Source organism: Paenibacillus curdlanolyticus YK9, from assembly GCF_000179615.1.
Lineage (GTDB): Bacteria > Bacillota > Bacilli > Paenibacillales > Paenibacillaceae > Paenibacillus_T > Paenibacillus_T curdlanolyticus.
This window is the reverse complement of the sequence record NZ_AEDD01000011.1, coordinates 115,344-173,014: the sequence shown is the minus strand read 5'-3', so window position 1 is coordinate 173,014 and position 57,671 is coordinate 115,344. Positions and strand designations below refer to the sequence as shown.

Annotated in this window: 50 protein-coding genes (2 of these 50 cut by a window edge); 6 read left to right on the top strand and 44 right to left on the bottom strand. The window is 52.3% G+C overall.

The features are described from left to right. On the top strand, positions 1 to 339 hold the end of the coding sequence (gene ilvD, locus PAECUDRAFT_RS19655; protein WP_006039893.1) for a dihydroxy-acid dehydratase. The gene continues 1,350 nt to the left of window position 1, outside the view; only the last 339 of its 1,689 coding nucleotides appear in the window; its start codon lies off the left edge, out of view; the stop codon is at positions 337 to 339. Between the two features lie 192 nt (positions 340 to 531). Here the strand turns inward: ilvD and PAECUDRAFT_RS19650 are convergent, their stop codons facing one another. Continuing rightward, positions 532 to 1,953 (bottom strand): polysaccharide deacetylase family protein, encoded by a 1,422-nt coding sequence (locus tag PAECUDRAFT_RS19650; protein WP_006039892.1) that lies wholly within the window; start codon positions 1,951 to 1,953, stop codon positions 532 to 534. Positions 1,954 to 2,174: 221 nt separating this feature from the next. Here PAECUDRAFT_RS19650 and PAECUDRAFT_RS19645 point away from each other — a divergent pair, with 221 nt between their 5' ends. Then, positions 2,175 to 3,293: an AI-2E family transporter gene (locus PAECUDRAFT_RS19645; RefSeq protein WP_006039891.1), complete on the top strand. Its 1,119-nt coding sequence runs from the start codon at positions 2,175 to 2,177 to the stop codon at positions 3,291 to 3,293. Positions 3,294 to 3,380: 87 nt separating this feature from the next. Here PAECUDRAFT_RS19645 and PAECUDRAFT_RS19640 read toward each other — a convergent pair whose 3' ends face one another. From PAECUDRAFT_RS19640 to cymR, 15 genes are all read right to left on the bottom strand, one after another. Continuing rightward, on the bottom strand, positions 3,381 to 5,180 hold the full coding sequence (locus PAECUDRAFT_RS19640) for a peptidoglycan D,D-transpeptidase FtsI family protein (RefSeq protein WP_158306260.1): 1,800 nt from the start codon (positions 5,178 to 5,180) through the stop codon (positions 3,381 to 3,383). Positions 5,181 to 5,359: 179 nt separating this feature from the next. After that, positions 5,360 to 7,513, bottom strand: coding sequence for a methyl-accepting chemotaxis protein (locus PAECUDRAFT_RS19635; protein ID WP_006039889.1), 2,154 nt, complete (start codon positions 7,511 to 7,513; stop codon positions 5,360 to 5,362). Positions 7,514 to 7,800: 287 nt separating this feature from the next. Beyond that, positions 7,801 to 9,060 (bottom strand): peptidase U32 family protein, encoded by a 1,260-nt coding sequence (locus PAECUDRAFT_RS19630; protein ID WP_006039888.1) that lies wholly within the window; start codon positions 9,058 to 9,060, stop codon positions 7,801 to 7,803. A 15-nt stretch (positions 9,061 to 9,075) separates the two neighbouring features. Then, the gene (locus PAECUDRAFT_RS19625; protein ID WP_040713496.1) at positions 9,076 to 10,014 is read right to left on the bottom strand and encodes a peptidase U32 family protein; all 939 of its coding nucleotides are present in this window, start codon (positions 10,012 to 10,014) and stop codon (positions 9,076 to 9,078) included. A 149-nt stretch (positions 10,015 to 10,163) separates the two neighbouring features. After that, positions 10,164 to 11,291 (bottom strand): endolytic transglycosylase MltG, encoded by a 1,128-nt coding sequence (gene mltG, locus PAECUDRAFT_RS19620; RefSeq protein WP_006039886.1) that lies wholly within the window; start codon positions 11,289 to 11,291, stop codon positions 10,164 to 10,166. 96 nt (positions 11,292 to 11,387) lie between these two features. Next, positions 11,388 to 11,693, bottom strand: coding sequence for a DUF1292 domain-containing protein (locus PAECUDRAFT_RS19615; RefSeq protein ID WP_233516791.1), 306 nt, complete (start codon positions 11,691 to 11,693; stop codon positions 11,388 to 11,390). Between the two features lie 52 nt (positions 11,694 to 11,745). Beyond that, positions 11,746 to 12,048, bottom strand: a complete 303-nt coding sequence (locus PAECUDRAFT_RS19610; protein WP_006039884.1) for a DUF1292 domain-containing protein — start codon at positions 12,046 to 12,048, stop codon at positions 11,746 to 11,748. Positions 12,049 to 12,057: 9 nt separating this feature from the next. Next, entirely contained in the window at positions 12,058 to 12,474 is a 417-nt protein-coding gene (gene ruvX, locus PAECUDRAFT_RS19605; protein ID WP_006039883.1) for a Holliday junction resolvase RuvX, read from the bottom strand. A 23-nt stretch (positions 12,475 to 12,497) separates the two neighbouring features. Then, positions 12,498 to 12,758, bottom strand: coding sequence for an IreB family regulatory phosphoprotein (locus PAECUDRAFT_RS19600; protein ID WP_006039882.1), 261 nt, complete (start codon positions 12,756 to 12,758; stop codon positions 12,498 to 12,500). 52 nt (positions 12,759 to 12,810) lie between these two features. Beyond that, a complete protein-coding gene (gene alaS / locus PAECUDRAFT_RS19595) occupies positions 12,811 to 15,444 on the bottom strand; it encodes an alanine--tRNA ligase (protein ID WP_006039881.1) in 2,634 nt (877 codons plus the stop codon). Positions 15,445 to 15,807: 363 nt separating this feature from the next. Further along, a complete protein-coding gene (locus PAECUDRAFT_RS19590) occupies positions 15,808 to 16,878 on the bottom strand; it encodes an AI-2E family transporter (protein ID WP_006039880.1) in 1,071 nt (356 codons plus the stop codon). Between the two features lie 260 nt (positions 16,879 to 17,138). Continuing rightward, positions 17,139 to 17,339: a hypothetical protein gene (locus tag PAECUDRAFT_RS19585; protein WP_006039879.1), complete on the bottom strand. Its 201-nt coding sequence runs from the start codon at positions 17,337 to 17,339 to the stop codon at positions 17,139 to 17,141. After that, on the bottom strand, positions 17,336 to 17,887 hold the full coding sequence (locus tag PAECUDRAFT_RS19580; protein ID WP_006039878.1) for a PRC-barrel domain-containing protein: 552 nt from the start codon (positions 17,885 to 17,887) through the stop codon (positions 17,336 to 17,338). The genes PAECUDRAFT_RS19585 and PAECUDRAFT_RS19580 overlap by 4 nt, the downstream gene beginning before the upstream one ends. A 23-nt stretch (positions 17,888 to 17,910) precedes the next feature. Continuing rightward, entirely contained in the window at positions 17,911 to 19,056 is a 1,146-nt protein-coding gene (locus tag PAECUDRAFT_RS19575) for a cysteine desulfurase family protein (protein ID WP_006039877.1), read from the bottom strand. 28 nt (positions 19,057 to 19,084) lie between these two features. Next, complete coding sequence (cymR, locus tag PAECUDRAFT_RS19570; protein ID WP_006039876.1) at positions 19,085 to 19,504, bottom strand: cysteine metabolism transcriptional regulator CymR; 420 nt, start codon at positions 19,502 to 19,504, stop codon at positions 19,085 to 19,087. A 253-nt stretch (positions 19,505 to 19,757) separates the two neighbouring features. Here cymR and mnmA point away from each other — a divergent pair, with 253 nt between their 5' ends. Further along, positions 19,758 to 20,888, top strand: a complete 1,131-nt coding sequence (mnmA, locus tag PAECUDRAFT_RS19565; RefSeq protein ID WP_006039875.1) for a tRNA 2-thiouridine(34) synthase MnmA — start codon at positions 19,758 to 19,760, stop codon at positions 20,886 to 20,888. A 102-nt stretch (positions 20,889 to 20,990) separates the two neighbouring features. Here mnmA and PAECUDRAFT_RS19560 read toward each other — a convergent pair whose 3' ends face one another. The 16 genes from PAECUDRAFT_RS19560 to PAECUDRAFT_RS19490 all read right to left on the bottom strand — a co-directional run bounded on the left by PAECUDRAFT_RS19560 (position 20,991) and on the right by PAECUDRAFT_RS19490 (position 41,692). Next, complete coding sequence (locus PAECUDRAFT_RS19560; RefSeq protein WP_233516790.1) at positions 20,991 to 22,280, bottom strand: hemolysin family protein; 1,290 nt, start codon at positions 22,278 to 22,280, stop codon at positions 20,991 to 20,993. Positions 22,281 to 22,675: 395 nt separating this feature from the next. Further along, positions 22,676 to 24,031, bottom strand: coding sequence for an Nramp family divalent metal transporter (locus PAECUDRAFT_RS19555; RefSeq protein WP_006039873.1), 1,356 nt, complete (start codon positions 24,029 to 24,031; stop codon positions 22,676 to 22,678). A gap of 240 nt (positions 24,032 to 24,271) precedes the next feature. Then, complete coding sequence (locus tag PAECUDRAFT_RS19550; protein ID WP_006039872.1) at positions 24,272 to 25,588, bottom strand: replication-associated recombination protein A; 1,317 nt, start codon at positions 25,586 to 25,588, stop codon at positions 24,272 to 24,274. A gap of 180 nt (positions 25,589 to 25,768) precedes the next feature. Then, positions 25,769 to 26,542, bottom strand: coding sequence for a tRNA threonylcarbamoyladenosine dehydratase (locus tag PAECUDRAFT_RS19545; protein WP_006039871.1), 774 nt, complete (start codon positions 26,540 to 26,542; stop codon positions 25,769 to 25,771). Positions 26,543 to 26,731: 189 nt separating this feature from the next. Beyond that, the gene (gene aspS, locus PAECUDRAFT_RS19540) at positions 26,732 to 28,540 is read right to left on the bottom strand and encodes an aspartate--tRNA ligase (RefSeq protein WP_006039870.1); all 1,809 of its coding nucleotides are present in this window, start codon (positions 28,538 to 28,540) and stop codon (positions 26,732 to 26,734) included. A gap of 70 nt (positions 28,541 to 28,610) precedes the next feature. Next, positions 28,611 to 29,861 (bottom strand): histidine--tRNA ligase, encoded by a 1,251-nt coding sequence (gene hisS, locus PAECUDRAFT_RS19535; RefSeq protein WP_006039869.1) that lies wholly within the window; start codon positions 29,859 to 29,861, stop codon positions 28,611 to 28,613. Between the two features lie 652 nt (positions 29,862 to 30,513). Next, positions 30,514 to 32,067 (bottom strand): coproporphyrinogen III oxidase, encoded by a 1,554-nt coding sequence (locus PAECUDRAFT_RS19530; protein ID WP_006039867.1) that lies wholly within the window; start codon positions 32,065 to 32,067, stop codon positions 30,514 to 30,516. An 80-nt stretch (positions 32,068 to 32,147) separates the two neighbouring features. Further along, the gene (locus tag PAECUDRAFT_RS26180) at positions 32,148 to 32,318 is read right to left on the bottom strand and encodes a hypothetical protein (protein WP_006039866.1); all 171 of its coding nucleotides are present in this window, start codon (positions 32,316 to 32,318) and stop codon (positions 32,148 to 32,150) included. A 117-nt stretch (positions 32,319 to 32,435) separates the two neighbouring features. After that, positions 32,436 to 32,882: a D-aminoacyl-tRNA deacylase gene (dtd, locus tag PAECUDRAFT_RS19525; protein ID WP_006039865.1), complete on the bottom strand. Its 447-nt coding sequence runs from the start codon at positions 32,880 to 32,882 to the stop codon at positions 32,436 to 32,438. 33 nt (positions 32,883 to 32,915) lie between these two features. Further along, complete coding sequence (locus PAECUDRAFT_RS19520; RefSeq protein WP_006039864.1) at positions 32,916 to 35,102, bottom strand: RelA/SpoT family protein; 2,187 nt, start codon at positions 35,100 to 35,102, stop codon at positions 32,916 to 32,918. Positions 35,103 to 35,338: 236 nt separating this feature from the next. Next, positions 35,339 to 35,851: an adenine phosphoribosyltransferase gene (locus tag PAECUDRAFT_RS19515; RefSeq protein ID WP_006039863.1), complete on the bottom strand. Its 513-nt coding sequence runs from the start codon at positions 35,849 to 35,851 to the stop codon at positions 35,339 to 35,341. After that, complete coding sequence (gene recJ / locus PAECUDRAFT_RS19510; RefSeq protein ID WP_006039862.1) at positions 35,848 to 38,253, bottom strand: single-stranded-DNA-specific exonuclease RecJ; 2,406 nt, start codon at positions 38,251 to 38,253, stop codon at positions 35,848 to 35,850. The genes PAECUDRAFT_RS19515 and recJ overlap by 4 nt, the downstream gene beginning before the upstream one ends. A gap of 42 nt (positions 38,254 to 38,295) precedes the next feature. After that, complete coding sequence (locus tag PAECUDRAFT_RS19505; protein ID WP_006039861.1) at positions 38,296 to 39,195, bottom strand: cation diffusion facilitator family transporter; 900 nt, start codon at positions 39,193 to 39,195, stop codon at positions 38,296 to 38,298. 12 nt (positions 39,196 to 39,207) lie between these two features. Beyond that, entirely contained in the window at positions 39,208 to 40,140 is a 933-nt protein-coding gene (secF, locus tag PAECUDRAFT_RS19500; protein WP_006039860.1) for a protein translocase subunit SecF, read from the bottom strand. Continuing rightward, a complete protein-coding gene (secD, locus tag PAECUDRAFT_RS19495) occupies positions 40,130 to 41,371 on the bottom strand; it encodes a protein translocase subunit SecD (RefSeq protein WP_006039859.1) in 1,242 nt (413 codons plus the stop codon). The genes secF and secD overlap by 11 nt, the downstream gene beginning before the upstream one ends. Before the next feature lie 81 nt (positions 41,372 to 41,452). After that, entirely contained in the window at positions 41,453 to 41,692 is a 240-nt protein-coding gene (locus PAECUDRAFT_RS19490; protein ID WP_144266600.1) for a post-transcriptional regulator, read from the bottom strand. Positions 41,693 to 41,893: 201 nt separating this feature from the next. Here PAECUDRAFT_RS19490 and spoVB point away from each other — a divergent pair, with 201 nt between their 5' ends. Next, complete coding sequence (gene spoVB, locus PAECUDRAFT_RS19485; protein ID WP_006039857.1) at positions 41,894 to 43,495, top strand: stage V sporulation protein B; 1,602 nt, start codon at positions 41,894 to 41,896, stop codon at positions 43,493 to 43,495. A gap of 51 nt (positions 43,496 to 43,546) precedes the next feature. Here spoVB and PAECUDRAFT_RS19480 read toward each other — a convergent pair whose 3' ends face one another. Then, positions 43,547 to 44,371 (bottom strand): DUF421 domain-containing protein, encoded by an 825-nt coding sequence (locus PAECUDRAFT_RS19480; RefSeq protein WP_006039856.1) that lies wholly within the window; start codon positions 44,369 to 44,371, stop codon positions 43,547 to 43,549. A gap of 227 nt (positions 44,372 to 44,598) precedes the next feature. On the opposite strand from PAECUDRAFT_RS19480, the gene PAECUDRAFT_RS19475 reads away from it, so the two are divergent. Both PAECUDRAFT_RS19475 and PAECUDRAFT_RS19470 read left to right on the top strand, forming a co-directional pair. Beyond that, positions 44,599 to 44,988, top strand: a complete 390-nt coding sequence (locus PAECUDRAFT_RS19475) for a TIGR04086 family membrane protein (protein ID WP_006039855.1) — start codon at positions 44,599 to 44,601, stop codon at positions 44,986 to 44,988. A 97-nt stretch (positions 44,989 to 45,085) separates the two neighbouring features. Beyond that, positions 45,086 to 45,937: a phosphatase PAP2 family protein gene (locus PAECUDRAFT_RS19470; protein WP_006039854.1), complete on the top strand. Its 852-nt coding sequence runs from the start codon at positions 45,086 to 45,088 to the stop codon at positions 45,935 to 45,937. Between the two features lie 97 nt (positions 45,938 to 46,034). Here the strand turns inward: PAECUDRAFT_RS19470 and yajC are convergent, their stop codons facing one another. From yajC to thrB, 11 genes are all read right to left on the bottom strand, one after another. Beyond that, positions 46,035 to 46,376, bottom strand: coding sequence for a preprotein translocase subunit YajC (gene yajC / locus PAECUDRAFT_RS19465; RefSeq protein WP_006039853.1), 342 nt, complete (start codon positions 46,374 to 46,376; stop codon positions 46,035 to 46,037). A gap of 17 nt (positions 46,377 to 46,393) precedes the next feature. Beyond that, complete coding sequence (gene tgt / locus PAECUDRAFT_RS19460; RefSeq protein WP_006039852.1) at positions 46,394 to 47,527, bottom strand: tRNA guanosine(34) transglycosylase Tgt; 1,134 nt, start codon at positions 47,525 to 47,527, stop codon at positions 46,394 to 46,396. Between the two features lie 43 nt (positions 47,528 to 47,570). Beyond that, entirely contained in the window at positions 47,571 to 48,617 is a 1,047-nt protein-coding gene (queA, locus tag PAECUDRAFT_RS19455) for a tRNA preQ1(34) S-adenosylmethionine ribosyltransferase-isomerase QueA (RefSeq protein WP_006039851.1), read from the bottom strand. A 21-nt stretch (positions 48,618 to 48,638) separates the two neighbouring features. Next, positions 48,639 to 50,723, bottom strand: coding sequence for a SpoIID/LytB domain-containing protein (locus PAECUDRAFT_RS19450; protein WP_006039850.1), 2,085 nt, complete (start codon positions 50,721 to 50,723; stop codon positions 48,639 to 48,641). A 38-nt stretch (positions 50,724 to 50,761) separates the two neighbouring features. Beyond that, positions 50,762 to 51,739, bottom strand: coding sequence for a Holliday junction branch migration DNA helicase RuvB (gene ruvB, locus PAECUDRAFT_RS19445; RefSeq protein WP_040713479.1), 978 nt, complete (start codon positions 51,737 to 51,739; stop codon positions 50,762 to 50,764). Positions 51,740 to 51,793: 54 nt separating this feature from the next. Beyond that, positions 51,794 to 52,426 carry a Holliday junction branch migration protein RuvA gene (gene ruvA, locus PAECUDRAFT_RS19440; protein WP_006039848.1) on the bottom strand — a complete coding sequence of 211 codons (633 nt, stop codon included), beginning with the start codon at positions 52,424 to 52,426 and terminating at the stop codon, positions 51,794 to 51,796. Beyond that, entirely contained in the window at positions 52,426 to 52,926 is a 501-nt protein-coding gene (ruvC, locus tag PAECUDRAFT_RS19435) for a crossover junction endodeoxyribonuclease RuvC (RefSeq protein WP_006039847.1), read from the bottom strand. Before ruvC ends, ruvA begins: the two co-directional genes overlap by 1 nt. A gap of 174 nt (positions 52,927 to 53,100) precedes the next feature. After that, positions 53,101 to 53,769, bottom strand: coding sequence for a BofC C-terminal domain-containing protein (locus tag PAECUDRAFT_RS19430; protein ID WP_006039846.1), 669 nt, complete (start codon positions 53,767 to 53,769; stop codon positions 53,101 to 53,103). A gap of 134 nt (positions 53,770 to 53,903) precedes the next feature. Beyond that, the gene (locus tag PAECUDRAFT_RS24925; RefSeq protein ID WP_006039845.1) at positions 53,904 to 55,685 is read right to left on the bottom strand and encodes a LysM peptidoglycan-binding domain-containing protein; all 1,782 of its coding nucleotides are present in this window, start codon (positions 55,683 to 55,685) and stop codon (positions 53,904 to 53,906) included. Positions 55,686 to 55,846: 161 nt separating this feature from the next. Next, positions 55,847 to 56,731, bottom strand: coding sequence for a prephenate dehydratase (gene pheA, locus PAECUDRAFT_RS19420; RefSeq protein WP_006039844.1), 885 nt, complete (start codon positions 56,729 to 56,731; stop codon positions 55,847 to 55,849). Then, a protein-coding gene (thrB, locus tag PAECUDRAFT_RS19415) for a homoserine kinase (RefSeq protein ID WP_006039843.1) crosses the window boundary here: on the bottom strand, positions 56,728 to 57,671 show its 3' portion. 28 nt of this gene lie beyond the right edge of the window; only the last 944 of its 972 coding nucleotides appear in the window; its start codon lies off the right edge, out of view; its stop codon occupies positions 56,728 to 56,730. Before thrB ends, pheA begins: the two co-directional genes overlap by 4 nt.

Here is a 57,671-nt window from a genome sequence, read left to right as displayed (position 1 = left end):
CCTGAGATGCTCGCTCCTACATCGCAAATTATGGGTATGGGCCTGGGCGCTAAGGTCGGCCTCATCACCGACGGACGTTTCTCCGGCGCATCGCGCGGCATCAGCATCGGTCACATCTCGCCAGAGGCGGCTGAAGGCGGTCCACTCGCATTCGTACGCGATGGCGAAGAGATCGAGCTCGACTTGAACAACCGTACGATCAACCTTCTTATCGACGAAGAAGAGCTGGAACGCCGCAAGGCTGAATGGCAAGGCTTCGAGTCGAAGGTTACCAAAGGCTACCTCTCTCGCTATTCGCGACTCGTAACGAATGCAAGCATGGGTGCAGTTCTTAAGTAACAGCAAAGCATGCAGCGTATAATAAGACCCGCTTATATGGCGGGTCTTTTTTATATGTGATCGTTAGGCTCCCCTATCCGGGACAAGTACATGCTGCCAGCTTACGCTTCGCCCCAACAGAAAAAACCGTTATGACCTCTCCTACAGAGAGGCCCTAACGGTACGTTGGGTCATATAACCATCGCGAAAGCACTAACCGCCTGGACGCTCCATTACAGCACCATCCAGCTCCATATCCATTTGCTCCGCATCTTGAACCGGACGGGAAACGCTCCGATTACGCCTTGATTCCTTCTCTTGTACAGAGACCACTTTGGCAGATTGCGCAATTTTCAGCAGCTCAGGAATCGAGAAGGTAACGATGCGAGGAATGATTTCGCTCGCCAATTTATCGCTTTTCTTATCGCTTCCGCTCTTGTTCGAGGGCGTTAAGACGCTCATCAATAAACGCAAATATAATTTCGTTACTCGCAAGAAAACACCTTTGGGCAAGTCATGGATTTGGAACCCTAAGCGATCAGCGCCCCGTGTTATCATGGTCACGCCATACATCGCCTTCGCCTCTCTTGCAATCGGATCCTCCCCAATAACGGCTGCAAGATGGGGAAGCTCCTTCTCCATCGCCCTTACTAATCGAATAGCTGACGCAATAGGAGACGAAGACTTATGCGCAATTTTCATCAGCAGCTTGTTGTCAAAATGCAGCTCAACGATCGGATCGCCTTTGCGGAGAGGCTCTTGATTCTCGCCTAAAGGCAGATCACCGCCATGATACTTGGTCATTCGATAATGGAACGACGGCTCCGGATATCCGACTGGAATAGTCCGATACACCGTATGGAAAATTTGTTCCCAGCTCAACCACAGCCGGATCATGATACGCTTCACGCGGCTTGGCACCAACGCTTTGCTCTTCTCCGTCAAAGCAATCATCTCATCAATCGCGACGAATCGGAAACCTCTGCGCGTTCCTTCTGCTACATAAGCTTCGAGCGCTTTAATCATGTTCTCAGGCGCGCGTTCGTCAGCGCCCGGTGTCGTGCCGCAATCATGCAGCAGGATGACTTCGCCCGCTTTCAGCTTCCGCATCAGCCGCTGCTCAAGCCGCTTAGCGCCAAGCTTGTATCGCCAATCACCGAATAACGAGGACCATAAAATAATGTGCAGGTTGCCAAGCGAATAGTCGAACATATTGACGATGCCCCACGGCGGACGATAATAAATCGCGCGAGATCCTGTCGCCCGCTTGATGACATCTTCTGTCCGATGGATGTGTCGTTTGACCGTTTTCGGGCGCATCAGCCAATTCGTTTTATGTTCATAATTGTGAATCCCAATGACATGGCCTTCTTCGACCATGCGCTTCAGTAGCTCTGGATGCTGTTCTGCATGGGCGCCTACAACGAAGAAGGTCGCCTTCGCTCCATACCGTTTCAGTAAATCAAGCAGCTGCGGGGTATATCTCGGGTCTGGTCCATCATCAAACGTTAAAGCAATCTCTCGCTCGACTCTGCCGCGTTTGAAAGCACGAAATCCAAATGTACGACTAATTAAACCCGGTAGAAAGGCATAGAACGAAAAGACATAAAAAATGAGCATGAGTAAATTTTGCATCGATTGTCCCACCAGATTTCTATATCTATTCCGCCGTTAACCGGCGGTGTTACTCATCGAAAGCACTCCCTCAATTGTAACATACGTTCAACAAAAATAGGCACCATTTTCCGAACTGTAGTACAATAGAATTGGTGGTAATGGACAACAATGTATGTTAAGTATGCCTATGCTGCCGCTTATGCAATAAGCACTCATTTTGCCAAAGGAGCTGCACTTACTTGATTACCTTCTATAAAAAATATTGGCGGACTGCGTTTGATATCGCGCTGATTGCCCTTACCGTCTATCTTATCATGTTTGCTTTCAGCCACTTGTATAAGATCGCAACCCCGGTATTCTTATCGTTCTTCATCTACATCTTTATTGAACCGCCAGCTCGGTGGATGAACAAGCTCGGCATTAAGAAATCGATCGCCTCCGCCATTAGCGTGCTGCTATTTACACTTGTTATTCTAAGCGTATTTCTGGGAACGGGCTATATTATTGCAGATCAGGCGAACGGGCTCATTCAGAAGCTGCCGGTCTATCAGCAAATTATGAAAGATCAGGTTGCGCTTCATTCCGATTGGATCGCCGCCAAGATGGATACGCTTCCGCCTGACCTGTTGGGGCAATTCGATAAGGTCGTCGATTACGTTACATCCAAGGGCCAGCATCTGGCGACGCAATTTTTGCTGACCATCTCCAGCTATCTGACCAGCTTCTCCGCCTTTATTTTCAACTTCGCAATCGGGATTATTCTAGCTTACTTCCTAAGCGTGGAGATCAAAGATTGGAAACGGGTCGCCGCGGATAAGACGCCCAACACGTTCAAGAAGGCGTTCTCCTTCCTGCGGGATAATGTGTTTAAAGGGATAGGCGCCTATCTCAAATCGCAGCTAAAGCTGATATCGATCACCTTTATCGTCATCTTCGTTTCCTTGCTGCTCCTCGGGGTCGATAATGCGTTTACGATTTCGGTTGTATCCGCGATATTCGACGTATTGCCGCTGCTGGGCGTCGGCACGGTGTTCGTTCCATGGATTATTTACTTGTTCATTGTAGGCAAAACGACGCTGGCAATCTGGGTATCTGCGCTATTTTTGACAGTTGTCCTTGCCCGCCAAATTTTAGAGCCTAAAATTACGGGAGACACGCTTGGGGTTTCTGCCTTCACCATGCTGGCGTTCATGATCATATCGCTTTCCTTATTCGGAATTGCAGGCGTTATTTTGTCCCCGATTTTGATCATTCTCCTCAAAGCGCTGTACGATCAAGGCTACTTCCATCGCTGGATCCGCCTCCCGCAAGGCGAGTATGAGAACCAGCCCGCAGAGCCTGTCGGCGATCAAGATTAATACAACCATCAGACTTATATTAAAAAGTAAAAGCCGCAGGAGCATCGCTCCTGCGGCTTTTTGTCTATTCTGCACTCCGCTCAACGACTAATGGTTTCCGGTCTCCTTGTCATGCTGCGCTGCAAGATCCATAATGCCGCGAAATAACTGCGTCGCTTGATTCGGACTGTTCGGCGGACGATTTTCCGCAAGCACCGCTATCGCATAACGAGGACGCTTGGCCGGTCCATAACCGATAAACCATTGATTCACGCGATCGGAGCCTGACCGCACCACTTCCGCCGTGCCGGATTTCCCGGCGACCTCCCATATCCCGCCGCGAATCGAATGACCAGTGCCTTCCGCTACCGTATCCTCCATCCCCCTTCTCAACTCCTCTGCCGTTGCAGGCGAAATACGCCCCTTCGTTTCGGATGCCGGCTTGATTGGGAATGAAGCAAATCGTTGCCCGTTGGCATACCGCACCTCCTTCACCAAGCGAGGCTCAATCCCTTTCCCCTCATTAACGATAGTCGCGATCATATTCGCCGCCTGAAGCGGAGAGACTTTGACATCTCTTTGCCCAATCCCAGTCTGTGCTAGCAGCCCTCCATCATCATTTGCCATTGCAGTAGCAAACAATGTCCCCGGCTCCTCCTCCATTAAGAGCCTGAGCGGCCCTGCGATTGGCCCGATTGATTCCGCTGAGTGCCAACCGACTTGCCTTCCGATACCGAGCCGAAATGCCGTATCCGCCAGCTGTTTCGCGTGAAGTCGTTCTGCAATCGTTGCAAAGACAATGTTGCACGAGTGGGCAAGGCCTTGCCGCAGCGTCAAATCGCCATGGCCGCCTTTCTTCCAATCTGATAAGCCATACTTTCCATATTCGCCAGTGCAATGAAAAGTCTCGTTCGGCGAGGTAACGCCAGCTTCTAATGCCGCAGCTTCCGTCACGAGCTTAAAGATCGACCCTGGCTCAACCGCACGAATCGCATGGTTTGCTTCATCGGCTCCTTCAGCCCCTATCCGGCCCGGGTTCAAGGAAGGGCGCGAAGCCATCGCAACGATATCACCTGTTTCCGTATCCAATACGACGACCGCCCCTTCCATTAATCCTTGAAGATCGATATAGCGGTCGATTTGCTTCTGAAGCTGAAGATCCAGCGTAGTTACGATTGTCAACGGGTACAGCCGATTAACGGGGGACACAACTCTCAGATCCAATCCGCGCAGCGGCTCTCCTGCAGCATCCAAATAATAAGAAACCATCGTTTCTTTGCCGCCTCTTAACAGCCGATCAAGCGAGCGTTCAAGACCTGATGCCCCGATTACCGCATCAAGCTTCATCATGCCTGTCGCATATTCATGCCCGTATTCGGCTTGTACCCGCTCGGGGTGCTGGCTAATGAAACCGATGGTTTGCGCTGCCGCGTATGGCGCCAAGTAGCGTTGCCGATAAGGAACGACGCGAATGCCTTCCAAATGAATGTTCGTTAAAGCTTCCAATTGCTCAGCCGTTAAGCTCATGGGCTCATGCTTTCCTGCATCCGCCCAAAGCGTCGGCTGTTTTACTTCGGATAACCGCAGTGCCAGCTCCTTCACATTTTCATGCAGCAGCGAAGCCAAGCGCTTAAGTTGCTCCTGGCTGCCTCGGTCACCTGCAATCGGAAACACAGCCAACGTATGAATCGTCTTCCCCGTAATCGGCATTCCGAATCGATCGACAAAATCGCCTCGGCCTGAATCGATCATCAGCTCCTGATTCCGCTGCGAAACAGCCAGCTGTGCAACAGAACGGCTCTCAGGATGATCATGGCTCGGCCACAACGAGATGGATGCCATCTTCCACTCCCATATTGCGAACAATACCACGAAACCGACTGCGACTTTAACCAATCTATTGTTCAAGGCGAATTGATCTTCCCTTCCTAATCGAACATAACATTTACCCATCATTACTCAACCATTATTGCCGAATGTCACGATCGCAAAACAAAAAAACTCCCTGCCGTCATAAGGATGACAGCAAGGAGCAGGAGATATGACGAATAATTGCGAGAAGCCTTATTCATTGTGAAATCGATTCACTAGTGATTAGAAGTCGTAAATTTCGACAACGATTCTTTGAGCTTGTTCGAAACATCTTCCAGTCGATTCGACAGTCGAACGAGCCCTTCACTGATGCTGAGCTGCTCCGTGCTAAGCGATGCCACTTCTTCAGAGGTAGCAGACGATTGCTGGGCGACTGCGCTCACGCTGCTCATCGCGTCTGTCAATACGTTTTGCGACTCATCAAGCTTGCCAATCGCTTCCGTTACAGAGCCCAAGCTCTCTCCGAAACGGCTCATATGACCTTGTACGGTCAGGAAAATCTGGTTCGACTCCTTAACCGACGCCACTTGCTCTTGGAAGATCGGGTAAGCTTCAGACAGCACATCTACCGTCTCATCAATTTCTTTTTGAATCGTCTCTGTAATCTGGCCCACGACATCAATGGATTGGCGCGATTGATCTGCCAGCTTGCGAATTTCGTCCGCTACAACCATGAAGCCTTTGCCTGCTGCGCCAGCACGCGCCGCTTCAATCGTTGCATTAAGGGACAAAATATTCGTTTGCTTCGTGATATTGTTCAATACGTCCAAAATTTTACGAATGGAAGACGTCGAATCTTTCAGCTTATCGACTTTGCTGACCATGTTGCGCGTCATTTCTTCCGTTTCGCCCGTCTTCTGAATCAGGCTGTTCATGTGAAGTGTGCCTTGCTCGCTGGCTTGTTCGACAGCTGCTGCCGATTGCTCCATTGAGTTATTAGCGCTCATAACGGTTTTCATTTGCGTATTGATCGTTGCCGTCAAATCATTGCCGCGCTCTGCTTCCATCGCCAAGCTCGTTGCGCCCCCGGCGATTTCCTCTGTTGCAACCGAAATTTCTTTGGATGCGACGGCCGTTTTCCGGGATGCTTCCGTCAGCTCGCTCGCCGTATCCAGCACATCCTTGGCCGACACGTTCGTCTGATCGACAAGTGACGTAATTTCCGTCATCATTCGGTTGAAGCTATCCGTCAACTGGCCAATTTCGTCAGAACGCTTCAGATGGAGCCGAACGCTCAAATTGCCGCGCTCGCCTTCATTCATCAAGTTGCGGAGCTGTACGAGCGGACGAGCAAACATCCGGATCAGCATGTAGCTGATGCCTACCGCTGCAACGGCAGCAATGGCCGTGACGATAAAGGTCATAACGAAAATTGCATTAGCATCCTTGACTAGCTGATCAACAGGCGTTTTGCCTACAATCCGCCAGCCGGAGGTATTAAAGGACTCATATGCGGCAAGAACAGATGCTCCAGCTGCATCATCCACCTCGACTGATCCCGATTTGGCTTCCTCACCGCTGTTGGGAATGGTGGTATCGCTTGGTTTGCCGTATTTCTCAGCGGCATCCTCGCCTATATAGCTAATGTATTGATTCTTATCATCCACGAGCGCTACCGTACTGCCATCACCTAATGAAATGTTACCCAGCGCTTCTTCAACCGAGCTTAATTTTATCTCGAATACGATGGCGAACAGCGCTTGATTCGTCGTGGTGTTTTTGAGCAATCGACCTACACCAATCGTCGGCTCAGGAATGTAGCCGTTTAAGCCCTTCGGCTGCGTTTCAATCCACACCGCTTGTCCATCCCCGCCGACCATACGCTTATACCAAGGGCTTTCATGCGCTTTCTTGCTGTCGAAAGCAGAGCTGCCGAGCGCGTATTCGCCTTCCTTAAGCGGTATGAGATAGCCGTTGGTGATCGAGCTGTTGCTAAGTACATACTTCTGGAGCAGCGAATTCAGCTTCTGCGTCGCTTGAAACCCTTCATACTGTTCGACCGCAGGATCCTGAATAATTCTGAGCTGCTCTTGAATTTCAGCATCGACCATAACCTGAAGCGTCAATGCCTCATAATTTTCGAACATGAGCCCCAGCTTTCCGCCTGCTTGTTGAATCGTTTGGAAGCTCGAATTCATCGCATTCGTTCGAATAATGCTCTTCGAGGTGTTGTATGCAAGCATTCCGACTACTAAAACGCATACCAGAATGCTAACAAAAATAAACAAAAACATTTTGGCGCCGACTGAACGGCTTGGATTAAACCAGCTTGCCTTGAATTTGTCCGCATTGAGCGTTTTAATCCCCGACGCCAATCGGATTTTTGTCTTAGTCTTTTTCTCTTTTGCTGTCTTTGTTTTCCCCGACATCGATGACACCACCTGCTCTGAAATATGTAAGATGTAGAACGGTAGCAAATACTACCAAAGTCCTATAACAAAACCTTTTACCTACACTTTATATATCGGATAGTACCAGCATGATTGTAGGCTTAAAAATATGGAAACGCAACATTTTTTCGATAAACTTTTTTAAGAATGTGTCGAATTGTTCCTTTTATGCTAAAAAGAAGCTGACAACTGTCGCCTGTGCTCCTGATGCAATAGACAACGTGTTGAACAGCTTCTAAGTTTAAAGGTTTAAACGATAGTTGAAATTACCGAATGCGTTTGCGCATCATGTCCATCGGCCTCACCGGCTGTTCGACCGAAAGACGAATTTCTTGCAGCGGATGTCTTGCTGCGTCCAGCACATTGCCTTCCAAATCGCGTAGTTCGCCTACTGTCTGTTTAAAAAATACGCCGCCTGGGCCGATAAATTCAATCTCTTGGCCTGGCTTAAAATGGTTGCGCTGCTGTACCGTCGCAATGCGGCTCTCCGCATCATAATCAAGGACAATACCAGCGAAATCATAAGGCGCAGCTTTATCCTCCGGCTCGTAGATGTGATCCTCCGCTCCCGGCACATCCAGGAAGAAACCCGTATTCAACGGACGATTGGCCGCTTTATGAATCTCTTCCAGCCATTCCGGCTTCAGCACATAACCTTCTGGATCAGCGAAATAAGCATCGATCGCTTGGCGATAGGCGTTTACAACGCTGGCAACATAATGAATGCTCTTCATCCTGCCTTCGATTTTGAAGCTATCGATCCCAACCTCGATAAGGGCTGGCAGATGCTCAATCATGCACAGATCCTTAGAGCCCATCGTAAATTGGTCGCCGTTATCCTCGAACTGCTCGGCGTCGATGAACAAATCATACTTCCAGCGACAGGATTGGCAGCAGCCGCCCCGATTCGAATCGCGGTCTGTAAAGTGGTTGGACAACACACAGCGGCCGGAAAATGAGGAGCACATCGCGCCATGAATGAATGCCTCGATTTCGATATCGACATGCGCTTTAATTTCTGCGATTTCCTCCAAGCTTGCTTCACGCGCCAACACGACGCGCGGCAGCCCCTCATCCTTCCAAAACTGAACGGCCTGCCAATTCAAGGTCGACTGCTGAGTGCTCAGATGCACCTCCAGCTTTGGCGCAACCCGTTGAGCAGTCTCGACGATGACCGGATCAGCAGCGATTATCGCTGCAATGCCTGCCGTCTCAAGCCCGATCAAATATTGTTCAAGCCCTTCAATATCCTCGTTATGCGCGTAGATGTTCGTAGCAACGAACACTTTGGCGCCATATTTCGCAGCGAACTCGACGCCCTCTCGCATTTCCTCGAAGCTGAAATTGTCCGCATTGGAGCGCAAGCCGTATTTTTGCCCCCCGATATAGACAGCATCCGCGCCATAGTGGACTGCAAACTTCAGCTTCTCTAAGTTGCCAGCAGGCGCCAGCAGCTCCGGCTTGTCCAGCCGATAACGCTTGCCTGTCAGCTTACGTCCTGTCGTTGTTGCTGATTGGACAGTCACTTGGATAACCTCCTATCAATACACTTGTTCTTTATAGAAAAATCCGAAGCTAAGCTCGCGATTCGGGTCTTGCTTGGCTTGAATCGCCTCGAGCCACTCCTCCTTGAATCGATATTCCGAAGGTGCTGAGCAATAAGCATCAATCGCTGCGCGATACGATCGGATAACCGTTTCATTGTAATCGGCCGGCTTGAGCAGGCCTTCGATTTTGAAGCTATCGACGCCAGCCTCCATCAACTCATGCAAATTTTCAAGCATGCACAAATCGTCCGAGCTCATCACATGCGTGCCATTCGCATCTTCATAGATTGGGAATCGTTCGTCAGCCCGCTCCGCCTCCATCAGATAGATGTTCGCTTCTTGGCCAGCTTCCCCTATCTGAATAGGTTTCTCTTGGTGCTCCATATAGCTTTGAACAAGCGAACGCTTAGAATGGTAGATGTTCGTCATGCCGTGCACTTGAACTTGAACCTCCAGCACACACTTCTGCTTCATCTCGATAACCTGCTCCATATTGAGCTCCCGAGCCGCAACAACCCGCGTCGCTCCCCGGCGGCCCCAAAAGTTGGCGGTCTCATAATTCGTCGAGGTCATCTCCGCGTTCCAGTGCAGCTTGAGCTGCGGCGCATGCTGACGGACTGCCATTAGCACGGCAGGATCGCCAAAAGCGACTGCGCTTACGCCAGCCTGCACCAAGCCAGCAACATAATCAGGGAGCGCCTCAAGCGAACCGTTATCCATTAAATTGTTCATTGCGCCATAAATACGAATCGGACGCTCGCTGCGATTGGCGATTCGAACGGCTTCCGCCATCTGATTCAGGTCAAATTCCCCGGCAAGCCGCGTTCCAAACCGCGCATCACCGATAATGACCGCGTCTGCGCCTGCTTCGATAAAACGCTCTAACTCATCCAAATTCGCTGCCGTTACGAGCAGCTCCGGCTTGTAGGCCATCATAAGCATTCATCCTCCTAACAACTGCATTCCTCTGCGCCAGCATGAAAAAAAGATAAGACGGAGGCGCATCGCCGGCTATCCCGCGATGCCTTCCTCCGTCGTATTCGCTTGGCGATGAGCGCTGCGATTGAGCAGCTGCCTCCCCCTTATTGCTCAGCTGTTTCGTTACTCAGCTCGATATTGCGCAAATGCTGCTTGTACGTTTTTGCAAATAAGTGCGAATGCGATCCGTCTTTTTTAGTTACGTAGTAAAGATAATCTGACGCTTCCGGCTGAAGCGCAGCCTGAATGGACTTCAAGCTTGGGCTGGCAATCGGGCCAGGCGGCAATCCCTTTGTTCGATACGTATTATAAGGGCTGTCGACCTCCAGGTCCTTCTCCATCAGCCGCTCCTTCTGCTTATCGAGCAAATATTGCACCGTTGCGTCGATCTGCAAAGGCATGTCCTCTTTTAATCGGTTATAGATGACGCCGGCAACGCGCGCGCGTTCTTCATCTACGACCACTTCCCGCTCAACAAGCGAGGCAACAGTAAGCAGCTGGTGCAGCGTCATGTTTCTGGTCGCCAACGCTTCGTCCAGCTCCGGGATGCTGTCGAGCTTCCGGTCCATCTCGCTCAACATGCGATGCACGACATCCTCAGCCGTAGAGCCCTTCTTCACCTCATAGGTTTCAGGGAACAAATAGCCCTCAAGCCGATGAAGCACGGATGTTTTAGCTGGAATTTGAAGAACTGCATCAACGTCTTCCCACTTGCGGTCTGTGTCGATGAGCTTCATTACCTCTTCTCGGCTGGCAATGCCTTCTTCACTCAGTTTGTCGGCTATTTGCGTCGCTGTAAAGCCTTCTGGAATCGTAAACTTGACCGTTGCTTCCTTCACCGTATCGCCTGCATTCAGCTTCGCAATAACCGCATCCAGCTCCATACCCGGCGTCATATCGTAGCTGCCCGCTTGGAAATGCGCGCCCTCATCCTTCAGCTTCAAGTAGTACTTAACTATAAATGCGTTGCGGATAATGCCTTCATCCTCAAGCGTTTCAGCGACCATAAACGGCGACATCCCGTTCTTCACTTCAACTCGCTTTACGTCGCCAGCTGCTGTTGGACGAAGCCCATTCCAAATATAAAGCGCGACGCTCCCTGCGCCAATGATGATAATGCCAAGCAGCGACAGGATTACCCACATCGTGATTCGGCTCTTACGTGGGCCTCTTGATGGATAATCGTTGTCTTCATCATCCAAGTAGGATTCCGATTGCGGATATTGCGACAACTTGTGCTCCTCCATTTCCACGAAAAAGGGCGGTGTTGGCCGCCCCATTCGTTTCAACTATAGTGTGGTGTGAAAAGGCGCTTCTAGCGTTGGCCCTTAGCTGTCATGCTCGTCAAAACACAACGTATCATAGGCTTCTGCTGCCGTTTCCCATTCTTCGTCACTCTCGATGTTCTCGAGCTGCAGCTCTTCTCCGCCTACGACCAAACGCAGCATCTCGACTTCGCCCTCTTCACGCATCGCTTCGGACTGAAGCGCCGCGTAATAATGCTCGCCAAGCTGAAACTCGGACATGATCCGGTAAGCTGTTTCCGAGCCGTCGCCGCTCGTTAACTCAATAAATTTGCCGTATTTCTCTTTCAGTTTCGTCCCGCGTTGCGGCGACATGCCGACCTCGTGCATACCGGCACCTTCCTTCCTTTTCCTACTGCGTTATCCGCAATTCGATTTGAGATTAATCGTTATCGCTCTCATCGAGCTCGCCGAGCAGCGTGTTAAACGTTTCCTCAACGATGCTCCACTCTTCTTCATCTTCAATCGTGTATAGCTTAAGGTCGTCGCCTTCTTCTTCATAACGAAACGCGTATACTTCATCTTCTTCTTCGTTATCGGATTCCAGCGGCACAACCATCATGTACTTATGCTCAGAGCCATCCACTTCGAATTTCATGATGACTTCGAACTCTTCCTCGTTGCCTTCTTCGTCCGGAATATAAATGATTTCCGGCTCTTCGAATCCTTTTTCCTCTTTAGCCATAGCTCACCCTCACCTTTTCGCCTTAGAATCGAGATAGTTTTGCAAAATGAATGTCGCGGCTAACTTGTCCACGACCAGCTTTCGTTTCTTTCGGCTGACATCCGCCTCCAGGAGCGTTCGCTCTGCAGATACGGTCGTCAACCTTTCGTCCCAAAGGTGAACAGGTAAGTTTAGCTTTTGCTGGAGCTCCTCTGCAAATGCTATGCAAATTTCTCCACGCGGCCCAACGGAGCCGTTCATGTTCTTCGGCAATCCGACAACGATCTCCGTAACCTCGTGATCCTTCACTAGCTGGGCAATCTCGTCAAACTCGCCGCGATTATGCCTCCGCTGGACAACACCAGTACCTTGCGCCGTCCAGCCGAAAGCATCGCTAACCGCGACGCCAATATTACGGTCCCCGTAGTCTAAACCCATAATTCGCATACGTTTCTCGCCAGGCTCCCGTCTTATTTATGTCCGCTTAAGTAATACCGAACAAGCTCTTCGATCAGCTCGTCTCGTTCTTTCTTCCGGATTAAGCTTCTTGCATTGTTATGCCGCGGAATGTACGCAGGATCCCCAGACAGCAAATAGCCGACGATCTGGTTGATCGGGTTATAGTCCTTTTCCAGGAGCGCATCATGCACTTGGAGCAGAATGTCCTTCGCCGATGCTTCCAATCCTTCCGCCTTTACGTCGAATTTCATCGTATTGTCCATGGAGCTCATCGCCAGCACCTCGCTTTGGAAACCGCTTAATAAACGGCAGTGTCAATTATTACTATATCACATTTGCTTGTGCAAGAACTAGTTCTTCCGCAAGTTTCAATGCATCAGCCAGCTTGGAGGCATCCTTGCCGCCGGCTTGCGCCATATCCGGACGCCCGCCGCCGCCGCCGCCGCATACAGCTGCCGCTTCCTTCACAAGCTTGCCTGCATTAAACCCTTTTTTCACGAAATCAGGCGATACGGAGGCGACCAAATTCACTTTGTCGTCTTGTGCCGCACCTAATACAATAATCGCGGATGGCAGCTTCGCTTTAAGCTCGTCAACGATTCCGCGAAGCGCATCCATGCTTGGCGCGCTTACTGCAGCCGTCAATATCGTAACGTCGCCGACCGTTTTCGCTTGATCCGTCAATGAGCCCGCTTCGATGCGGCTCAGCTTCGCTTGGAGCGACTCGTTGTCGCGGCCGAGCTCCTTCACTTGTCCGAAGAGCGCTTCAATCCGTTTTGGCACATCAGCCGTATTGGACTTGAGCAAGCCTGCAGCCTGCTTCAGCAAATCGAATTGAGCTTCCATATAAGCATAAGCGTGACGGCCAGTCACCGCTTCGATCCGGCGAACGCCTGAACCGATGCCACTCTCGCCAATCAGCTTGAATGTGCCAATCTGCGAGGTGTTCGCGACGTGGCAGCCGCCGCACAGCTCAATGCTGTAACCGCCGACTTGCACGACGCGAACAACATCACCGTATTTTTCGCCAAATAGCGCCATCGCGCCCATTGCCTTCGCTTCAGCAATCGCTTTGCTCTCGATGACAACCGGCGTGCCGATCCAAATCTGCTCGTTCACGCGACGCTCGATGTCCGCCAGCTCTTCTTCGGTGATCGCGCCAAAGTGCGAGAAGTCAAAGCGCAAGCTGTCGCTCTTCACGAGGGAGCCCGCTTGATTAACATGCTCGCCGAGTACTTCCTTGAGTGCTTTATGCAACAAGTGCGTTGCCGTATGGTTTTTCACGATATCTTCACGAAGGTCGCGTGCCACGCTAGCTTGCGCGCTTTCGCCAACGCGAACCGTTCCGCTTGCTACGATCGCATGATGCACAGGCTGGCCTTGGGGCGCTTTCGTCACATCCTCGACGTTCAGCACGAACCCATCGCCTTGAATGACGCCGCGATCGCCGATCTGGCCGCCGCTTTCCGCGTAGAAAGGCGTACGGTCGAGCAGCACGAGCACGCGGCTGCCTTCGCCCGCAATATCAACGAGCGAATCCTCATGAACGATCGCTGTTATTTTCGAATTCGTCGTCAGCTCGCTATAGCCGACGAATTCGCTCTTCTCCGTTAACTCCGACAACGGTCCGCCCTGTACGTTCATGCCGCCCGTCTCTTGGCGCGCTGCACGCGCGCGCTCCCGCTGCGCTTCCATCGCCGAGTCAAATCCGGCACGGTCAACGGTGAGGCCATTTTCAGATGCATAATCCTCGGTCAAATCGAACGGGAAGCCATAGGTGTCGTACAGACGGAACGCATCTTCTCCGCTAATTTCATTCTTGCCTGCCTCGCGTACTTGCGAAACGAGCGCGCCCAGCAGCGTAAGACCGTCGGACAGCGTTTCGTGGAAACGTTCTTCTTCCGTGCGAATTACGCGTTCGATAAACTCGCGCTTCTCGACAACCTCTGGATAGTACATGCCCATTACATCCCCAACCACTTTGGTCAGCTCGAACAAGAATGGACGGTCGATGCCTAACGATTTGCCATAACGCACCGCGCGGCGGAGCAGACGGCGAATAACATAACCGCGTCCTTCATTGGATGGCAATACGCCATCGCCTACAGCGAATGCCACAGTACGGATGTGATCGGCAATCACTTTCAGCGCCAGATCATGGTCAGCATTCACATGGTACGAAACGTTGGCAATCTCGCAAGTGCGGTCAATCATCGGACGGAACAGATCCGTGTCGAAGTTGGAATCCACATCCTGCAAAATCGAAGCGAAACGCTCGAGACCAGCTCCTGTATCGATGTTTTTATTCGGAAGCGGCGTGTAGCTGCCGTCTTTGTTATGGTTGAACTGCGAGAATACGAGGTTCCACACTTCCAGAAAACGTTCGTTCTCGCCGCCTGGCCAACATTCTGGATCGTTCAAATCGCCATATTTGTCGCCACGGTCATAGAAAATTTCGGTACAAGGACCGCAAGGGCCTTCGCCGATATCCCAGAAGTTCTCGTCCAGCTTGTAAATCCGCTCTTCCGGAAGGCCAATTTTTTTATTCCAGAATTCGAACGCTTCCGTATCCTCCGGGTAGACCGTTACAGACAAGCGGCTCGGATCAAAGCCGATCCATTGTTTGTCCGTCAGGAATTCCCATGCCCACGTAATGACTTCTTCTTTGAAATAGTCGCCGATGGAGAAATTGCCGAGCATTTCGAAGAACGTATGGTGGCGACGCGTCTTGCCGACATTCTCGATATCGTTCGTACGAATGCACTTTTGCGAGTTCGTAATACGCGGGTTGTCAGGGATGACGCGGCCGTCAAAGTACGGCTTCAGCGGCGCCATGCCGGCATTGATCCACAACAGCGACGGATCGTTATGCGGGACGAGCGATGCGCTCGGTTCAATATGGTGTCCTTTGCTCTCGAAGAAAGCAAGCCACTTCGAACGTATTTCACTAGCCTTCATAGGAAAACGACCTCCAATAAATACAAATAGTTGTAAAAAACAAAAACGCCCCTGTCATGAACAGGGACGAAGATCTCGCGGTACCACCCTGGTTATTGCCCCGCCGCTGCATCCATGCAAAAAGGATACGGGTCATCGGGCAATCGCCTTAGCTGGACGATAACGGGTCCCACCGGTGAAGTTCATTCACACTCCGAAGCCAGCTTCGGCCATTCTTCGCCATTGGACTCTCGCAGCCAACGCGCGAATTGCGCGAAGGAGTCCTTCTCTGAATGACGGGCTATGGCGTACTTCGACTTCATCACGGATTTCATTCATATTCAAGCATACTTGTCTAGAGTATACTGTCGTTCCCTTAGTCTGTCAAATCGTCTTGCGACGGACGTAATAAGCGAACATATGCTGCACGACAACCTTCAACGCTGCGAAAATCGGAACGGCCAATATCATGCCTACGATGCCCGCCAGCTCTCCCCCTACAAGCAATGCTAAAATAATTGAGAGCGGATGCATATGCAGCGTACGGCCGACCACTTGGGGCGATACGACGTTGCTCTCTAGAATTTGGCATAACGTATTAACAACAACGACAAGAATCATCATTTTGACCGAAATGGTTGCTGCCATTAGCAGCGCCGGGGCCGCTCCGATAAACGGTCCCAAATACGGGATGACGTTCGTTATCGCAACGACGGCAGCCAGCAGCAGCGGATAAGGCATGCCAATAATCCAATATCCGAGATAAGCCAGCACGCCGACGATCAAGCAAACGATAAATTGCCCGCGAATATAGCTGCCCAGCGCGGCATCGATGTCTTTGAGCAGTCGCACCGTCTGCTGGCGGTGGCTCTTCGGCACGTAGGTGATGACCGTCCGTTCGAACACTTCGAAATCCTTCAAAATATAAAACGCGAGGAACGGAATAATGAACAAAATAAACACGACATTCACCATTGCTCCGATATTGTTCACGAAGTCGAAGACGGACTCGGACAATTTCTTTTCCATTTTGTATAGCGAATTGTTAATGCCCGAACGGATGCTTTCCGGCATAAGAGAGTTGTTATTCAAATTTTCCACGAGGTTCTGCGCGCGAACCGTCAGCTCCGGCGCATGCCGATTAAGCTCCTGAAGCTGCTCCATAAACATCGGAACGGCATTCATCAGCACGACCGTCAACGACCCGCAAAATACAGTATAAATCAGCAGCACAGCGACCGTCCGGGGCATCTTCCTCACATGCAGCAGGCTGACAACAGGATTCAGCACGTAAGAAATAATCATCGCAATGAAAAACGGCGCAAGCACGGCTCGCAGGAAAGCGTAAATCTCCATAAAAATCGGCTTCAGCAGCAGCAGCATATAAACAATAATCAAGCCTAGAATGATATAAATGAACGTCCGGAACAGACGGCTATTCGTAAACCGCTCCAATGTGCTGCCTCCTTTCCTCACGGAAACCCGTCATTTGGGATGTTACGGCCAAACTCGCCTGTTAATCGCATAATGGCGGACTCGTACATTATATGTACAAGCGGCTATTATCATCCTTGTCTGCGCACAAAAAACAAGCGCTCCACGTCGGTCATGCGACGTAGAGCGCTTACTGGCGCGTATGCGCCCGCTTCATCAATAGAAAAAAGCAGACACTTTTGCGCGTCTGCCTCAACTAGCCGAGCATCACACGGACAGTGCTATCCGTTCGCGTGGATCTCCGGCATTTCCTCTTCAAAGAACAAGTCATCGAGCGAACTCAATGTACCGTCTTCCTCAACCTGATAAACGGACATTTTCTCGCCGTTCACTGTCAGTTCGATGAAGCAGCCCCAGCAATAAAACTGATGGGAACCGATTTTACCGATGTCTTTGGAGCTACAATTCGGACATCTCATCATCTTTCATTTCTCCCTATATTCGAATCGGAAGGCGCGACCGGCAGCAACTGCATCTCGCAATAGGCCGGAACAATAATCGCATCTTCCCCGAGTTTTACGGTATCGAATGCCTCCGGCGTCCTCAGCCATTTGCGTCCTTCGAGCAAATCTGAGATAAATCCGTCCGTTAATTCGTATCCTACTATCTGTGTACCCTGAATGGGCTCAAAATAAACATCCGACACGCGACCTAATTGAGAACCTTGTACGGTAACGACTGGCATATCCCGCAGCTTCACTTGTCCGATCTGAAAACAGCGCCCGGCTGCTTTCTTTTCTCGAGGCATAACCGAATCCATCCCGTCGATCATCACAGCTTCCGTACCGCAGGAAGTAACCTTGTCCCATTGTACGATAGCATCCTTGGGATGCAGCCACTTGCCAGCGTCCACGATAATGCCCTGCATCGACCAATGCTCGTCAAATAAAGCATCCTTCACTTTCCCTGCTTGCTTGCCGGTATGTAGGTCAACTACTGGTAAGCCGATCAGCTGCTGCAATTTGATCACGGCATGGAGAGCCTCCTCGCAAGTTATCTACGAATGCGGCGGACAATCGTTTCAACAATTTGCCCTGCTTCGTCGAGTTCCTCTCCAGTATTCCCAATTCCGAAGCTGAAACGTATCGCTGTCATTAATCGCTCGTGAGGCAGTCCCATAGCCGTTAACACATGCGATCGCTCCAGCGAGCCCGACGTGCAAGCCGAACCGCCCGAAGCGGCGATGCCTGCCATGTCGAGATTCATCAGCATCGTCTCCGTATCGATGCCCAGGAAGCTGATGTTGACAATATGCGACAAATGATCTGTCGGATGCCCATTTACTGCCACCTGACCATCAGTCGCCGCTTGCATGCGCGCTATCCATTGTAGACGAAGCTTGTCCGCTAAAAGTTTCCGCTCCTGCATCGTCTGCGCCGCAGCCTCAAGAGCCGCCGCAAAGCCGACGATTCCCGCTACGTTCTCCGTTCCTGCACGGCGTTTGCGTTCCTGCGAACCGCCATGCTGAACGGCAGACAACCCCGCGCCTGCGGATGCATACAATGCGCCGACGCCTTGCGGTCCATTGATTTTGTGGGCGGAAAAGCTCATCAGATCAACGGGAAGCTGCGTTAGATTAATTGGCACAGCGCCTAATGCCTGAACAGCATCCACATGAAACAGCGCTCCCCGCGCTTGAACAGCACGCCCAATGTCTGCAATCGGCTGCAGCGTCCCTGTTTCGTTGTTCGCATACATAACGCTTACCAAGCCGGTCTGTTCGGTCAACGCCTCACAAACGACAGCAACGGACAATTGTCCGTATTCGTCGACAGGCAGCTCTGTCAGCTGGAAGCCTTCCTGTTCCAAAGCTCGACAGGTATGAAGTACGGCGTGATGCTCAGCAGCGCTCGTAATGATATGGTTTTTCCCTCTTGCACGCATAGCGCGTGCAGCTCCGATAATGGCTAAATTATCGCTTTCTGTTCCGCCCGAAGTGAAAATAAGCTCCGAAGGCTTGGCGCCAAGCAGCTTGGCTACCATATCGCGCGCGCGATTCAAATGCTGGCGCGCCGCACGTCCGTAACGGTGCATGCTCGACGCATTGCCCGGGCCTTCCATCATAACGGCAAGCATAGCCGATGCAACCTCAGGGCGCATCGGCGTAGTCGCCGCGTGGTCAAAATAATAGTTGTTCATTGCGATTCCTCAATTCTAACCGTACACGCTAAATGTAGAACATATAGTTGTCGATCTGTCCTTCTTCCTTGAAGGTAACGAGATCGCCAAGTGTCGTCGAGTCCAGTACGCTTGCGATGCTATCGCGGATACGCAGCCACAGGTCGCGCTTCGCCGGGTCGTCCTCTTCCGTGAAATCGACTGGCGAGATCGGACCTTCCAATACGCGGATGACATCGCCCGCCGTAATTTGATCCGCAGCCTTAGACAAAATGTAACCGCCATATGCGCCTCGAACGCTTTTCACCAGCCCAGCATTCCGCAGCGGCGCGATCAACTGCTCCAGATAATGCTCGGACAATTGGTTTTTCTCTGCAATGCTCTTCAGCGAAATTGGTCCTTCACCAAATTTAGCTGACAATTCCATCATAATTGTGAGCCCATAACGGCCCTTCGTCGAAATTTTCAAAAAACGGCACCTCTTTTCCAGCGTCTAGTGATTCGTATAATGGATGACCGATTCGGTCCATATAAATCATGGTATTCCCATATCATATATAATGTATATGTTAGCACATCCGCACGGCTTCGGGTACATCTATCGTGACTTTATTATGAAAATATAAAGGTCCGCGGTATAGGCTTTCCCGCTTGTGGTGAAAAAGATGAGAAGGCGTGATACAATACATACATTCTTAAGGTTGAAAAGGTGGTAGGCCAGCATGGTCAAAACGAAAGCGGAGACACGCGTCGTCGTCGGCATGTCCGGCGGCGTCGATTCGTCGGTAACAGCGCTTCTGCTCAAACAAGAGGGCTACGATGTGATCGGCATTTTCATGAAAAACTGGGATGACACGGACGAGTTCGGTCACTGCACCGCAGAGGAGGACGCCGAGGATGTCCGCCGCGTCTGTGATCAGATCGGCATCCCTTACTATACGGTTAACTTCGAGCAGCAGTACTTTGACAAAGTATTTACTTATTTTCTCGATGAGTACAAGCGCGGAAGAACGCCTAATCCAGACGTCATGTGCAACCGTGAAATCAAATTCGGCGAATTCCTTCAAAAGGCAATTGATCTCGGCGCCGATTATCTCGCTACCGGACATTATGCCCGCGTAGAACGTACGGCAAACGGTGAAACGAAGCTGCTTCGCGGCGTCGACAGCAACAAGGATCAAACATACTTCCTTCACCAGCTCGATCAGTCGCAGCTCGCCAAAGCGATGTTCCCGATCGGCGACTTGCCTAAGCCGGAGGTGCGCCGCATCGCGGAGGAGGCCGGACTTGCTACGGCGAAGAAGAAGGACAGCACGGGCGTCTGCTTCATCGGCGAGCGCAACTTCAAACAATTCCTTAGCGGCTATTTGCCAGCCCAGCCGGGTCCGATGATCGACCTGCGCTCAGGCGAAACGAAAGGCCAGCATGATGGCCTGATGTACTATACGCTAGGCCAACGCCAAGGGCTTGGCATCGGCGGTTCCGGCAATGGCGAGCCTTGGTTTGTCGCAGATAAAGATCTGGAACGCAACATCCTCTACGTCGTGCAAGGCGATTCGCACGCAAGGCTGTACTCGGAGCGCTTGACGGCGGAAGGCATCAACTGGATTTCCCCGAATCGTCCAGAGGGTCCGATCACATGTACGGCTAAATTCCGCTATCGGCAAGCTGACCAAGGCGTCACGGTGACGCTTAGCGCTGACGGGATGGCTGAGGTCGTGTTCGATCAGCCGCAAAAGGCGATAACGCCTGGCCAAGCCGTCGTATTTTACGATGGGGACATCTGCTTGGGCGGCGGTACGATCCATACGGTGCACATGGTAGATGAAGCAAGCTTTGCTTTGCAGGCTTAAACCAGCAGCATGCGCAACAATAAAAGCCAAGACGGCGTTGACAGGTATGAGCATCATACCTGCGCCATCTTGGCTTTTTTTACGATCCATTCGCTTATTGCGTTAACCAAACTCGCTGTCCCGCTCCACCTTCTTCTCTTCGCTGGCAGCTTGCTTGCGCACCATTACCCGGGAGATACGCAGATGATCCGTTTCTTCGACCACGAATTCATAGCCTTCATCTATAGGCACACGCTGATTACGCTTAGGCGGAATTTCGATCTGCGAATAAAGCCAACCGCCTATGGTATCATAATCATCCGTATCAATGCCCATTCCAAAATAACTGTTGACTTCTTCAATCAGCATCATTCCGCTGATCGAATACGTATCGTCCTCCCGCTTCTCCAGCTCGGGGCGCTCCTCGTCGAATTCGTCTTGAATTTCCCCGACAATTTCTTCCATGATATCTTCTAAAGTAACAAGCCCTGATGTCCCGCCATACTCATCAATCAATATCGCAATCTGCGTCCGCCGCTTCTGCATCAGCTTAAGCAGCATGCTGATTTGCATCGATTCCGGCACGGTCGTCATCGGTCTCGTGATGATGCGAATATCTTTTAAATTTTGCGAAGAGACCTTCAATATATCCTTAATATGGACAAATCCAATGATGTTGTCTTTATCGGCATCGCATACGGGATAGCGAGTGTGCATCTCCTTCAGCGCAATTGCTTTGTTCTCTTCAAAAGAGAGATTCATGTAGAGGCAGACCATTTCGGTGCGCGGAATCATAATCTCTCTGGCATGCGTTTCGGCGAATTCAAAAATATTATCAACCAAGGTAAGCTCGGTATTGTCGATATGCCCGCTTCGATGGCTTTCCTTCACGAGGACTCGAATCTCTTCCTCCGTATGCGCGGAGTCTTGCTCGGATGCCGGCTCAATTCCCATTAGCTTCAATAAGCGATTCGCCATTCCGTTGAGCACCCAAATGAACGGATACATGATGCGGTGAAATAGAACGAGCGGTGCGGCGGTCCATAACGTGACGCTTTCGGCTTTGCGTATCGCGATCGTCTTCGGAGCCAACTCGCCCAACACGATATGAAGCACCGTAATGAACGAAAAGGCGATAATGAACGCAATCGTATGCGTAAGCACCTCATTATTCATTCCTACGCCTGCGAATAAGCGTTCCAATACGGCAGCGACTGCAGGCTCGCCAATCCACCCAAGACCGAGCGATGCGAGCGTGATACCCAACTGGCAGGCGGATAGATAGCCGTCCAGATTGCCCGTTAGCAACGACGCGAACCTCGCTCGCTTATGCCCGCCGGACAATAGGGTGTCGATTCTGCTGCTCCTCACTTTGACCATCGCAAATTCCGCAGATACAAAGAAGCCGTTCATGGCAACCAGCACCACAATTAGTATCAATTTCAACCATATCGGTAAAGGGTCACTACTCAACGAAACCCTGCCAACCGCATGCCGCCCTCAAGGCGATCCGATACGATGGCAGGCGCACCTCCTTTATTTTGTACAAATAACACAATCGAGCCGTATGTTAATCTTTAGCTTATTCGATAGACAACCATAGCGTCAAACCGCATCCTCCCTCGTTTTGGCGCTATTCGCCCTGTAATCCACTGTATTCAGTAAAGGACCTGTATTATGCACGTCATTCACGTGTATGCTGCCGTTTTCCGGAAATCATAGCCTACTGCAACGGATTGGGATACAAAAAAAGCCTCAAGCAACATTCGGCGGCTGACCGATTATTGCTTGAGGCTTGCTTATTCAAACTAGCTGATCCATCCGCCGACCGTCTGCACAAGCAGGTAAATATTCAAACCGGCAATAACAATCGCCACAATCCATGCTGTAAGTTTGAGCCAGAGCCGATTCGCAAACTCGCCCATTTTCTTCTTGTCGCTCGTAAACTTCACCAGCGGGATTACAGCAAACGATAGTTGCAGTGACAATATGACTTGGCTGAGGATGAGGAGATCCAGCGTACCGCTGTCCCCCATGATGCCGATTACGATAACAGCCGGCACTACGGCGATTAGCCGTGTAATAAGGCGTCGCAGCCATGCTGGGAGCCGAATGTTAAGGAAGCCTTCCATAACGATCTGGCCTGCGAGCGTGCCTGTCAACGTCGCATTTTGGCCGGCGGCCAGAAGCGCTACGCCGAACAAAACGCTTGCTGCAGTCGTACCCAGAAGGGGAGCCAGCATATGATAAGCATCTTCGATCTCGGCAATGCCCGTGTTGCCTGTCGTATGGAAGGTCGCCGCTGCAATGATGAGAATCGCTGCATTGATAAACAAGGCTAGCGACAATGCAATTGTCGAGTCCGCTGTCGCATAGCGAATCGCTTGGCGTTTGCCTTTGGGCGTCTGTTCGATCTGCCTCGTCTGAACGATCGAGGAATGCAAATACAGGTTATGCGGCATGACCGTTGCGCCGAGAATGCCGATTCCGATATACAGCATCTCTGGATTCGTGAACAATTCCGAACGAGGCGCGAAGCCTGCCAGCACGCCGCTTGCGCTAGGCTGCGCCCAAATGATCTCAACCAGGAAGCAGACGCCGATGGTCCCGATTAATGTAATCACGATCGCTTCGATGTAACGGAACCCTCTGCTCTGCAGCATCAGCACGACAAATACGTCAAGAACAGTGATCAGTACGCCATATAATATCGGAATGCCAAACAGCAAATGCAAAGCGATGGCGGTTCCCAACACCTCTGCTAGGTCGCAAGCTGCGATAGCAAGCTCGCAAAGCACCCACAGTGCCATCGCCACCGGTTTGCTGTAATGATCGCGGCATGCTTGCGCAAGATCTCGACCCGTCACGATCCCGAGCTTACCCGCAAGGCCTTGAAGAAGCATCGCCATTAAATTCGATAACAAAATAACAAATAATAAGGAATATCCGAACATCGAGCCGCCGGCAATGTCCGTCGCCCAGTTGCCCGGGTCCATATAGCCTACTGCTACCAAGTAACCTGGTCCGGCGAATGCCAGAAACTTCCGAAACCAAGATCCGGTCTTCGGAATCTTCATCGAGCGGTAAACTTCCGGAAGCGTATCGGCCGAGCGCTGCTTGCGCCAGCCTTGATCATGCATGGCTAAACCTGTGTCCTTCGCCATAACATTCACCTCATCTCAATATTTGTACTAGGCAAAGGGTTTTGCGCTAGGTCAACTTTTATAGTAAAAAAAGGGATCCGACTTCATTCTATGCAGGAGTGTCTGCACTTGTGCCTACTTTTCATTGTATTCATACAAAAAAGTTTGTCAACTGCAACTTTTATGTAAAAAATAGGAAAAGTCTTCTCGTACTGCAAATGAGAAGGCTTTTCCTATTCGACGCTCCTACCGCAAGCTGTTTTAACGAGAAGGCTTTATGCGCCGCTTTTGCTGATTTTGACGAATGCGATCTTCCATCCCTTGTTCGGTTGCCGTATAAAAGCTCATGCCATGCAGCTGGTCCGGCAAATATTGCTGCGCCACGTAATGGCCCGGAAAATCATGCGGGTACTGGTAGCCGACATGCCCAAGCTTCTCTGAGCCCTTGTAATGAGCATCGCGCAGATGAAGCGGCACCTCCATCGTGCCTGCTTGGCCGATCGTATCCATCACACGTCCAATCGCTACCGCCGTTGCGTTGGACTTCGGGCTTTCCACCGCGAACAATATTGCTTGGGAAATATTATATTTGGCCTCTGGCCAGCCAATTTTGCGATAAGCATCCAGCGCAGCCGTTGCTTGCAGCATCGCCTGCGGGTTCGCTAAACCGATATCTTCGCTGCATGCAACGATTAGCCGCCGGATAAACGTCATCGGCTCCATGCCAAGCTTCTCGACTGCGTACAGAAACCAGAACAAAGCCGCATCGCTGGAGCCGCGCACGCTCTTATGAAAGGCGGACAATACATCGTATTGCGTTGACTCGTCCGCCTTGGCTGTCGGCTTGCGTACCGATTCCTGCGCAACTTCCAGCGTGATGCGAACGGACCCGTCCGGCTCGGATGGCGTCGTTACGGCGGCCAGCTCTAGCGCATTCAACGCACGGCGGATATCGCCCCCTGCGGTTTGCGCAATGTGGTCCAACGCTTCCGCTTCGACCTCAAGCCGCATAAAGCCTAGCCCGCGCGAAGCATCAGCTAAAGCGCGAACCATCGCCTCGCGCGCATGCTCCTTAGTAAGCGGCTGCAGCTGGAACAGCGTCGAGCGGGACAATAATGCGCCGTTAACATAATGGAACGGATTTTCCGTCGTTGCCCCGATGAAAATAATGATCCCTTGCTCGACAGCAGGCAGCAAGGCATCCTGCCGTGAGGAGTTGAAGCGATGTACTTCGTCCAGAAACAAGATCGTCTTGCGGCCGTACATCGCCTTCGCCGTCTTCGCACGGTCAATCACATCGCGGACATCCTTCACGGAGGCGTCCACTGCATTCAGCTTAACGAAATCGGCTTCCGTTCGTTTCGAAATAATATGGGCCAGCGTCGTCTTGCCGCAGCCTGGCGGCCCATACAGCAAAATAGACGAGATCCGATCGCCCTCTATTGCACGCCTCAGCAGCTTGCCTGCCCCAACGATATGCTCCTGTCCAATATAATCATCTAACGTCTCGGGACGCATTCGATCCGCCAGCAATCGCGCCCGCGGGGTCTGCTCTTCCCCATAGCTGAATAAATCCATGAACGCCGCAGCTCCTTCTAGACTTAGTGCTTAGTCACACGTAACGAACACCATAACTTCTCCCATCATAGCATATCGGCGGAATATCCGCACATTTGTTCGGATCAAAGGAACTTGGGTACTTAATAAAAAAAGCATTCCGCAGCGCTGTACGCGCCGAACTGGAATGCTTGTCTGCTGCTATTGGTCGGCTTGCTGCTTGCGCGCCTTTTCATTGATTTCGAGCAAATCCTTCACAACGACGCTCACCATAATAAGCCCCGCGACCGGCGGCACGAATGCATTGCTCGCAGGAGGCTGCTGCGCTTTACGGATCTCAGGCGCATTCTCCGGCACGATTCGCTGCGTGACATCCTCGCGAGGCTTTTGCGGCTCTTCCGAAGAGAAGACGACCTTCACCCCTTTGCGGATGCCGTCCTTGCGAAGCTTCGTCCGCACGACCCGCGCGATCGGGTCCGTATGCGTCTTGCTAATATCCACGACCTGGAACTTCGTCGGGTCCATCTTGTTCGCTGCGCCCATGCTCGAAATGATCGGAATCCGGCGTTCCAGACACTGCTTGATCAAGTGGATTTTGTACGAAATGGTATCGGAGGCGTCCACGACATAGTCCAGCGGATAAGCGAACAGCTGCTCATATGTCTCCTCGGTATAAAACATTCGCAGCGAGATCACATCGCACTCCGGATTAATCAGCTTGATTCGATCACGCATCAGATCGGCCTTCGGCTCGCCGACCGTCGTCGTAAGCGCATGGATCTGCCGATTGATGTTCGTAATGTCGACCACGTCTTTATCGATCAAAATAATGCGTCCTACGCCCGTTCTTGCCAGCGCTTCCGCTGCGATCGAGCCAACGCCTCCGATGCCGAGCACCGCTACCGTGCTTCCACGCATCGCGTCCAGCCCTTCCGGGCCAATCGCAAGCTCCGTTCTAGAAAATTGATGCAGCATGGTTCGTATTCGCCTCCTTATTAGGTCTGTCCAAAATAGGGAAAACGTCCGGCGCGCTCCTGCTGAGGCCAGCAAAAGCACACCGGACGAGCCCGTTCCTATGCAGCAGCTATGACGCGAACGCGACTATGGTTGCGCTGCGCGCCATGTGCGTGCGAAGGAACATTTATATTCGTGTCCGTTAATGAATTAAGCTTGCGGAGCGCCAGCAGGTGCCGGTGCAGGCTTCACCGATGGCTTAGGCACTGTACGGATATGGAGCTGCTCCAGCTGCGACAGCTCAACCTGCGATGGCGCATCGACCATGAGGTCGGTAGCGCTCGCCGTTTTCGGGAACGCGATCGTCTCGCGCAGGTTCGTGCGGCCCGTCAGCAGCATAACGAGACGGTCAAGACCGAACGCGATGCCGCCATGCGGTGGCGTGCCGTACTCGAATGCATCAAGCAGGAAGCCGAATTGCTCATGCGCCTGCTCCATCGAGAAGCCAAGCGTTTTGAACATCAGCTCTTGCACGTCGCGCTTGTAAATCCGCATCGAGCCGCCGCCGACTTCGTAGCCGTTCAGCACGATATCGTACGCTTGCGCGCGCACTTTGCCTGGATCGGTCGCAAGCAGCTCGAGATCTTCCTCGTTCGGGCGCGTGAACGGATGATGCATCGCGACATAACGTTTTGCATCCTCGTCCCACTCGAGCAGCGGGAAGTCGACCACCCACAGGAACTTGTATTGGGACTCGTCGATCAGGCCAAGGTCGCGGCCTAACTTCAGACGAAGGTTGCCCAGTACGTCTGCAACGACTTTCGGCTTATCGGCCGAGAACGTCAGCAGGTCGCCTTCCTCCACTTCAAGACGCGCCGTCAACGCTTGAATTTCTTCCGGCTTCAGGAATTTAACGATCGGCCCGCGCCATTCGCCGTCTTTCACCGTGATCCATGCCAAGCCTTTGCCGCCATAGCGGGCAGCGAACGGCTGTAGATCGTCGAGCTCTTTGCGGCTCCAGCTCGCGCAGCCCTTCGCGTTCAATGCTTTCACTTCGCCGCCGGAAGCAGCTACGGATGCGAATACTTTCACGTCGCTGTTCGCAACGATGTCCGTGATGTTTTTAATTTCAAGCCCGAAACGAAGATCCGGCTTGTCGGAGCCGTATTTGTCCATCGCTTCAGCATACGTGATGCGTTGGAACGGCAGCGGGATTTCGTAGCCGATCGTCTCGCGGAACACGCGCGCCATCAGCTGCTCCATCATCGCGAGAAGCTGGTCTTGCGACAAGAAGGAAGTCTCGATGTCGACTTGCGTAAATTCAGGCTGGCGGTCAGCGCGAAGGTCTTCGTCACGGAAGCATCGTGCGATTTGGTAATAACGCTCAAGGCCGCCTACCATCAGAAGCTGCTTGAAAATTTGCGGCGATTGCGGAAGCGCGAAAAACTCTTCCGCATGAACGCGGCTAGGCACAAGATAGTCACGCGCGCCTTCCGGCGTGCTTTTCGTCAAAATCGGCGTTTCGACATCGAGGAAGCCTTCGCCGTCCAGGAAGTCGCGGAACACTTTGGACGCCTTCGAGCGAAGCAGCATCGTACGCTGCATTTCCGGGCGACGCAGGTCCAGATAACGGTGCTTCAGACGAATCGACTCGTCTACTTCTACTCCGTCTTCAATCGGGAAAGGAGGCGTTTTTGCCGCGTTCATGATTTCGATCTCCGTCACGCGGATTTCGATCTCGCCCGTAGCGAGGTTTGCATTGTACGTTTCTTGATCGCGTTCAACGACCGTACCGCGCAAAGCCAATACGAACTCGTTGCGCGCTTTGTCCGCAATCTCAAGCGCAGCGCCTGAGAAATCCGGGTTGAAGACCGTTTGAACGATACCTGTCCGGTCGCGAAGGTCAATGAACAATACGCCGCCAAGGTCACGACGACGCTGTACCCAGCCGTTCAGCGTAACGGTCTCGCCTACATTTGCTTTTGTCAGGGTGCCGCAGGAATGAGTTTTCAACATCATGGGGAATCATTCTCCTCTTGTTAAGGTTGTATGGAATCCGAAAATCGAAAATCCGAGGATACGCAGCAAGCTACTGCTTCTTGATCGCTTCAGCGAGCGAATCCAGCGAGACAAACCGCTGCTCGCCCGTCGCCATCTCCTTGAGCGCAATCTCGCCGCGGGCGAGCTCGTCATCGCCAAGGATCGCCGTATACCGGGCTTGAAGACGGTCGGCTGATTTCATCTGAGCTTTCATCTTGCGCCCTTGATAATCGCGCTCGACCGACAATCCGCTCGACCGCAGCTGATAGATCAGCTTCGATGTCTCGCGCTCAGCGGCTTCGCCCAGCGCTACGACATAAGCGTCAATCGCCGTCGCGTTCGGCAGTTCTGTCTGCTGGTGCTCCAGCAGCATAACCGTCCGTTCAAGCCCAAGGCCTAGCCCGACGCCCGGTTGATCCGGTCCGCCGACTTCGGCGACAAGGCCGTTATAACGCCCTCCGCCGCCAACCGTATCGATTGCGCCGATGCCTTCTGCTTTGTACTCGAATGCTGTGTGCGTGTAGTAATCAAGACCGCGCACCAGTCGAGGGTTTATTTCGAACGGAATGTTCATATCGCTCAGATACGTTTTTACTTTGTCAAAATGCGTTTGGCACTCTTCATCCAGACTTTCCAGAATCGAAGGCGCGCCTTCAAAATGCGCTTGATCCACTTTGCAATCAAGCACGCGCAGCGGGTTGCGGTCGATGCGCGACTGGCAATCTTTGCATAGCAGGCTGCGTTTCGGTTCAAGGAACGACAGCAGCTTTTCGCGGAAGGCCGCACGAACCGCTGGCGTACCGACGGAGTTGATCTCCACGCGGACGCCTTTGAGCCCAACTTCCGTATAGAACGTGTAACCGAGTGCGATTACCTCCGCATCAAGCGCAGGGTCGACTGCTCCAAGCGCCTCGACGCCGAATTGGTGGAACTGGCGATACCGGCCCGCTTGCGCCCGCTCATAGCGGAACATGGGACCGATATAATACAGCTTCGTCAGATCAGGCTCGCCGTACAGCTTATTCTCGACAAAAGCCCGTACAGCGCCAGCCGTACCCTCAGGACGAAGCGTCAGGCTTCGGTTCCCGCGGTCGGTGAACGTATACATCTCTTTCTCTACAATATCCGTCGTCTCGCCTACTCCACGCTGGAACAGCTCCGTCGCTTCGAAGATTGGCGTCCGAATTTCACGGAAGTTGAACCGGCGGCAAATGTCGCGCGCCTTGCTCTCGACGAACTGCCAGCGCTCAACCGCGCCCGGCAGCAGATCTTGTGTACCTGGCGGTTTCTGGAATGCCATAGGAATCCCCCTTGCTGATCTATAGGTCAAAAAAATAAAAAACTCCCGTCCCTAACTGCCGTCAGAACGGTCAGTCAGGGACGAGAGATTTATGCTGATCTCCCGTGGTGCCACCCACATTCCGGACATGCTCATTCGCACAATAACGCTGCTCATGAGATGCTCCGCTTAGACGGTTAACGCCCGTTACACGCGGTACGACTAGTTGCAATGGTTCCGTAGAAGCTGAAGCGAGAAGAAGCACCCGCTCCCTGCTTGAACCTTGCGTTCGCCGCCCGTTCTCCAGGAAGTCTTTCCTCATCGCCACCATAAAGACGCTTGCAGCCAAAGGCGCCTCTCTCTGTGTACATGCACGTGAGTACTTTGTCCTATCATCGAATCGACAACATATTCCTTTAAATTTTACTCGTCAGACGTACCGAAGTCAAGCTGCATTCTGTCCCCATAGCGGAACCTGCCCAATGGGCAGAAAAAAACCTACAACAGCGTTGTAGGTTATCAAAAGTATATATTTTAAAAAGGGGGTCGAGTTCTAGTATAGTCCGATGATATTAAAGAAAGATGTTAATCGCGTTACGAAAACATTACAATTTATAAAGCGTTTACTTTACGGTTCCCTAAAGCGCTATCCACTTTAGGCCTATCAATAAATCTAAGCTAGCGTAGACGTGTGCTCGTTTTGGGTGCGACGTGATGACCCGTATAACCGCTCAAGCACTTCGATTTTGGCATCGGTATATTGCTTATACGTATCGTTGTACGCCTTCGGCTCCTTCGGGTTCGCGAGCCTTGTAATCTCGCCGGTAGCCGGATCGACAAACTTGCTCGAAGCGCCGCAGCCAAGCCCGACGATCGACTGCATTTCTTCGATAATCAGAATGTTGTACAAGCTTTCCATTCCCGCCAGCGCATAGCCGACATTTTCCAAGTTGCCAAGGATGTTTTTCTGACGGTACAGATAATAAGGAATATAACCGTATTCATCGGTCCACTCCACTGCACGCCGCATCATGGCCGTGATCTCTTCGCGATCCGCCACCTTGAACTTCTGATCCCCGCGATGGCGCGTCATTTCCGAAGCCCGTTTGAACGAAAGCGTATGGACGGTGAGCGACTCCGGCATCAAATTCGCCGTCTCTGACAGCGTATGCTCGAATTCCGGCAATCCCTCATTCGGAAGCCCGATGATGAGGTCCATGTTAATATTGTCCATGCCGCATTCGCGGGCCAGCTCAAACTTGCGAATCGTCTCTTCTACCGTATGATGACGGCCGATGACTTCCAACGTCTCCTGAATATAAGACTGCGGATTGATGCTGATCCGGTCAACGCCCCATTTTTGCATGACAGCCAGCTTCTCAGGAGTGATCGTATCCGGACGCCCGGCTTCGACCGTAATTTCGCGCACGTCGTCCACATTCGGGAATACCTCGTACATGAGGCTATACATCGCATCCATTTCTTCCGCTGTAATGCTTGTAGGCGTACCTCCGCCGTAATAGATCGTCGTAATCTTGACATCGTTGCGCTTCAGCCATTCGCCGATTTCACGCATTTCTTCATGAAGCCCGGTCAAGAAGCCGTTGACGGAGCCTTGGCGACCGTTGATATCATAAGCTGGGAACGTGCAATAAGCGCATTTGGTCGGGCAAAACGGGATTCCGATATAGATGCTGACCTCATCGCGAATACGGTATAGATCCGGAATGGCCGTCAGCTGGCGCTGTACGATTCGTTCCATCAGCTCAATCTTCTCTTGGCTGATCAAATAATGCTCCTGCAGCTCGCGGCGCGCTTGCGCCGCAGGAATGCCGCGCCTTACGCGCTCATGCAGCAGCTTGGTCGGGCGAACGCCCGTCAAGATCCCCCAAGGCTGCACAAGCCCTGTATGCTTCTGCAAAACGTCCAGCAATACGCGGCTGGCAGCTTGTTTGAGCAGCTTACGCTTTTCTTCCCTTGGCGCATCGCCTGCCACTGGACTCTCATACTGCGCAGTCTCAAGTGACTGCGTTTCCCCGTTAGCGAGCAAGGATGCTGACGCATAGACGCCATTCTCCCGCTCATGGTAGTCGAGTATGATCTGCAGATCAGCTTCGCCGCCAGGCTCCGCGCTGAAAGTCGTATTAACTTCCTCAAAAAAAAGCGGCACAATATTGCATAATGACCGCTCGAACGAGGCGTCTGCCGCTTGTACATGGACGTTCATTTCCTCTATCCCCTTCAATTCAACGGACAAGCCGCACCCAACCGACGTTGGGGCGGCTTGCCTTCGTTCCTATTCTATTCCTACGGCTGGTCAGCGCTTTGCCGCTTGGCTGGCATTGCGCCGAAAGCCCATTCTGCAGCGACTTCTACCTCATCGTCGAATTCGTCCAGCATCATCGCTTCCTTACGGTCGGTCAGCAGCAGGCGGCGAGATGCCCGCTCTATGCTCTGCTCCTTGCGCGATTGGTGCATCAGAAACACTCCCTTGCAGGTTGGCGCGCCCGATAGGCGCATCAAGCGGAATTTTGTGTTGGAACAACACTCTACCGCTATTGTTTCCGATCTCGGACAAACTAAACGACGAAACCATCATTCCGCCTTGCTATCGAGCACGAGCGTGATCGGGCCCCAGTTGACGAGCGACACATCCATCATAGCGCCGAACACGCCTGTTTCGACTCGGAGCCCCGTTTCGCGCAGCAGCTCATTAAACCGATTGTATAACGCTTCAGCCGGTTCAGGCCGGGCAGCAGCCATAAAATTCGGCCTTCTGCCTTTGCGGCAATCGCCGTATAGCGTAAATTGCGAGATGGACAAGATGTCCCCGCCGACCTCTTGTACGGAATGGTTCATTTTGCCAGCCCCATCTTCAAAAATGCGGAGCCCGGCGACCTTGTCTGCCAACCACTTGGCATCAGCCTCCGTGTCCTCGTGCGTAACACCGACGAGCAATACGAGACCCTTATCAATGGTTCCGACAATCGCTCCATCAACCTCGACGGACGCTTTCTTGCTGCGCTGCAATACGATTCTCAAGGTGAATACCCTCTTATTCTTAGCATGACAAGGCTACTGCATAATCCGTTGAACGGAATAAATGTCTTTGACACGCTTGATTTTCTCGACAACCGATTCCAAATGCTGCACGTTTCGAATCAGAATCGTCATGTGAATCATCGCCATTTTATTTTTGACCGCTCGGCTCGTAACAGCAGAAATGTTCGTCTTGCTCTCCGATACCGCTTGCAGCACTTCATTCAATACGCCGCGGCGATCATGCCCGGTAATCTCGATGTCGACGCTATAATTCGCTTCAATCGACTCTTCCCACTCTACTTCAATGACGCGTTCCGCCTCTTCCCCATCGTTTCCAAACGGAATGTTGGTGCAATCGAGGCGATGGACTGAAACACCGCGTCCGCGCGTAATATAGCCGACGATTTCATCGCCCGGCACAGGGTTGCAGCATCGTGCGAACCGCACGAGCAGGTTGTCGATGCCTTTAACCGTAACGCCATGATTCGGCCGATTTTTCCTAGCTCCCGGCGTGCGCATCTCACGCGGTTCGCTCGTCAGCTCGATTAAGCTTGCTTCTTCCGCTTCCTTACGAAGCTTCTCCGTCAGCTTCGAACATACTTGGGCCGCCGTAATGCCGTTGAATCCAATAGCTGACAGCATATCCTCCAAGTCGTTAAACGTAAAGCGAGTCGCCACTTCTTGCAGCTTATCGTCCGTCAGCCATGCGGAGGCTTCTAATCCGAGCCGTTTGATTTCACGTTCAAGGAGCTCGCGTCCCTTGGCTACATTCTCATCCCGCTTCTCTTTTTTGAACCATTGTTTGATTTTGCTCCGCGCATGCGACGATTGAGCGATTTTGACCCAATCCTGGCTTGGTCCATATGAATGCTTGGAGGTCAAAATCTCCACGATATCGCCAGTCTTGAGCTTATGGTCAAGCGGTACAATACGGCCATTGACTTTCGCGCCAATCGTTCGATTACCGACCTCCGTGTGTACGCGATAAGCAAAATCAAGCGGAACGGATCCTGCCGGCAGCTCGAATACCTCGCCCTTTGGCGTAAATACGAAAACAAGATCAGAGAAGAAATCCATCTTCAATGATTCGACAAATTCCGATGCGTCCTTGGCGTCCTGCTGCAATTCGAGTATCTCGCGGAACCATGACATTTTGTCTTCAAAATTCCCGCTTGCGACAACGTGGTTGCCGCCTTCCTTATAAGCCCAATGCGCCGCAACGCCATACTCGCTCGTACGATGCATGTCCCACGTCCGAATTTGGACCTCGGTCGGTTCGCCATTTTGTCCGATTACGGTCGTGTGGAGAGATTGGTACATGTTCGCTTTCGGCATCGCGATATAATCCTTGAATCGCCCTGGCATTGGACGCCATAGCGTATGGATGATCCCGAGCGTCGCATAACAATCTTTAATATTATCAACGATGATTCGAATTGCAAGCAGATCGTAGATTTCATTAAACTGCTTGTTTTTCATCGTCATTTTCTTGTAAATGCTATAAATATGTTTCGGTCGGCCAGAGATGTCACCTTGAATCCCCATCTCATCGAGCTTCTCGTTTATACGTCCAATGACTTCATCGATATACTGCTCCCGCTCCGTCCGCTTCTTCTTCATCAGATTGGCGATGCGGTAATACTGCTGCGGATTCAAGTAGCGAAGCGCGATATCCTCCATCTCCCACTTGATTGCACTGATACCGAGCCGATGCGCGATCGGACAAAAAATTTCCAGCGTCTCATATGCGATCCGGCGCTGCGCTTCCTCCGACTGGAACTTCAGCGTACGCATATTGTGCAGCCGGTCAGCAAGCTTTATCAAAATAACGCGAATGTCCTGCGCCATGGCGACGAACATTTTGCGATAGTTCTCATTCTGCTGCTCTTCCTTGGAGCGGAATTTGATTTTCTCCAGCTTGGTCAAGCCGTCGACAAGCATTGCGCACGTATCCCCGAAACGGGCACGCACGCCGTCGAGGTTGACGGTCGTGTCTTCGACGACATCATGCAATAATGCCGCAATAATCGACATGACGTCCATCTGCATGTCGACCAGAATATCTGCGACTGCAATCGGATGCAAAATATACGGTTCGCCTGATTTGCGGACCTGGCCGTGATGCGCTTGTTCCGCAAAATCATAAGCTTCCCGTACTCGCAGCAAATCCTGGTCTTTCATATAGGTCGATGCCTTTTCGAGTAACTGCTCTATGCCCATGCAACGTCCCTTTCCGAAACGAGTCGAATGATGCCCTCGCTCACCCTTATCAAAAACTTAACTTCTTGCCGTTCACGTTTCGTGATTAATGGATTAAAGCTATTATGCCTGCTAAACCAAGGCGGCGTCAACTCTCGAACCGAATCAAGGAACCGCCCTTCCCGTGAAACAAAGAAACAGCCTGCCGTTCTCGCTGCCAAAGTTGGCGGCAAAAACGCAGGCTGTATCGGCTTTGCTTAATACGTAATCAGCGATTGTACTTCAATGCCGCCAAGCTTCTCGCGGCCTGGCAGATAGCTCAGCTCGATCAGGAACGACGCCCCTACCACTTCGCCGCCCAACTGGCGGATCAAATCGATCGTCGTCGCGATGGTGCCGCCCGTTGCAAGCAAATCGTCCGCGATCAGAACGCGTTGGCCCGGCTTGATGGAATCGGCATGGATCGCAAGGCGGTCTTTGCCGTACTCAAGATCGTAGCTTGCTTCAACCGTTTCGCCTGGCAGCTTGCCGGATTTACGAACGGGCACGAAGCCTACGCCAAGCGAGATCGCAAGCGGAGCTCCAATGACGAAGCCCCGAGCCTCTGGTCCTGCTACCAAATCAATTTCTTTGTGGGCAATGGCTTTATGCATCGCTTCGATTGCTGCACGATATGCTGCTCCATCCTTCAACAGCGTCGTAATGTCTTTGAAGCGAATGCCTGGTTGCGGATAATCTGGAATAACGCGGATATAATCCTTAAAATTCATGATTTCATACGTCCTCTCTGAATAAGTTCCATTAATTGCTCTACCGTTCCAAATAAAGTTTCGTTCGCTTCCGCCTGCAATAAAGCTTGCTGATAAGCGACAGCCGAAGAAAGCTCCGCTTTGGCCGGCGTCCCATTCACCGTTATCCAGCCGTCTGCCCGTGTAATGAAAGCTAACTCTTCAAATACAGCAATCATCATGCCAATCGTCTCTGCCGGCCAGCCGATCTGCTCGGAGAGCCGTTCGGCCAAGCCTGACTCGGCCAGCCGCCCTTGTCTTCGAATCGACTGATAGGCGGCTGCGAAATCTGTTCGATCCGGGAAAATCGCACGCGTTGTTGAGCGAGGGCTAGACTTGCTTCGACCTGGATATAGCAAATGAATGCTCTCAAGTGCACGAAGCGATGTCGATAGCTCTTGCAGCGCCAGGGCCGAAGATGGCAGGCCATACACAATCAGCTCTTGAACCGGCAACGTTTCTTCAAGCGGCTCGCCATAGGAAGAAAGCTGGTAGGTTCCCGCTGCAGCATCCGTGCGGGCGCAGGCAGCAGCGGTCTCGCGTACGGCATGCTCAGCTGTAACGATTAGCGTTCTTCTGCCCGTTCGGCTAGCCGTCTCAAGCAGCTTGCGGAGCATTGCGTAGGGCTCGCGCTCTCCCCGCCAGTCAAACAGCTGAACATTTGCAATGCGGATGTCTTGAATAAAGAGCTGTGGTTTACGGTTGCCATTCCACTCGTTCACAGATAGCTCGCCTACCAGATCCGCTTGGGCGCCAAAAGCAATTCGTTCCGCTAACTCGCCGAAGCCAAAGCCTACTGCTTCCAAACGCGATGGTTGGCCGCCCAATGCAAGGCGCAGATGCTTGCTTTCCTTCCCCATCGTACGCTTGTCTGTCACGGGCTGCTGCTCGAACAAAAACCGCGGCGCGGGATTCCCAGCTCCAAAAGGCTCAAGCAGCGCCAACTGATCGATTGTATCCAGTGAGGCTTCCTTCGGCGAACAGGCCAAGTCAATGAAGGTCTTCGGAACCCAATCCTCCGGAGACAGCCATGCCATCGCCGAATCGCTAAGGCTTTGCTCTAACGCATCCAGCTTGTCTCGATGCAAGGTCATGCCGGCCGCGGCTTGGTGTCCGCCGAAGTGGTCAAACAAATCCGCGCAAGCCGTAAGTGCCGCATGGAGATCGAAGCCGTCAATCGACCGGGCCGAGCCTTTGCACTTCCCGGTCTCTGTATCGATCCCCAAAACTACGGTTGGCTTGTAGTATCTCTCCAGCATTTTGGAAGCGACGATGCCGATTACGCCTGCATTCCAGCCTTCGCCAGCCAACACGATAACTGCAGGAGGTGACTGGCACGCTTCTGCGGCAATGCGGCACTTCTCTGCCCATTGGCTCATCGCTTCGTCAACCATCTCTTCGACGATGCGCTGGCGTTCGCGGTTGAGGGCATCAAGCCTCGCCGCGAGCAGTTCGGCTGCTTCCTGATCTGATGTAGTAAGCAGCTCCACTGCGCCTCCCGCGTGATCGAGCCTGCCGCTTGCATTAATACGAGGCGCCATCGAGAAGGCAACATTCGTTGAAGTGACAGCCTGCAACTGTACGCCTGCTGTTTCAGCGAGCGCTAGAAATCCCGGGCGCGTCCTTAACGCCATTTCCTTAAGCCCTTGCCGAACGAGCACGCGATTCTCGCCATTCAAGGGCATAACGTCAGCGATTGTGCCAAGCGCAACAATATCGGTCAGATCCAGCGGCGCTTCCCCTAGCAAAGCGGTGGCAAGCTTGAAGGCAACTCCTACTCCCGCAAGCGACTTGTAAGGATACTGGCAGTATGGCAACTTCGGATTAATAATCGAGTAGGCATCTGGCAGCACTTCCGGCGGTTCGTGATGATCCGTTACGACGACCTCTATGCCCTTCGCTTTTGCGTAAGCAATTTCGTCTACAGCGCTGATGCCTGTATCAACGGTAATAATCAACTTCACGCCTGCCTCCGCTGCTAAGTCGATTGCAGCACAATTCATGCCATAGCCTTCACGCGTACGGTGCGGGATATAGTAATCGAATTTAGCCCCGAGACGCTCAAGCAAATGAATCATTAACGAGGTGCTCGAGACCCCGTCCGCGTCATAGTCGCCATAAATGCGAATCCACTGTTCTTGTTCGATCGCATGACGGATGCGCTGCACTGCAGCTTCCATGCCCGCCAATAAATAAGGGTCATGCGTTAATTCCATTCCGCCATGCAGAAAGGACGTCGCTGCTTCCTCGCTCTCAATGCCCCGTCCGACGAGCAGGCGGGCGACTAACGGCGGAAGCGCAAGAGCTTGCATGAGATGGCCAGCCGCTTGTTCACGTCGTTCATCCCAATCAGGCTGTGACCACCGTGTTTTGGATCGAATCATCGGTGCAAGCCTCCTATCTTTACACAATGAAAGACGCTGCAGCTATTGCAGCAGCGTCGGCATATGTTCTTGATTTGGATCATGATTTGATTTGTATGGATAACCGGGATCATACGGCTCGACATGGACGGAAACCTCCGTCACATGAATAAACCGTTTCATGATGAGCTGTTTCACACGTTTAGCAATCTCATGCCCATCCAATACGGAGATACGCGGATTTACACTGATGACAATGCTAGCCACAATGTAATGGCCATGCTCGCGTGCACGTAGAGACTCCACCGTTACAACGCCTTCTACCCGTTGAATGACTTCCATCAGCTCGTTCGCTTGCTCTTCCGGCCCGATCGCATTCGTTTTGTGCTGCACTAAACCTAAGAGACAATGATAGCCCTTATAAACAATTATGAATGCGACAAGGATCGCTGCCAAGCAATCTCCTGCCTTCAAAGCTGGCACCGATGCGGATTGTCCAAATGCTGCACATCCCGCGCCTGCAATCGTGATGCCGGATGCCAGCCGATCAAGCCATGCTTGGCTCCTTGCAGGCAGCAGCCACTCCTTAAGCACCAGCATAGCCAGTGCAAAGGCGGCGGCTGTCCAATCAGGAGCGGATTCCGCTCCTGATTGCCAAACTCGGAAGGCCTCCAAGCCGACTTCTACACCGAGCAGCAAAGTGATCGCCGAGACGATAATGACTGCCGCGGTAACGCCATTTTCTGGGGATAGTGATTGTTTTCTCGTTATGCCTTCTTGCGGACGTATACTGCTGCCGAGTGATTCTGCGCCATTCGCAACTGATCGAACAGCATCTGCCATCAATACCGTGCTGCCCGATAGAAGCGCGACAGCTGCCTTGCCAAGCGCCAATGCACCATTTCCCCATATTCCCGCGTTTATCCCCGAGAACCGTTTGTCTGATAGTCGATTAGCGCTCATGATTGCCTCCTCTTAAGAAGCAGCCGATGTTTTAGCCGTTTGCTTAGGTTTTTGCTTGCCTCTGAGCATAAGCCAGAGCGGGCTTGCGATACATACGGAAGAGTACGCGCCGCTCGTCAAACCGATTATTTTCGCAAGCGCGAACAGCTTGATCGATTCGCTGCCGAACAGATACAAGCTGATCGCAACGATCAATACCGTCAATACCGTGTACACGTTCCGAGCCATCGTTTGCCACAAGCTCGCATTAACCATCTCTGCCAATTGCTCTTTATTTTTCGTTTTGCTGAAGCGCAAGTTCTCGCGAATGCGGTCAAAGATAACGATTTTATCGTTGATCGAGTAACCGATCGTCGTGAGCACTGCCGCGATGAACGGCAGATCGACTTCGAGACGGAAGATCGAGAACAACGCAACAACGACGAAGGCGTCATACAAAATGGCGATGTTCGCAGCTAGCGCGAAGCGCCATTCGAAGCGAATCGCTACGTAGATCATAATCGCAACGCTCGCAATAATGACCGCATAAATCGTCTTCACGCCGAGTTCGCGCGCCATATCCGGCGACACGACGTTAACCTCTGCGGACACTTGATCGCCGTATTGCTTTTTCAATGCGTTCAAAATTTCCGTTACCTTCGGCTGCTCCAATACTTCGTCGAAGCGGACGGACAAGCGTTGATTCGATGCGCCGCCTACTGTTGGCGCCAAATCCTTGTAGCCAAGCGTGCCGAGAAGCTCTTTGGCTTGCTCCTGCGTTACCGCCTTGCCAATCTCGATATCCATATTCGTGCCGGCTTTGAAGTCTACCCCGTAGTTAAGGCCGAAGACGAGCAACGATACGATGCCCAGCACCACCAAAGCGAGGGAAGCGCCGAAAAACTTCTTCTGATGCTTTATAAAGTCAAAGCGGATATTAGTATGGAACTTGTCGTTATAGTGCACGGATCTCCGCCTCCTTCACGCCATAGTAGCTTGGCTTGTTAAACTTGTTGCTCCGAATGAGCAAGTGAATGAGGAAGCGCGAGAAGAAGATGTTTGTCAAAATACTGACGAGAATACTGAAAATCATCGTGAGCGCAAAGCCGCGAATCGCGCCGTTGCCGATAACGTACAGCACCACGCTGGCGATAATGTTCGTAATGTTCGCGTCCATAATCGTACGAAGCGAGTTTTTGGATCCTGCTTTTAGCGAGGATAGCAAGCTCTTGCCGCTTCGAATTTCTTCCTTGATCCGCTCGTACATAATGATATTCGCATCGACGGCCATGCCGACGCCGAGCACGAATGCTGCGATGCCAGGCAGCGTCAGTGTTGCATTCATCATAATAAATACAAGTAATAGCAACCAAACGTACGATACGACCGTAATACCGGCAATGACGCCTGGAATACGGAAGAGAATAACCAAGAACACAAGAATAATGGCCGAGCCGATCAAGCCCGCTTCAACGGTTTGGTGAAGCGATTGCTGGCCAAGCTTCGCGCCTACGCTTTGCGTGTATTTTTCCGTCAGCTTCAGCGGCAACGCGCCAAGATTAATGGTGTCCTTGAGCTTCGTCGCTTCTTCTGTCGTATAGTTGCCGCTAATTTGCGCTGTGCCGCCGCTGATCGTGTAGTTAACCTTCGGTGCGGAAAGCAGCTCGTCATCAAGGAAGATTGCCAGTTCTTGTCCGGTCAATCGTTTTGTAATTTCTTCGAATTTCTTAGCATCCTTGAGCTTAATCGTAATAATCGGATTGCCGAATTCATCACGCTGAATAGCGGCGCCGTTTTGTACGAAGTCCGTGCCGTTCAGCTCGATCTTATCCCGATTCGCACCGCTGCGGAAAGTCAGGTTAACAGGCTTCTTCAGCATGTCGCGAACCTCGTCCTCATCGGTTACGCCGGCAAGCTTCACGCGAATGCGGTTGCTGCCTTCGGTCGTAATTTCAGGCTCTGCGATCCCCTTCTTGTCGATACGAGCTTCCAAGCTTTTTCTTGTTTCCTTGAGCGACGATGGCGTAACCTTCTCGCCACCCTCCATTGGGGAAGCTTCATACAATACCTCGAAGCCGCCTTTCAAATCCAATCCCAATCTGATGTCGTTCACTAGTCCTGGAGTGGTCCAAGCGAATACGCCGGCCATGATGACGATAATACCCAGGAAGGCTACTAACCTGCTGCTGCCTTTCATCGACCCATTATCCCCCTTATGATCTCAATAGTCCTATTATACCGACAGGGCAAAAAGCAGTCAAAAAAAGTGCCGTTTCGATTAGAAACGGCTTCCCCGATACGCGTCCAACGTCATTTGGTTCATGAAACTCGTCACTTTAAGCGACAAAATGTCGTTAACTATGACATGCAGCGCGGGCTGCCCATGCTTCGCATATTTCGCTTGCACACAGGACCAGACTTCCTCCGCCTCCACATGCTCGTATCCGATTAGCCGGAACTCTTCTGCCTTGCTTTCGCATAGCGACTGCACCATACTGTTGAACTCCTCGTCAGTCATGTTCGTCATCGCTCGCCCTACCTTTCCATCGCCATGCTACATACGCGCAAAGGGCAACAAGCATATATTCGCCCTAAATAATCAGATTCCTTCCGCCAAATATTGAAAACTCTGTACAAATTGCCGCCTGCAGTGGACATGCGCAGTCGTAATCCCGCATAAGGATGGAGAGAGCTTGTTCTTATGAAGAGAGGGAAGCGTGTGACGAAACAGTCTTTTATGAAAGGCGCTATGATTCTGCTTATTGCCGGCATCATCAATCGGCTGCTCGGATTCGTGCCGCGCATTGCGCTGCCACGTATTATAGGAGCCGAAGGTGTTGGCATCTACCAGCTCGGCTATCCCTTCTTGTCCGTCATGCTCACGATCGTGATTGGGGGCATCCCGCTCGCTGTCGCCAAATGGATTGCCGAGGCGGAATCGCAAGGCGACCATCGGCGCGTCAAACATATTTTTAGAACGGCTATGCTGCTAACGGTTTCGCTCTCACTTGCCCTCACCCTGCTGCTGCTTCTATTCGCACCGCTAATCTCTTCCCATGTCCTGCCTGATGCCCGCGTTTATCAAACGTTCCTATGTATGACGCCGCTCGTCATTATTATAGGTATTTCTTCCGTCTATCGCGCCTATTTCCAAGGCATGCAAAACATGATTCCAACAGCGGTGTCCCAAGTAACCGAGACGATCATTCGCATTATCATTGCGCTTGTGCTCGCTGCCGCCCTGCTTCCCTTCGGGCTTCAATGGGCTGCCGCAGGCGCGATGCTGGGTACGGTAGCTGGCGAGATTGCAGGGCTTGCTGTCACGTTATACCATTACCGGAAAGAGCGCCGCAGCAAACGTTTTATGGAAGCCTCCGCAGAAGCAGAAGCAAACGACCAACCAAATGTAAACAAGCATGCATGGTCCAAAAGAGAGCGCCCTACGCCTGTCCTTCAGCGGCTGCTTAAAATTTCGGTTCCAGTCACAGCAAGCCGATTAGTCGGCTCATTGTCCTATTTATTCGAGACGATTCTGACTAACCGCAGCCTTGCCGCAGCAGGCATCGTCGTTGGCGTTGCCACTTCCCAATACGGGGCTTTGCAGGGGATGGTCGTTCCCTTAATTCTCCTCCCTACGGCGTTGACTTATTCCTTGTCCGTATCGTTAATCCCGTCATTGTCCGAGGCTGCTGCACGCGACGACTATGCACTAATACAGAAACGATTGCTTCAGTCGCTGCGCTTGTCCCTCGTTTCCGGCGCGCCTTTCGTCGTTATAATGACGTTATTCGCTGAGCCGCTATGCCGTTTAATTTACAATCATCCCGATATTGCGCCGATGCTTCAGCTAATCGCGCCGTTTGGGCTGTTCATCTACTTGCAAGGCCCGTTCCAAGCTGCGCTTCAAGCGCTGGATAAGCCAGGAACTGCGCTGCTAAACACCTTTATCGGTGCTGTTATCAAGCTTATTTTAATCGTACAGCTTGCATCCAAGCCTGAGCTTGGGATCTATGGAGCTGCCATTGCCATTTGCGTCAACATCGCCATCGTGACAGCGCTTCATGGCTGGAGCGTTGCACGATCCGTCGGCTTCCGTCTGCCTTATCTGGATTACATTAAAGTCTGCGCTGCGATGACGGTCATGGGCGCATTTGCACTGTGGCTAATGAACAACGCCTGGTTGCCGCATGAAGCCTTAAACGTTATGCTGGCCTCGTTCGGCGGATTAATGATTTATCTGGTCATCATGATGATAACCGGCATCATCAATCGATCTGATTTGCCGCGATTACCGCTTATCGGCCGTCTGTTCAAATCATAAAAAACAACGCATCGCTTGATTGCTCTGCTGCAATCCATACGATGCGTTGTTTCATTTGCGAGTACGGCTTTTATCGACATACCATTTGCCTCGATGGTCGACCGTACATAAGAATACCTCTTTAAAATCGGATACGCCGCGCTGCTGAAGCTCGTTTTTTAGCCAGAATCTTGTTTTCTCCAGCTTCTCAAGATTCTCGTCCTGCACCTTGCCATCCATAATGAGCGGAACCGGAAGCATCTCGAATCGGTATCGATTGGGAAAAAGCGATGAACCGGATGTGCTGGACGCTGCCGGATTCAATGCGCTTACATGATTTCGCTCCTTCTGCTCAGCCGCCTGCTGGCCTGCTTCACCCTTGTCTGTATCTTCGTGAGCAGTGGAGCTTCGGTACCCGCGCTCCATTCCTGAATCTTCTCTCTCCCGCTTGATAACGGACAGCTTGCCGCTTGTCTCCAGAATGGCAAACTCGACATCGCCTACCGTACTTACCCCATTCTCCCGCAGCTGCAGCATAAGGTCATCTAAGTTATAGCGCCCTTTTGTCATGACCCCTCGATTTATTTTGCCATTCTCCACGATGATGCTCGGTTTCCCGTCGAATAGCAGACGGATCTTCCGGTTTTTCATAGCGACGAACGAGATCATAATTTGGATAAGCATAAGCAGCACCATTGGAACGACCCCATGCCACATGGATCGGCTGGTATCTTCAATCACGATGACTGCAATCTCCGCGATCATAAACGAAATCACCAGGTCCAAGACAGACATTTTACCGATCTCCCGTTTGCCCATTAACCGCATCACCAAAAAGACGACAAAGTAAATCAGAATCGTTCTTATGAGCAGACTCCCAAGCTCGCCGGTCTCCACACCTCACGCCCTCCTTACGCTACCTTCGTCTTGTACACGGTATTGTCACCTACCGATCTCACCGTCATGCGATGGATAAGCATCGAATATATGGCAGCACGCCCATTCTCATCAGATGCATACTGCTTATTTCCATTGATGCCTAGCAAGCGCGCTTGTACTAAACCAGCATGCCAAGCCATACAGTGGAAGTAAGTCCAATATTCGTGGAGGAGGTCTGTAATCAAATGAATCCCATTAAAAATGTTTCCAAAGTAAACGTATCATCCCCTACGCTGGCAGGTGCTCTGACGGCATGCATCTGGCTCGCGGCAGGCGCGCTTATCCTTTCATTTGCCTTGCGATTCAGCGGCATGCAGGAAACGTCGCTCCCGATGTCCTCATTAGTTGTCCATGGCTGTGCATCGCTTGCCGGCGGATTTTCTTCTGGCAAAAGATCCGGGCGCAAGGGCTGGTATTACGGCGGCGCTCTTGGTCTTGTTTATGCGATTCTCATCATTCTCATCGGCTTCTTATCCGTTAACGCCGGCTTTTCCTCGCAGACATGGTCTCTGCTGGCCATTGTCATTCCAGTTGGCTCGCTTGGCGGCATGATTGGTGTCAATCTGAAGAAATGATGCTTGCCTTTGCGAATTTCCCCCTGAATTGTGATATACTAATGCAGGCGCTTTTGGACAAAAGTCTTACAGTCTTACAGTCTTAGGGGGATCAAGAATGGTTTTGTTTCACGATATGGGGGACGTCGCGCTTTATACAACAGTTGTCGTCACGTTGTTTATTGCGTATGGCGTAGCCGGGAATCCGTTTGCAGCCGCATACGCATTTCTAAAGCATCTCGTTATCTCCCGTCGGTATTTGCTCCATTTTGCAGCATTAGCCGCCATCTTGTTTGTGAACAAGTATGAGATGAAAATTGAAAATAAAATGGATTATGGACCCAATTTCACCTCCTTCTTTAAATCGATTGAAGGTAACTTTGTCGCTACAATTCAGCACACGTTCCATAATGATGTCATTACCACATTCGTTTCGTTTACCTATGTCGTAGTATTTCAAGCGATAATGCTTGCATCGATCGGCATTTATACGTATAAAAGCGAATCCAAAAAAATGTTCTATGCTACCTGCTATGCGATTATGCTCAACTATTTGATTGCGATTCCATTCTTCTTGTTCTTCCCGATTAACGAAGTGTGGTCTTATGATCCAAATGTAAAATTCCTGATGCTAGATGTGTTCCCGACCTTCGAAACCGAATATCGCGCATTGTCAGGCTTAAACAATTGCTTCCCTAGCCTGCATACTTCCTTATCCGTAACCATGGCCGTCCTTGCGTTACGTTCGGGCAACAAAAGATGGGCGGCGCTTGTATGTACGTTTGCTGCTGTTATTATTTTCTCGATCTTCTATCTGGGCATCCATTGGTTAATCGACATGTGCGGCGGCATGCTGCTTGGCTTGTTCGCATCCACGATGGGAATGAAGCTTGCTCAGCTGCAAACCGTACGGCGGCTGCCGAATCCAAGCCTGCCAGTTCGCGCTTTCGCCCAAGAGGAGAGCAACTAATAACGAATATACGCACAGTGTCCGATTACAAAATAGACAAGCAAAAAGCCAGTCCCCCTGAGGAACTGGCTTTTTTGCTTGATACGACGCCAGACAACTATTCCGATTTCTCGGATTTCTCAAGCTTCTTGTCCGTCGGAGCAGGCGCACTGGAAATAACATTGTTGATTGCGCTGCGTTCAAACGTAATTTTGACTGTGTCATTCACGCGAACAACAGCTACATCATCAGTCAATTCTACGATCGTTCCGTGCATGCCGCCGATGGTCGAAATTTTGTCGCCCTTCTTCAGCTGGTTCAGCATCAGATTACGCGTTTTTGTCTTCCGTTGTTGTGGGCGGATCAGCAAGAAATAGAATACTGCGAACATGAGAACAAACGGCAATACCAGTCCCCAAATTCCGCCGCCCGAGGACGCCGCTTCTGCTGCAAGATACATATGGGTTCCTCCTTTCTTTAGAAGCCTCTTTCGTTGTCATTCAGGCCATAGCGCGCGAAGAACTCGTCCCGGAAATCAAGCAGACGGTCGTCCATAATCGCTTGGCGTACGTCCTTCATGAGCTGCAATAAGAAGTGCAAATTATGGTACGTCGTCAGTCGAATGCCAAATGTTTCGTCGGCTTTGATCAGATGACGGATGTACGCGCGGGAATAGTTACGGCAAGTGTAGCAATCGCAAGCCGGGTCCAACGGGCCAAAATCATCAGCGAATTTCGCATTGCGAATGACGAGGCGGCCTTCGCTGGTCATCGTCGTGCCATTACGCGCAATGCGTGTCGGGAGAACGCAATCAAACATATCGATTCCACGAATCGATCCTTCGATGAGCGCATCCGGCGAACCGACGCCCATCAAATAACGCGGCTTGCCTGCCGGAAGCAGCGGAACCGTATGATCAAGCATATCATACATGAGCGGCTTGGACTCGCCTACGCTAAGTCCGCCGATTGCAAAGCCAGGGAAATCCATCGAAGTCAGCTGCTCCGCGCTCATTTTGCGAAGATCCGCATACATGCCGCCTTGCACAATGGCGAACAGCGCCTGATCATGCGGACGAGCATGCGCCTTCAAGCAGCGTTCTGCCCAACGCGTTGTACGCTCAAGCGATTGCTTCACGTAATCGTACTCGGCTGGATATGGCGGGCACTCGTCGAAGGCCATCATAATGTCCGACCCGAGCGCGTTCTGAATTTCCATGGCTACCTCTGGCGAGATAAAGAGCTTGTCCCCGTTCAAGTGCGAACGGAACGTTACGCCCTCTTCCGTAATCTTACGCATGTTAGCCAAGCTGAACACTTGAAATCCGCCGCTATCCGTAAGAATAGGACGGTCCCAGTTCATAAACTTATGAAGGCCGCCCGCTTGACGGACAATCTCATGTCCTGGACGGATGAACAGATGGTACGTATTGCTTAATATAATTTGGGCTTCCATCGACTTGAGCTCTTCTGGGCTCATCGTCTTAACGGTTGCCTGCGTACCGACGGGCATAAACGTTGGCGTCTCGATAATGCCATGGGGCGTATGTACACGTCCCAGACGCGCTCCAGATTGCTTGCAAACTTTAATTAATTCGTATTTAACTGCCACGAAAGTCCCTCTTCCATCTTGTCTATTGATCGTAAGTGTGAAGCTAATAAATCAACATGGCATCGCCAAAGCTGAAAAATCGGTATTGAAGCGCCACCGCTTCCCGGTAGGCTTGCATAATTGCGTCCCGCCCCGCCAGGGCGCTTACGAGCATAACGAGAGTCGACTTCGGCAGATGGAAGTTCGTCAGCAGAGCATCTACGAGTTTGAACGAATAGCCGGGGAATATGAAAATGTCCGTCCATCCGCTGCAGGCTTGTACTTGGCCGTCGGTGAACATCGACGCCGCGCTTTCAAGCGTGCGGGCAGATGTCGTGCCCACGGCAATAATACGTCCTCCACGAGATTTGGTTTCAACAATTTGTTGAGCCGTCGTCTCGGATAACTCAAAATATTCGCTATGCATCACATGCTCTTCTACCGTATCGACGCTCATTGGCCGAAATGTTCCCAGTCCGACATGCAGCGTCACATACGCGATCCCTACGCCTTTGCGCTGCAGCTGCTCCAGCAATTCGGTTGTAAAGTGCAAGCCCGCAGTCGGTGCCGCAGCCGAGCCTTCATGCCGAGCATATACCGTTTGGTACCGTTCCCGGTCATCCAGCTTCTCTTTAATATACGGCGGCAGCGGCATCTCTCCCAGACGATCCAGCAGCTCTTGGAAGATCCCCTCATATTCAAATCGGACAATCCGCGAACCATGCTCGCCTTCCTCTTCGATAACTGCGCGCAGCAGCGGCTCCCCTGCCTCATCCATGCCGAACGCCAGCTCCGTACCAATCCGAAGCCGCTTCGCCGGCTTGGCCAATGCTTCCCAACGATTATCGCCAATTGCTTTAAGCAGCAGCAGCTCTACCTTCGCTCCCGTATCGCGCTTAATGCCGAATAAGCGAGCGGGGATAACGCGCGTATCATTCAATACGAGCAGATCACCCGGCTGCACATACTGCTCGATATCGAGGAAGGTGCCGTGCTGCGTTTCTCCGGTGCGCTTGTTCAGCGTCAGCAGACGCGATCCCGTCCGCTCGACGAGCGGCGTTTGGGCGATCAGCTCCTCCGGCAGTTCAAAATCAAATAAATCTACATTCATAGCGCCCGTCCTTACTGTCCATTACTTTCCTTCGATCGTAATATCTTTGTAGTAGTATTGCAAGATATAAGCGTAGTCATACCCTAATTGTGCCAGTCCCAATGCGCCATACTGCGACAGCCCTACACCGTGACCGTTGCCATAGCCGTAAAATCGAAACTGCGGATCGCGCGTCGCGGCCCGAACCTCGCCCGACCCATTCATTATATAGTAATTCGCCGAAGCTGGCTTGCTAGCGCCATCAGCGCCACGCACGTATAAGGTGCCGGAGCTTCCAGGCCTTTCGGCCTTCGCTTCGTCAGCCCCTAGCATCGTAGTGCGCGCCGTCTCGTCGATTGTAAACCGCGTGCTCAGCAATCCGCCCATTAGTGTTCGGTAGCTAATTGGCGTTTTCACGCTCAACGGCTTGCCGTTGACGGACATTTGGATCACGCGCCCAGACTCGCCATATTCGGCATCCAGCGTCTTGACCGGCGAAGCGTTGCCTGTCGACTTCTGCAGCGCTTCTGGCGTGAACGGGCCCGCTACCCAGTTCATGTTGTTAGATTCAACTACGCTGTCGATAACGACGACATTCGTGCCTTTTGGAAGCTTGCCTACGGACGCCAATGCCTCGTTCACAATCGGCGTTTGCCGAACGTTGACACCCTCCGCGCTTGTCGCGAAAATACGTGCGCCTACCGGATTCACCTTGCCCGTATCGCTCAGCAGATCTTCCCGCACGAATCCTGATTCACCGGTTGGAAGAACGACGCGATACCAATTTTTCAACCCTTTGGCTGCACTCTGGTCCGGGCTGGGCACCGATTTCAAATACGGAACGGCATTGCCCCAAATCTCCGTTGCATCCGCCGTTTGGCCGCCGGCATTGGATGAGAACAGCGTTTCGATCGGCTTGCCGTTGTACAAGGCAATCACGCCAGCTGTATCGTTTACAGCCGATGTGGTTGAAGCCTTCTCTCCGGCTATCCCCGTGTACATCTGGCTGAGCTCCGTGTCGTTGACGTGAGCTATGCCGAACGCCAGCCCTTGGTATAACGCATAGGTCCGCGCAGCGACCGCTTGCGACTTGAGCGCTTCCGCTGGCCAGGAGGACGGCATCTCCGATGGAACGACCGAGTAGAGATATTGTTCAAATGGCAGCTCGTTGACGATAGCCAGCTTCCCATTATATACGCTAGCCTCAAATGCGCCTCGATACGTTCGACTCGACCGCTCGCTTAGCTTGATGCCTTGCGCGGCGTCCGTCGAAAGCCACAGCTTAGTCGAACCGGCCGGGAATGAATAAGACACCTGCTTCGATTGTGCCGTTGCCGTGACCGTATGATCGTCTCGAAGCAGCAAATACGGCGTTGCCGCGTCTGCTTCGCGAAGCGCCGGCGCTCCGCTTACCTTGGCAGCCAGCGACTTCACGTTGTTCAGAGCTGTCGCATCCGCTGCGGAGCCGACCATGACGCTGTACGTCCGATTGCCCGCTGCGCTGCGTACGGCAGGATAGGCGTCCAGACCAGCGGCGCCAAACGTCTTCGCGGCATTGCGTGCCGCATCCTCCGAGGCGTAGCTGCCGCCCTCAAGTCGCAGCGGGCCGGACACGCCGGGCTTGGCACTGCCGAGCAGCGATGCTACGTTCGCGTCCTTGCTCCATTTGTCCATTGCGGCCTTGGCAATAGACGCCGTACTATAGCTGCCCTCAGAGACGATATAAACGAGCTTCCCGCTCTTCGACTGCGAAGTAACGACAGCCGATCCGCCCAGCGCCTGAAGCCGCTTCTGCATCGTTAGAGCTGCACTAAAGTCTGTCGTTTCGATCATCTTCGCTTTATAATCATCCACAGCAATCCGAACGGCATTCGTGCCGGCATTGAACCATTGCTCTACGGCGGCAGGCGTTCTTATGCCAATCTTCAACCCGCCTGCGGCCGTGAAGGTAGCTGCTGCCGTGTTGTAATGATATTTGGCAGAATCGATATATAACGCAACGCGAATCGTATCCAGCTTAGGAATCGACGCGCCCTCTGACGGCTTCTCCGACCAGATCGAGACGGATACGGCCATTGCAAGCGTTAATGCGGAAATCGCCGTTCGCTTTTTCAACCTATGCTTCACTAGCCTAACCCCTTCCTTATCCGGTTCGTTGCTAACGTTTATGGCGATTCGCCCGGCACCGGGATGCCCAGATGGCGATAAGCCTGCGGTGTCGCAATCCGGCCGCGCGGCGTCCGCTGAAGCAGCCCCACTTGCATTAAGTAAGGCTCGTAGACATCCTCGATCGTCTGGCTTTCTTCGCCGATGGTAGCAGCAATCGTATCCAGTCCGACCGGTCCGCCCCGGAAGCTCTCAATCATCGCTCTGAGCATTTTATGATCGATCGCATCGAGCCCCATCGGGTCCACGCGAAGCAACTCCAACGCATATCGTGCAAGCTCGTGGGTAATAATGCCGTCGCCTCTGACTTGGGCAAAATCCCGCACCCGCTTCAGCAGCCGATTCGCGATCCGCGGCGTACCGCGTGAACGCAGGGCGATCTCGGTCGCCGCTTCCCCAACGATGCTGACGCCGAGAATATCGGACGCCCGCGACACGATGAAGGCCAGCTCGTCCGTCTTGTAATATTCCAATCGGCTCACTACGCCGAATCGATCGCGAAGGGGAGCGGACAGCAGCCCTGCCCTCGTCGTAGCACCTATTAGTGTAAAAGGAGGCAAATCCAAACGAACCGAGCGCGCGCTTGGTCCTTTGCCGATCATGATATCGAGCGCAAAATCTTCCATCGCAGGATACAGCACTTCTTCGACGGAACGATTAAGCCGATGAATCTCGTCGATAAACAGGACGTCGCCTTCTTGCAGATTAGTCAGCAAGGCAGCCAAATCGCCAGGTCGCTCAATTGCTGGTCCCGACGTTGTGCGCAAGCTAACCCCTAGCTCATTAGCAATAATATTCGACAATGTCGTCTTGCCCAGTCCCGGCGGCCCGTATAGCAGCACATGGTCAAGCGCTTCCTTCCGCAGCTTAGCCGCTTCTATGAACACCTTCAAATTCTCTTTGACATTCGATTGCCCGATATATTCCGCTAGATAGCGGGGACGCAGACTTAATTCCACGGCCTGATCTTCCATCATCAGGTTAGCGGATATGATGCGTTCATCCTCCACATGCCATCCCTCTTTCCATCATTACCCTTTGAACAATTGTTGAAGCGCACGCTTCATGAGGGAATCAACCGATTCCTCCGCTGTAATCGAAGCGCGTAAACCCTCAAATGCCTTATCCAGCTCCGCTGCCGTATAACCGAGTGCGCCCAGCGCTTCCCTTGCCTCCGGCCATGCGCCGGCAATCGCCTGCTCTCCCGTCGTGCCTTTGCCTTCGTTCGTATCCCACACCGAGGGATCAGCGCCGAACGCGAGCGGAGCATTGCCCAGCTTGTCCTTCAAATCGAGAATCATCCGCTGCGCCGTTTTCTTGCCGATGCCCGGAAGCTTCGTGAGGAACGTTACGTTCTCTTGCTGAATCGCCGCGACGATCGCTTCCGGACGACTGCCCGCCAGCACGCCAAGCGCGACGCGAGGGCCTATGCCCGAAACGTCCAGCAGCTTTCGGAACATCGTCTGCTCCTCTCGCGTGGCGAACCCGAATAGCTGAATTGCATCTTCCCGCACATGATGATGAATGTAGACCGTTACTGGCTCATTGCTCCGCGCGAATCCGTAAGGATTCGGCGTGAAAACCCGATACCCGACATCCCGCACATCTAGCACAATATATTCGGTTTCCCAGTGGGCGACCGGACCTTTCAAAAAATCGATCATTATCGTGGTCCCCCGTTCAACTTATTCGTCAGCACAATGGAATGCGCGTGGCAAATTGCAACTGCAAGCGCATCCGCGACATCATCCGGCTTCGGAATGGCGCTCAGCTTCAAAAACATTCGCACCATCTCCTGCACCTGCCGCTTCTCGGCCTTGCCGTATCCCACGACTGCCTGCTTCACCTGCAGCGGCGTATACTCCGCAATGGGAAGACCGCGCTGAGCCGCTGCTAGAATAATAACGCCCCTTGCTTGCCCAACATCAAAAGCCGTCGTCACGTTGCGGTTGAAAAACAGCTTCTCCACCGCGACGGAGTCCGGCTTGTATTTGTCCATTAACGCCGATGCCGATTCATAGACCTGCAATAGGCGTGTCTCCGAAGGCGTATGCGCCTTTGTCTCTATTGAACCGTATTGCACGGGCGTGAGCTTGTGTCCGTCCTTGTCTATGAATCCAAATCCCACGATCGCAATCCCGGGATCTATGCCGAGCACACGCAATGCATTCCTCTCCTTACCAGCCTGCTATGCACAGAACTACCCTCTATTATAGCAAAGAACCGCATCGATGAGAACACGCGTTTCTCTTTCGCTGCACACTGCCGCCACCCTGCTATGAACCACAAAAAAAGCGACAGCCCGCTTGGGCTGCCGCTCTCGTATACACCTTTTTACCTAACGCCGAGTCGGATTCATCACATTGCGTGAAGCATCGATTGCAAAATCGCTGAACGAAGACAAAACGCTGTAATAGGAAGCTTTATCCTCCACTCGAATGCCATCGACCAGACGCTTCCACTCTTCTTTCGGCAGGCGGCTCTCCATAAAGCGAACGTCCAGCTGATAGAAGGTGCGGACCGCGTTTTCTTTTTTAGGAGGGCCCTCGAACAGCGTCAGCCTCCCAGTTGGATCAATGCCGAACATCGCATTCTCCTTGCACTGGAGGGACAAATCGCTTACCTGCTCCGTCAGCTCCAAAATCGGCTCGCCCTGAGTGGATGCATGCAAACTCACATGCGAAACGTTAGGACGCTGTATCAGCTTAACCGCCTCAGCAGACGAACGTAAGCCAAGCGAACGGAACTCCTCTCCGCAAATAAAATGGCGTTGAAGATGCACCGTCACCGAGCTGTTTTTCGCAGAAAGCGATCGAATGATCGCTTGGATTTGCTTAGGCTCCATGTTAGATCCTTGATCAAATGCTGTCCCATAAGCCCGATCCATCGGAATGGCGGACAACAAACTGTATGTGACGAACGCCGCTATACTGCCCAGTGTCCACATTGGACGACCGCTGCGGCGTAGCTTTCGTTTGAGCTGTTTCCATAGGCTGAATGCCTTCATGGCGAATATCCCCTTACATTCCTTTTCCGTTATTGTGCCTGAAATGCAGGGAACTATTCACACGAAATGCAAAACAAACGGGCATCGCCCGCATCCATTAGCGGCAATACCCGTTGTTGCGCCTTAGGAATGGCTTAATTATCGTTAATCCAAGGCTTGCTGCGACGATGCTCGACCGGACGCGGAACGACATTGCGCACCGATACTTTCTTAGCAGGCTTGCGTGGCGGATTCCGTTTGACGGTTTTCGCAGGGGCAGCTTCAGCCTCCTGTACTTCCGCCTTCGACTCCTCTTCCCTGCCCTTGCCTTGGCACCCGCAGGATTTGTCAGCAACAGCCGCCTGAACAGGCCATGTTGGGTAGGCGCCATATGGCCACGAGGAGTGCCCGGCAGCAAACGGGTCCGTCATCGATGGCGACACGAGCGGTGAACCATAGCCATAGCCGTATTGATCAGGGCCGACATTCGCTGGCGATACCAGTGGCGACCCGTAACCGTATTGATCAGGACCCACATTTGCTGGCGACAGGAGCGGCGAACCGTAGCCGTATTGATCAGGACCCACATTTGCTGGCGATACTAGCGGCGAACCGTAGCCGTATTGATCGGGGCCCACATTTGCAGGCGATAACAGCGGCGAGCCGTAGCCATATTGATCAGGACCCACATTCGCTGGCGATACCAGCGGCGAGCCGTAGCCATATTGATCAGGACCCGCATTCGCTGGCGATACCAGCGGCGAGCCGTAGCCGTATTGATCAGGGCTAACATTCGCTGGCGATACCAGCGGCGAGCCGTAGCCGTATTGATCAGGGCTAACATTCGCTGGCGATACCAGCGGTGAATCATAACCATGATGCTCAGGACCAACATTCGCTGGCGATACCAGCGGTGAATTATAGCCATGATGCTCGGGGCCAATATTCGCTGGCGACAACTGCGTTGGCGAGCCATAGCCAAATTGCGCAGGATCGACTTGGGCTGGCGACACATCAGGCATGCCATATCCCTGACCTTGGTCAAAAGCACCGCCTACAAGCGGATTGCCCCACGGATCGCAGTGCTCATCCGCCACGCCTGCCACAGGATGCCCGTAGCCGTAGCCTTGGCCAGCTGGCAGAACCTCTGGCATATGCGGCACGCCATACACGGCTCCCGCCTCCACAGCAGGAATGCCGCATTGCTGAAACAAATGGACGTTCTGCGTATGATACTCGACATGCACGGGATATGTCTTTTCAAGCACGATTGGAGCTGGCGCTGGCGCCGGAAGCGGTGCTGGAATTGGCGCAGGCAGTGGCGCAGGCAGTGGCGTAGGCGCAATTGGCGCTAACGCTTCCGGCTTCGACTCTTCGATCGGCGCTGTTGGCGTCTTCGTAATCGGCGCGGTAGGCGTCTTGCCTGTCGGCTTCTTCCCTGGCATGATGCCTGTCGGAATTTTGCCAGCGAGCCCTTGCACATTGTTCAAAATTGAGGATGGCGAGAAATGGCCGTGGCCAGATCCCGCTCCTGTTCCATTCTGAACAGGCTCCATGTTCATCTGATGCACGATTTGCTCCGCATGCGAGCCATGCGGCTTTGGAATGTTTACGATGTCTCCGGTGAGCAGCACATTCGGATTCGTCAACTGCGGATTCGCTTTAATCAAATCATTCAACGATACGCCCCACGCCTTGGACAGCTTCCAGAGCGTATCTCCTTGCTTAACGACATGCTGATGCATAATGCCGTTGCCGCCACCAGCATGAGAGCCGCCGGAGCCGCCATGCGATGGAATTTTCACCTTCATTCCTACGTCGATCACGTCGGCATTCGTAATACTCGGGTTAAGCTTCAAAATCTCATCAACGGATACGTTATACTTCTGGGCAATCAAATACAGCGTATCTCCTCTTTTGACGATATGGATTTTCACTCCCCGCAAACCTCCTGTCACGGTCTTCTAAGCGAGCTAGGCATAACGATGCCCTCCCGCCAATCCTTACATCCTATGCAGAATATAGGCAGATGTCCCCAGTAAAATAAAAAAAACTCTTCAGGAGCCAAAACGCCCAAAGAGTTTCCTATTACAGTTCTCTATTCCATTTCTTCTGCAGGCTCGTACGTAAAGCTTGGATACGTGCCCATTACCCGAACCTGGAAGCCGATCGCTTCGATTTCGGCAATTGCCGATTGCAGCAAAATCGTATCCAGCGACTTATCGATGTCGATCATGAAATAGTATGTGCCCAGCCGTTTTTTCGTCGGACGCGATTCAATCCGAGAGAGGTTAATACGACGCCAAGCAAATGCGGACAGCACTTGATGAAGCCCTCCCGGATAATCCTCGGGGTGGGAAACGATGATCGTCGTTTTCTGTTTATCCGACGTTTTGCCTTCAAACGGCTTAGGACCGACCAGCAAAAACCGGGTAAAGTTGTTATCATGATCCGTAACGCCTTCTTGCAGCACATCCAGGCCATTGTCAGCTGCGGCTGTTTTCTGGCCAATCGCAGCCCATCCCAGCCCGGGATTGTCCCTAACGATGCGGATCGACTCCGCCGTGCTGCCGATATGCTCCAGCTCTGCATGCGGAATATGCTTGCGCAAAAACTGTAAGCATTGCGCCATGGCGACCGGATGGCTCATCACCTTCTTAATGCGCGAATAATCGATCGCCCCGCTCTCGTCCGCCAGCTCAGAGCGCAAGCCTACGAGATTTTGCACGGATGGATACACCCATTCCGCTTGGATCGGTAAATCTACCTCGTCGATCAGCCAATCCGTATGCAAGCCGACCGACCCGTCGATCGTATTCTCGATGGGGATGACAGCGTAATCCGAGCGGCCTTCAGCCGTGCTCAGAAACACATCCGCAATAATGCGGTGGTAATCATACGATACCCCTTCGATCCCTCTGAACAAATGGCGAGCCGCATCATCCGAAGTTGAGCCCTTCGGCAGCACGGAAACCCGAATCATACGCGCACCTCGCTTTGAATCCGATCGATAAGAGGCAAGTCATCGCCTTCCTCGACTTGAACCAGCTGCGGTCCGCTGTTGAACGGCTTCAGCCAAATCGTTTCAGCCTCGATGCCTTCATCAGCAAGCGTGTCCACCAGGAACTGCTCGAGCTCCTGCTTCCGGCCGCTCTGCGCATCTACGAATGAAATGAGCGTAGGGCCCGCTCCGCTCAACGCCGCGCCTAACGCGCCACGCTCGGACGCATGAGCCAATATCGTCTCCATGCCTGGAATTAGCGGAGCGCGATACGGCTGATGCAGCCGATCCTTCATCGCCTTGCTAATCAGCTCCAATTGGCCAGTCGCCAGCGCTGCGACAAGCAGTGAGCTGCGGCTTACGTTGTAGACGGCATCGCCCATGCTAATTTCTTTGGGCAGCGCATGGCGCGCCTTCTCCGTCGACAGCTGGAAGGCCGGCACAGCTACCAGCGCCTGAAGCGATGGATGCGGGTCGATTCGAACATAGTCGGCTTGCTCGCCATCCCATGCAGAAACAACTATGCCGCCGAACAACGAAGCGCCAACGTTATCCGGATGGCCTTCGAGCGCCGTTGCCATTTGGAATAGCTTATGGTCGGATAGCGGAGCGCCAATTAGCGCGTTCGCCGCAACGAGTGCGCCGACAATTGCCGATGCGCTGCTGCCAAGCCCGCGGGTTAGCGGAATATCGCTATACATGGAGATGGACAATTCCGGCACGGAAACGCCAGCCTCGTTGAACACCATTTGCGCCACTTTATAGATCAGATTGGATTTATCGGTCGGTACGCCGTTCATTTGATCGCCATACAGCGTAATTGTCGTTTCTGGCGCCTGTGCCATCTCAATCCATGCAAACAGTGACAGTGCCATTCCGAGCGTGTCAAAGCCCGGCCCCAGATTTGCTGTGCTCGCCGGCA

Bases quoted from the DNA above. Each gene is read 5' to 3' on its own strand.
- PAECUDRAFT_RS19555 (WP_006039873.1), bottom strand. From the start codon at position 24,031: ATGGCGAAGGACACAGGTTTAGCCATGCATGATCAAGGCTGGCGCAAG.
- PAECUDRAFT_RS19475 (WP_006039855.1), top strand. From the start codon at position 44,599: ATGAATCCCATTAAAAATGTTTCCAAAGTAAACGTATCATCCCCTACG.
- ruvX (WP_006039883.1), bottom strand. From the start codon at position 12,474: ATGCGAATTATGGGTTTAGACTACGGGGACCGTAATATTGGCGTCGCG.
- PAECUDRAFT_RS19585 (WP_006039879.1), bottom strand. From the start codon at position 17,339: ATGATGAGATGTCCGAATTGTAGCTCCAAAGACATCGGTAAAATCGGT.
- PAECUDRAFT_RS19505 (WP_006039861.1), bottom strand. From the start codon at position 39,195: ATGAGCGCTAATCGACTATCAGACAAACGGTTCTCGGGGATAAACGCG.
- PAECUDRAFT_RS26180 (WP_006039866.1), bottom strand. From the start codon at position 32,318: ATGCACCAATCGCGCAAGGAGCAGAGCATAGAGCGGGCATCTCGCCGC.
- secD (WP_006039859.1), bottom strand. From the start codon at position 41,371: ATGAAAGGCAGCAGCAGGTTAGTAGCCTTCCTGGGTATTATCGTCATC.
- PAECUDRAFT_RS19610 (WP_006039884.1), bottom strand. From the start codon at position 12,048: ATGGCTAAAGAGGAAAAAGGATTCGAAGAGCCGGAAATCATTTATATT.
- queA (WP_006039851.1), bottom strand. From the start codon at position 48,617: ATGAATGTAGATTTATTTGATTTTGAACTGCCGGAGGAGCTGATCGCC.
- PAECUDRAFT_RS19545 (WP_006039871.1), bottom strand. From the start codon at position 26,542: ATGCTGCATCAATTTTCTAGAACGGAGCTTGCGATTGGCCCGGAAGGG.
- PAECUDRAFT_RS19575 (WP_006039877.1), bottom strand. From the start codon at position 19,056: ATGAACAACTATTATTTTGACCACGCGGCGACTACGCCGATGCGCCCT.
- PAECUDRAFT_RS19550 (WP_006039872.1), bottom strand. From the start codon at position 25,588: ATGGATTTATTCAGCTATGGGGAAGAGCAGACCCCGCGGGCGCGATTG.
- PAECUDRAFT_RS19650 (WP_006039892.1), bottom strand. From the start codon at position 1,953: ATGCAAAATTTACTCATGCTCATTTTTTATGTCTTTTCGTTCTATGCC.
- PAECUDRAFT_RS19470 (WP_006039854.1), top strand. From the start codon at position 45,086: ATGGTTTTGTTTCACGATATGGGGGACGTCGCGCTTTATACAACAGTT.
- PAECUDRAFT_RS19490 (WP_144266600.1), bottom strand. From the start codon at position 41,692: ATGACTGACGAGGAGTTCAACAGTATGGTGCAGTCGCTATGCGAAAGC.
- PAECUDRAFT_RS19600 (WP_006039882.1), bottom strand. From the start codon at position 12,758: ATGAGCTCCATGGACAATACGATGAAATTCGACGTAAAGGCGGAAGGA.
- alaS (WP_006039881.1), bottom strand. From the start codon at position 15,444: ATGAAGGCTAGTGAAATACGTTCGAAGTGGCTTGCTTTCTTCGAGAGC.
- ruvA (WP_006039848.1), bottom strand. From the start codon at position 52,426: ATGATCGATTTTTTGAAAGGTCCGGTCGCCCACTGGGAAACCGAATAT.
- yajC (WP_006039853.1), bottom strand. From the start codon at position 46,376: ATGTATCTTGCAGCAGAAGCGGCGTCCTCGGGCGGCGGAATTTGGGGA.
- aspS (WP_006039870.1), bottom strand. From the start codon at position 28,540: ATGATGTTGAAAACTCATTCCTGCGGCACCCTGACAAAAGCAAATGTA.
- PAECUDRAFT_RS19430 (WP_006039846.1), bottom strand. From the start codon at position 53,769: ATGAAGGCATTCAGCCTATGGAAACAGCTCAAACGAAAGCTACGCCGC.
- PAECUDRAFT_RS19635 (WP_006039889.1), bottom strand. From the start codon at position 7,513: ATGTCGGGGAAAACAAAGACAGCAAAAGAGAAAAAGACTAAGACAAAA.
- mnmA (WP_006039875.1), top strand. From the start codon at position 19,758: ATGGTCAAAACGAAAGCGGAGACACGCGTCGTCGTCGGCATGTCCGGC.
- PAECUDRAFT_RS19530 (WP_006039867.1), bottom strand. From the start codon at position 32,067: ATGAACGTCCATGTACAAGCGGCAGACGCCTCGTTCGAGCGGTCATTA.
- ruvB (WP_040713479.1), bottom strand. From the start codon at position 51,739: ATGATGGAAGATCAGGCCGTGGAATTAAGTCTGCGTCCCCGCTATCTA.
- PAECUDRAFT_RS19615 (WP_233516791.1), bottom strand. From the start codon at position 11,693: ATGCACGAGGTCGGCATGTCGCCGCAACGCGGGACGAAACTGAAAGAG.
- pheA (WP_006039844.1), bottom strand. From the start codon at position 56,731: ATGATTCGGGTTTCCGTGCTGCCGAAGGGCTCAACTTCGGATGATGCG.
- PAECUDRAFT_RS19625 (WP_040713496.1), bottom strand. From the start codon at position 10,014: ATGGCCTACAAGCCGGAGCTGCTCGTAACGGCAGCGAATTTGGATGAG.
- PAECUDRAFT_RS19520 (WP_006039864.1), bottom strand. From the start codon at position 35,102: ATGGGCATAGAGCAGTTACTCGAAAAGGCATCGACCTATATGAAAGAC.
- PAECUDRAFT_RS19515 (WP_006039863.1), bottom strand. From the start codon at position 35,851: ATGAATTTTAAGGATTATATCCGCGTTATTCCAGATTATCCGCAACCA.
- PAECUDRAFT_RS19560 (WP_233516790.1), bottom strand. From the start codon at position 22,280: ATGAACGGCTTCTTTGTATCTGCGGAATTTGCGATGGTCAAAGTGAGG.
- hisS (WP_006039869.1), bottom strand. From the start codon at position 29,861: ATGGCATTCCAGAAACCGCCAGGTACACAAGATCTGCTGCCGGGCGCG.
- recJ (WP_006039862.1), bottom strand. From the start codon at position 38,253: ATGATTCGATCCAAAACACGGTGGTCACAGCCTGATTGGGATGAACGA.